Origin of the sequence: Luteipulveratus halotolerans, assembly GCF_001247745.1 — a bacterium.
In the GTDB taxonomy this organism is placed as follows: domain Bacteria; phylum Actinomycetota; class Actinomycetes; order Actinomycetales; family Dermatophilaceae; genus Luteipulveratus; species Luteipulveratus halotolerans.
This window is the reverse complement of record NZ_LAIR01000002.1, coordinates 1,412,844-1,469,664: the sequence shown is the minus strand read 5'-3', so window position 1 is coordinate 1,469,664 and position 56,821 is coordinate 1,412,844. Positions and strand designations below refer to the sequence as shown.

Here is a 56,821-nt window from a genome sequence, read left to right as displayed (position 1 = left end):
GCCCGGTCCGGCGACACCGAGCACGTCGCCGAGCACGTCGCCCTCGAGCGCAGCCGCACCCTCTGAGACGCCCAGCCTGGAAGAGGCCGAGGGCGCGACCCCACTGGTCGCGCCCACGACGTCGACCTCCTCCACGTCGAGTGCGACCCCGCAGGACAGCACCTCGTCGACGTCCTCGCCCTCCACGACCTCGCCGAGTGCGAGCCCGACGACGCAGCCTGACGCCGACGACCACGACACCTCGGCGGACGGCAGCAGCGCCGTGCTCAAGACCGGGTCGTCCGGTCCCGATGTCCGGGCCGTGCAGCAGCGCCTGACCGATCTCGGCTACTGGGGCGGCGCGCCCGACGGCAGCTTCGGCGGCGGCACCCGTCAGTCCGTGCTCGCCCTGCAGAAGGCCGCCGGCATCAGCCGCACCGGGAAGGTCGATGCGGCGACCCGTCGAGCACTCGACCGGGGTGTCGTGCCCCGCTCGCGCACCGGCGCGTCCAAGGCCATCGAGATCGACCTCGACCGGCAGATCCTTCTCGCGGTCGAGGGCGGCCGGGTCAAGGCCGTCATCAACGCCTCGTCCGGCAACGGCGAGACGTTCGTCGTCAAGAACAAGGAGACCGGCAAGGAGACGAAGTACCGCGCTCACACCCCGCGCGGCTCGTACTCCGTCTACGCCGAGGACGACAAGCTGCACGAGTCGACCCTCGAGCTCGGCTCGATGTGGCGCCCGAAGTACTTCGACGGCGCCATCGCCGTGCACGGGTCCGGCTCGGTGCCGGCCTACCCCGCCTCCCACGGCTGCGTCCGCGTGAGCAACTCGGCGATGAACTGGCTCTGGGACTCCTGGGGCCTCCCGATCGGCACGCCGGTCAAGGTCTACTGACACCTCCCCCGTACGCACCGAGCTCGCCCCGACGTCGTCTCCTGCGACGCCGTCGGGGCGGGCTCGTTCGTCCGGGGTCAGTCGGCGGTCGCTGCTGCCGCCGACGCAGCCATCGGAGGGCAGTCACCGTCGCGGGCGACGTCCTCGAAGTGCCACCACTCGTTGCGGTAGGTGCGACACAGCCCGAACCGCGCGCCGTTGAGCTCCAACCAGCGCGCCCCCTCACGCGGACCGATGTCGACCGCGGCGCCCTGCACGTGCGAGGAGTCCTCGGGCGGCAGCACCCACTTGCGTGCCTCAGCCCGCGAGCCGTACTGGCGAATCGCGGCCTTCCAGAGGCGCTCCTGGGTCGACGCCGGCCGGTAGCCCGACGTCACGCGCAGCCGGATGCCCTCCGGCGCCTCCTGTCGCGCCCTGATCAGCGCTCGCCGCAGGCCCGCGTCGAGCCCCTTGGTACCCGAGCGGTCCTCCTTGCGCTCACGCGTGGTCGTCGACGACGAGGAGTCCGGTGTCGCCGTCCGGTCCGACGGGGTGGAGGACTCGCTCGTCGATGAGCCGGCGGAGGAGTCGGTCACACCCGGATCGGGTGTCGGCACCGGGGCCGGCGTCGTCCCGGTTGTGGCCGTGCTCGTCGCAGGCGGCAGCATGCTCCTGCTCGTCGTCGACCCAGCGCTGGTGTCAGTCAAGCCGCACCCGGTCGTCAGGCTCACGAACCCGACCACCGCCACAGCGCTCGTACGAAACCTGCCCGATCGTGTGGGCACCCCCTGTGCGCGCACGACACCTCCCCGTCTCAGGCGTGCGTCCCCGGACGACAGTACGGCGGCGTAGCCGTGGTCGACCGGCGTTCGCCCGATCCGCCTGTCACAAGCTGGTCACGACGAGTGCAGTGCGGACGCCGATGTGGCCTTTGCCACACTGAGCCCGGCCGTCCGTCCCGTCACCCCGATGAGGTCCCCATGCTCGCTGTCTACGCCGACCGCCCCTCTCCCGACGCCCCGCTGGATGCGCTGGTCGTCGGTGACCGGCCCGAGCCTGAGCTGCCCGACGGCCATGTCGCCGTCACGGTCCGCGCGGCCAGCATCAACATGCACGACCTGTGGACTCTGCGCGGTGTCGGCATCAAGCCCGAGCAGTTCCCGATGACTCTCGGTATGGACGCCGCGGGCACCCTCGACGACGGCACCGAGGTCGTGGTCTACCCGGTGGTGACCTCCCCGGGCTGGGCGGGCGACGAGACCCTCGACCCGCGTCGCGGCCTGTTCACCGAGGGCTACCAGGGCACCTTCGCCGAGCGCGTGGTCGTGCCCGAGCGCAACGTCCTGCCCAAGCCGACGTCGCTGAGCCTCACCGAGGCCGCGTGCCTGGGCACAGCCTGGCTGACGGCGTACCGGATGATCTTCACCAAGTCGGGACTGCGCGCAGGTCAGACCATGCTGGTGCAGGGGGCCTCCGGCGGCGTCGCGACCGCGCTGACGACACTCGGCCGCGCAGCCGGGCTCCGCGTGTGGGTCACCGGATCGAGCGACGAGAAGCGTTCTCTCGCAACGGATCTCGGCGCCCACGAGACGTTCGAGAGCGGCGCCCGGCTGCCGGAGAAGGTCGACGGCGTCTTCGACTCGGTCGGCAGAGCGACGTGGTCGCACTCCATCAAGTCGCTCAAGCCCGGCGGCGTGCTCGTCACCTGCGGCGCGACGACCGGCGAGCCGGACTCCGCCGAGCTGACGCGCATCTTCTTCCAGCAGATGCGGGTCATCGGCTCGACCATGGGCACCCGCGCCGAGCTCGAGGACCTGCTGCGGCTGTGCGACGTGGCCGGCGTCCGCCCGCGCATCGGGCACGAGCTCGCGATGGAGCAGGCACGCGAGGGCTTCCAGGCGATGCTCGACGGCGAGACGGCCGGCAAGATCGTGCTCACGCGCTGACGTCGCTCGGGGCACGCCAGTCGGGTGGTTCGCCCGGGCTCAGCGCGGAGTCGTCGGTGCCGAAGGTCCGTACGACGCCGGGCGGCGTCCGAGGGCCCTCAAACCTCACGCTCACCCGGTCACGGCCCGCACCCCACACCCAGCCGGCGCCGTGGTCGTCGTGCACGACGTCCTGGCCCGTCCGCCACGTCGGTCGCACCGAGCGGGTGTCGGGAGCGCGAGGAGCCGGGTCGATGCCCTCCGGAAGGATCGGCGTGGCCTCGTCGGCCTCGTCGTCGAACGCCAGCTGCTCCTGCGCGTGCCCGCTGAAGCCCGAGACCCCGACACCGAGCAGCCGCAGACCGTCCGCGACGTCGACCTGGGCGAGCAGCCGACGCGCGGTCGCGAGCACGACGCCGGGCTCGCCGGTCGGGTGGACCAGCGTCTCCGACCGCGTGAGGGTCGTGAAGTCGTGGTGACGCACCTTGATCGTCACGGTGCGCGCGAAGGCGGCCTGTCGGGCAAGACGCGCGCCCACCCGCGTGACCATCGCCGCGAGCTCGGCGTCGAGCCGGGCCCGGTCGGGGATGTCGACGTCGAAGGTCTCCTCGGCCGAGATGCTCTTGGCCTCGCGCTCGACGACCACCTCACGGTCGTCCTGGGCCCGCGCCAGTCGGTGCAGCCCGTGCCCGTGCGACTCCCCGAAGATGCTCACCAGGTCGGGCAACGTCATCTGCTGCAGCTCGGCCACCGTGGTGACCCCGAAGGTCTTGAGCCGGTCAGCCGTCGCCGGCCCGACGCCGCCGAGCACTCGCACCGACAGCGGCTCGAGCACCTCGAGCTCGCGACCGGGCTCGACGACGACCAGACCGTGGGGCTTCTCCAGGTCGGACCCGATCTTGGCCAGCATCTTGGACGACGCGACGCCCGCCGAGGCTGTCAGTCCGCCTGTGGCAGAAGCGATCTCGTCGATGAGGCCGGCCACCAGCCGGCGTACGCCGTCGACGCTCAGGTCGTGGGTGCCGGGCGCCGCGAGGTCGACGTAGGCCTCGTCGACCGAGACCTGCTCGACCACCGGCGACAGGTCGTGCAGCAGGCCCATCACGACCTCGGAGGACTTCTTGTACGCCGGGAACCGCGGGTGCAGGTAGGCGGTGCCCGGAGGGCACCGGCGTCGCGCCTCGGCCGTCGGCATCGCCGAACGCGCACCGAAGGCACGTGCCTCGTACGAGGCTGTCGAGACCACACCACGCACGCCGATGCCGCCGACGATCACCGGCCGGCCCTGCAGGGAGGGCTTGTCACGCTGCTCGACCGCGGCGAAGAACGCATCCAGGTCCAGATGAAGGATGCTCGGCCGGGCACGCACTCCCCCATCATGGCTCGCAGCACCGACAGCGCTCGCGGCGCCCGGGTCAGCTCAGCGTCAGCACGACCTTGACGTCGTCGTCCTGCTTGGCGAACGCGTCAGCGAACTTCTCCAAAGGCACTCGGCGAGTGATCAGACGCTCCAGCCAGGCGTTGTCGGCCTCCTTGAGCACCTGCGCACCCGCCTCGTAGTGGCGCAGGTTGGCGTTGACCGAGCCGACGACCGCGCCGTTGTCGAGGACCAGGTCCCGGTTGACCGCACCGAGGTCGAACGGGATCTCGTCTCCCGGGTTGGAGATGCCGGTCAGCACGACGATGCCGTAGGGCACGTTCTGGGCCAGGACCGCCTGGATGACCGGAACCGCACCGGTGCCCTCGATGACGACGTCAGGCTTCACCTTCTTCATGACCTCGTCGGCCGCGTCGGCGTGGTAGGTCGCGCCGAGCTCCTTGACGAGCTCCGGCTTCAGGCCGTCCTTGGCGCGGTCGAGCACGTGCACGTCCAGGCCACGTTGCACCCCGATCAACGCCCCGAGCAGGCCGATGGGGCCCGCACCGGTGACGAGCACGGACTTCGGCTCGAACCACGCACGGTCACCGATGCGGTCGACCTGCTCCCAGGCCTTGGCGACCACGGTGGTCGGCTCCAGCAGCATGCCGACGTCCTTGAGTCCGGCGTCGAGACGGGTCGCGAACTTCGCGTGGACACGCCACTGCTCGCTGCCGAACCCGTGGATCTCCTTGATGCCGTGCTCGGTGTACTTGCCGTTGCGGCACATGTCCCACTCGTCGTGCGCGCACGCGCCGCACGGCTCCGGGTCGGGCAGCCGGACCACGCCGACGATGAGGTCACCCTCGGCGAACCCGCTGTCCTGCGGCGCCTCGAGCACCTGGCCCAGCGACTCGTGCCCGAGGATCAGCCTGTCGGCGCCGCCGGGCGCCCAGCCGTACAAGCCCTCGGAGATCTCGTGGTCGGTGCCGCACACGCCGAGCGCCAGACCCTGCACCAGGACGTCGCCGTCCTTCGGGTCCGGCTCGGGCATGTCGACCACATCGAGCGAGTCCTTCTTCTGCGGGGTCACCGTGAGTGCGCGCATGAGGTCGAACCTGCCACGTCGTGCGCAGGTTGGGTAGGGACGACATGCATGTGCCTCTCGCGTACTCCTCACGTTCACCCGGGCGAGTGACGACCGCGGGCGTCGCCCGTTCCTACGTTCGCCGCCATGACGACACCTGCCACCAGCACGTCCGGCCATCGCTCCGCCGAACGCCCGGGCTCGGACTTCGCCGAGCTGTCCCACCGGGTACGCGCCGCGGGCCTGCTCGAGCGCACACCGGTGCACTACGTCCTGCGGGCCACGGCGCTCGCGGCCGTCGCCGTCGGTCTGCTGACCGCCTTCGTGCTGCTCGGCAGCTCGTGGTGGCAGCTCCTGGTGGCGGCCGGGGTCGGCGTGCTCGCCGGCCAGCTCGCGCTGCTCGCCCACGACCTCGCACACCGCCAGGTGTTCCGTACGCGCCGCCCGAGCCAGGCGGTCGGCCTCGTCGTCGGCAACCTGCTGCTCGGGATGAGCTACGGGTGGTGGATGGACAAGCACACGCGCCACCACGCCAACCCCAACCACGAAGAGCTCGACCCGGATGTGGCGCCCGACATCATCGTCTGGTCGCAGCGTCAGGCCCGCTCCGCACGAGGCATCGCCAAGGTCGTGGCACCGCTGCAGGGGCGGCTGTTCCCGCTGCTGCTCACCCTCGAGGGCGCCAACCTGCACCTCTCGGCGGTCCGCGCGGTCGCGCGGCCGGGCCTGAAGCAGCGCCGGCTGGAGACGTCCCTGCTCCTCGCCCATGCCGCGGCGTACGTCGGCCTGCTGGCCCTGGTGCTCACTCCGGTGCAGGCGGTGGCGTTCGTGGTCGTGCAGAAGGCGGTCTGGGGTGTCTACCTGGGCGGGATCTTCGCGCCCAACCACAAGGGCATGCCGACCTTCACCGGGCAGGACCGTCCGGACTTCCTGCGGCGTCAGGTCCTCACGTCTCGCAACGTCACCGGTGGACTGCTGGTGGACATCGGTCTCGGCGGGCTCAACCACCAGATCGAGCACCACCTGTTCCCGAGCATGCCGACGCCGCACCTGCGGCGGGCCCGCCCGATCGTGAAGGACTACTGCGCCGAGATCGGTGTGGACTACGCAGAGGCGTCGCTCGTCGAGTCCTACGCTCAGGCGCTGCGCCACCTGCACCACGTCGGCGCGCCGCTGCGGACCTGACCTGGGCGAGGCGAATCGCCCTGCAGGGCAACGGCATTCGTGACCAACGGGATGCACACCGCGCCAGACGGACATCTCAGATACGGCGATGGACGACGAGCGGCAGGACGCGCCCGGCTCCAGCTTCGCGCAACGCCGCGGCGGCAACGGTGGTCACCCAGCCCGAGGACGTGGCGTCGACGACGAGCAGCACGCACCGGCCCGCGACCTCGTCGGCGACCGGTGTCGGGTCGAGCACACCGCGCCAGGCTGCGGCCTCCTCGGCCGACGGCAGATCGGGCTCGACCGGCCCTCGTGCAGACCACGCCGCAAGGTCAAGACGCCCGACCTCGGCGAGGTGCCGGCCGACGCCCGTCACCACCTCGGTGAGTCCGACCGCGGCCAGGGTGACCACGACCTCGGGGCGCTGAGCCCAGTCGTCCTTCCAGCCGGCGAGGATGCGTACGGCGGCTTCACGCAGCTCGTGAGGTGGCTCGGCATCGCGGGTCAGCGGGCCGCGGATGACGTCACGCCACTCGGGTGCGTCGGCGTGCACGATGACGCGGCCGGGCTCGGCAGACAGCTCGACCGGAATCCGGCCACGGGTGCCGAACGCTCCACCCGGCCACATCTTGCGCTGCTCGAGCACATGCGTCTCACCGCGCAGCACCGATCGCACGCCCGCGACGACCTCGTCGGAGGCCTCCGCGCGCAGCGGATCCGGCAGGTGACCGAGGCACACCGAGCAACGACCGCACGGTGCTGCATCGGGATCGTCCAGCGACTCCTGCAGCAGCTGCATGAGGCACGAGGCGCCGTCGACGTAACGACGCATGATGTCGGCCTCACGGCGGCGCACGGCGAGCACGCCGTCGTAGTGCTCCTGGTCGTAGGTCCACGGCCGGCCGGTGGTCACCCAGCCGTCGGTCGTGCGCTCCACGGCGCCGTCGACCGCGAGCTGCTTGAGCATCAGCTCGACCCGTGTGCGGCGCAGACCGGTCTCGGCCTCCAGCGCCGGCACGGAGACGGGCTCGGTGTGCTCTGCGAGCGTGGCGAGCAACCGCTCGACGTGGTCCTGCCGCGGGATGGTCGCCGTGGCGAAGTACTCCCACACGCTGTCGTCACCCGCCGACGGCAGCAGCACCACCGAGGCGTGGTCGATCGCACGCCCAGCACGACCGACCTGCTGGTAGTAGGACACCGGCGACGGCGGAGCGCCGACGTGCACGACGAACCCGAGATCGGGCTTGTCGTAACCCATGCCGAGCGCAGACGTCGCGATCAGCGCCTTGACCCGGTTGGCGCGCAGGTCGTCCTCGAGTCGTTCGCGCTGAGCTCCGTCGAGCTTACCGGTGTAGGCCGCGACCCGCAGCGAGGGGTCCTCGCCGTGCCGTGCCCGCACGGCCTCCGTCAGGCGTTCGGCGTCAGCCACGGTGAGGGTGTAGACGATGCCGGCGCCGGGCAGCTCGGGAAGGTGCTCGACGACCCATGCGTAGCGTGCGAGCGGATCCATCCGTTCGAGCACGGCGAGCTGCAGGCTCGACCGGGCGAGCGGTCCACGGAGCACGGTCGTCGAGTCGCCGAGCTGCCGTGCCAGGTCGTCGGTCACGCGGGCGTTGGCGGTGGCCGTGGTCGCGAGCACCGGGGTCTGCGGGTTGAGCCGCTGCAGCACGTCGGACACCCGGCGGTAGTCGGGCCGGAAGTCGTGGCCCCAGTCGGAGACCGCGTGCGCCTCGTCGACGACCAGGAGCCCGAGACGACCGGCGAGGGACTCCAGCACACGTCGGCCGAACCCGGGGTTGGCCAGACGCTCGGGCGAGACCAGCAGCACGTCGAGCTCGTCGGCCAGCAGCGCCTGCTCGATCGCCGACCAGCTGTCGATGTTGGAGCTGTTGAGGGTCGCGGCCCGCAGGCCGGCGCGCTGTGCGGCAGCCACCTGATCACGCATCAACGACAGCAACGGCGACACGACCAGTGTGGGACCGCCACCGCGCTCGCGGGTCCAGGCCGTGGCCACCCAGTAGACGGCCGACTTGCCCCAGCCGGTCGCCTGCACCACGAGCACGCGCGACGCGGGCTCAGCAAGAGCCCGGACGGCAGTCGCCTGGTCATCGCGCAGGTGGGCGCCCGGACCGGCCAACGCCTCGAGGACGCGGTCGGAGACCCGGGTCAGGTCAGCGGCCTCAGCAGGGGCGAGAGTCGGCTCTGTCATGGCACCGACCGTAACCATCCCGCCCGACAGCCGGTCCTGCGGCGCTGCGTGCTGTGGACGAGGTACGCGCGACGAGGGGGATGTGGGAGGCCGTCAGTCGCGAGCGCTGCGCTTGGCCGCCTTGGCTGCCTGTTCGCGCTCCTCGATGACCTTGGCCTCCTCCGCGGTCGGGGCGGTGCCGCCGAGGCGTGCCGGGACGTACTTGAGGTCGTCGCCCTGCAGGGTCGGGTAGGCGTCCTGTGCCGCGTGCAGCATCTGTTCCATGACCGAGCGCAACATCGCCGTCGTCGCGACGGCGTCGACGCCCGGAGCCACCGTGATGGGCTCGCCCACCGTGAGCGTGATGGGTGTGTTCGAACGACCGAGCTGCTTGGGGTGGTCCTTGGTCCAGACGCGATGGTTGCCCCACGCGATCATCGGCACGACGGGCACGCCGGCGTCCGCTGCCATCCGGAGAGCACCCGTCTTGAACTCACGCAGCTCGTACGAACGCGAGATCGTCGTCTCGGGGAAGACACCGACGAGCTCTCCCGCGCGCAGCGCTGTGACGGCCTCGTCGTACGCCGCCGCACCGGCTGCGCGGTCGACCGGGATGTGCTTCATGCCGCGCATGAGCGGACCCATCGCGGGGTGGTCGAAGATCTCCTTCTTGGCCATCCACCGGACGAGCCGCTTGTGGTCGCGGGCGGGGAGGCCGGCGTACGCGTAGTCGAAGTAGGACAGGTGGTTCATCGCGATGACCGCACCACCGGTGGCCGGCACGTGCTGTGCACCGGTGATGGTGAACTTCAGCCCCTGCGCGGCGAACAAGGCGCGCGCGAATCCGATGACAGGCGTGTAGACCGGTTCCATGCGCGTCAGGCTAGAGGACGCAGCCCCCGGCGACACCACGCGGCCTCAGCGGCAGAACTCGTGGACCACGCTCTCCCAGCGCACCGGGTCGACGTTCCACTCGCGACAGTGCCGCGCGACCTTCCAGCGCTCGAACGTGACCAGGTCGGGCCGCGCATCGGCGAGCGCGGCGGAGGGGCCGCACGGCACGAACTCGTCGTCCTCGGAGTGGATCAGCAGGACGGGGTGGCGCAGCTCGTCGGCGCGCGCGACCCAGTTGGTCTCGGCGACGTCGACGGGTTGGGCGACACCGATGACACGACGGGAGACGGTGCCGGACAACAGCTCTCGTCCGAGCGCGGCCAGCGGCGACGGGACCCGGTTGATGTCTGCCTGATGGCTGATCACGTCGCCCCAGTCGATCACCGGGGCGTTGAGGACGACCTTGCTGACCCGGTCCGCGACAGGCGAGCGGTCGAGCGCCTGCAGGACGATCGCGCCGCCCATCGACCAGCCGAACAGGACGACCTCGCTCGCACCGCGGTCGAGCGCGTGACGGATGGCGGCGTCGACGTCCTCCCACTCCGAGAGCCCGAGGTTGTAGCGGCCGTCGGTGCTCGCCGGGCCGTCGATGTCGTTGCGGTAGCCGACCACGAGGCTGGTCAGACCGAGCTCACGCAGGGTGGGCAACGCGCGCAGGCACTCGTCGCGCAGGGCGCCCCTGCCGTGCACGAGGACAGCCCAGCGGTCAGCGCGCTCGCCGTGGCCCGGGACGAGCCACGCCGGGAGGTCACCCACCGGCCCACGCACCGTGATCTCCTGGCACGGGAGGCCGAGCGACTCCGACGGCGGCCCCGCGTAGTAGTAGCCGCTCCACCGGGCCGGGCCGAGCTCGATCGTGCCCTCGTCGACCCCGAGCAGCTCGCGGGTGACGGTGCGGCTCTCGTCGTCCTGCGAGATGATCTCGCCGATCCGCGCGTGGCCGGCGCCGTGGTCGAGCCACAGGCCGTAGCGGCCCGGGGCGAGCGCCTGCTCCTCGCGCTCGAACGTGACCGTGGCGCTGGTCAGGCCGACGATGCGCGCGTCCTCGGGCTGGTCACGCTCAGGGGTGACGATGCGTCGCATGAAGTACGCCGCGACCCCGACTCCGGCGGCTCCGACCACCGTTGCAGCGCCGCCGAGCACGGCGGCCGTCAGGCCGATCGTCTTGGTCAGTCGCCAGGTCTTGAGCACCCGACCATCCTGTCAGGTGTCACTCGCGCACGGACCCTTCGAGCATGCCCGCGATGAAGTGACGTTGCAGGAACAGGTAGACGATCACGACCGGCAGAGCCACCAGCACCGCGCCGGCGGCGAGCAAGGTGAACCCCTGGGTGTACTGGCCCTGGAAGAACGCCAGGCCGAGCGGCGCCGTACGCAGTGAGTCGTCGGTGACCATCACCAGCGGGATGAGGAACTCGTTCCAGGTCCACATGAAGCTCAGCACCACGAACGTCGTCACTGCGGGTCGCGCGGGTGGCAGGAGCACCTTCCACAGAGTGGTCCAGCTCGAGGCGCCGTCGAGGCGGGCCGCCTCGACCATCGAGCGGTGGGTGGTGCGGAAGTACGCGCGCAGCCAGAACGTTCCGAACGCCACCGACTGGGCGATCTGCGGCAGCACGATCGCCCAGACGGTGTCGGTGAGCCCGAGGCTGCGCAGGTCGAAGTACAGCGGTACGACGACGGCCTCGGCGGGCATCATGATGCCCAGCAGGAAGACGTAGAACAGCACCGTGGCGCCCCTAAACCTCATGGTGCCGAGCGCGTATCCCGCGAGCAGCGACAGCACGGTCGCGACCGAGACGACGATGAGCGAGACGACCACGCTCGTACGCAGGTAGGTGCCGAAGTGGCCGACGTCCCAGGCCTCGCGGAAGTTGGCCAGCCCACCCGGAGCGCCGGCGTCGTGCCCGAACGCGGAGACGAGCACCGTGACGATCGGGTAGACCGCGAGCACCGCGAAGACGGCGAGGACGACGTAGTTGGCGACCTGCTCTCCCCTGCCGACCCTCATGCGTCACCTCGTTCGACGAGGCGGGTGATCACGAACGAGATCGCGAAGATCACCACGGTGAGCGTGACACCGATCGCGCAGGCGAGCCCGACGGCCCCGACCTCGAACGCCTGGTGGTAGACCTCGTACGACGGCACGCTCGTCTCGTTGCCGGGCCCGCCCTTGGTCGTGACGTAGACCAGGTCGAACGTCTTCAGCGCCGCGATGACCGTCAACGTCAGCGCGACCGAGATCTCGCCGCGCACGGCGGGCAGGGTGATGGCGAAGAACTCGCGCACCGGGCCGGCACCGTCGAGGCGCGCGGCTTCGTACAGCTGACGGTCGACGCGTCCCATGCCGGCGAGCATCAGCACGGTGACCAGGCCGGTCTCGAACCACGTGCCGATCAGCCCGACGGCCGGCAGCGCCAGTGCGTAGTCGCCGAGCCAGGCTCGCCCGAGGTCGCCGAGCCCGACCGCCGAGAGCAGGTCGTTGAGCGAGCCGTCGGGAGCGTAGATCCGCCGCCAGGCGACCGCGACGACGACCATCGCGATGACCTGAGGGAGGAACACGACGGTGCGGAAGAACGCGAGCCCGCGGACCTTGGCCCGGTTGAGGACCGCCGCCAGAGCCAGTCCGAGCACGAGGGGTACGCCGGCGAAGAACACCATCAGCACCAGCGCGTGCCCGAACGCCGATCGCAGCCCGTCGTCCTGCGCCACCTGTCGGTAGTTGTCGAGGCCTGCCCACGTGCCGACGGTCAGGCCGTCCCAGTCGTAGAGCGAGATCTGGGCGGCGCGGATGAGGGGGTAGAGCAGGAACGCGCCGTAGACGAGGAGGGCGGGCGCGGCGTACAGCCAGCCGATCGTGCGTGGCTCGCCGGGCGGCGCCGATCGGCGGGCGCGGGAGGTGACGCTCACCTCAGCCCTGCGAGGTGAACGCGGCGTAGTCCTTCTGGAGCCTGCTCAGCGTCTGCTCGGGCGTGGCCTTCTGGGCGAGCATGTCCTGCAGCGCAGCACCGATCGTGTCGCTCATCGTCGGCGTGGCCCAGTCGAGGTAAGGCAGCAGACCGTTCGTCGTCGTGGTCTTGTCGAACGCCGAGAACACCTGCTGCCCAAGGGGATTGGGCGCTTTCTGGTCTGCGGTGTCGACGACGGGCAGGTTCTCGGTGGCCGCGATCGTCCGCATCGCCTCGGGCGTGGTGATGAAGTTGATGAAGGCGGCAGCCGCGTCGGGGTTCTTGGCCTTGCTGGTGATCGCGAACGGCTGACCGGAGGCCCCTGTGGTGTACGTCGTCCCCCCTGCCTGCGCAGGCGGCGGGAGCATGAACTCCACGCCCGAACCCATCGCCTTGGAGATGTCGGCCTGCAGCCAGGTGCCGGCGATCAGGTAGAGGCCCTGCCCCTTGGTGAACGACTGCCAGGCCGGGTCGTACCCCTGCCCGTTGAACCCCTTGTTGAGGTAGCCCTTGTCGACCCAGCTGACCAGCGTGCTCGCCGCCTTGGTGTTCTCCGGAGTGGTCCAGGAGGCGCCGGCGTTGCCGAACCCGAGCGCGCGGATCTGGTCTGGCTTGACGTACTGCCCCTGCACGACACCGAACAGGTGCACGGCCGGCCACTTGTCGAGGTTGCCCAGGACCAGCGGCGTCTGGCCCTTGGCCTTGGCGGTGGCGAGCGAGGACTCGAACGCAGCCCAGTCCTTCGGGGGCTGCAGTCCCAGGCTCGTGAGCTTGGACTTGTTGACGTAGATGCCGACCACCTCGCCGACCTGCGGCAGACCGTAGAGGTTGCCGCTGCCGAAGGTCTTGGCGTCCGGTGAGTACGACACGACCGAGCGGACCGACGCCGGGTAGCGCTTGTCCCAGCCGTACGCCTTCATCCACGGGTCGAGCGGGATCAGCTGCTTGGCCTTGACGAACTGCCCCATCTGGGAGCGGGTGTTGTTGGCCTGGACGATGTCTGGTGCGTCCTTGCTGGACAGCCCGAGCCGCAGGGTCTTGGTGAGGTCGTCGAACGAGCGCGACACCCGCTTGATCGTGATGTTGGGGTACTTCTTCTCGAACGCCGCGATCTGCTGGGTGAACTGGGCGTTGCCTCCGCCGCGGACCTCCTGGTCCCAGACGGTGAGGGTGACCGCGCCCATCTTCGCGGGGTCGGTCTGCACCGCCTGTGGCGTCGCGACCGCGCCGGTCTCGTCGTCGCCCCCGGAGCCGGGTGCACAGGCGCTCAGCACGAGAGCGGTGACGGCGGCTGAAGCGGTCGCGATGGTGGCCTGCTGCTTCATGAGGACTCCTTCGAAAGGGGCGATCACACGTCCGAGCGTCGGGCGATGGTGGCTGCCGCACGGCGTACGGCCGACGGCGGGATGGCAGGGACGATGTCGTCGAGGAACTCGAAGCGGCGACGGACGGCGCGCTGCAGCGCCGAGCCACCCGCGCGCTCGCGCTGGGAGTGCCACCAGTCGGCGATGTCGCCCCAGCCCGGCGCGGCGAGCGAGCCGCCGAACTCCTGCACCGCGAGCGAGGAGCACAGCGATGCGAAGTTGAGCCGGTGCCGCAGCTCCCAGCGGGCGAGGGTGCCCAGGGCCAGGGCCGCGCAGAACACGTCGCCGGCGCCGGTCGGGTCGATGGTCGGCACGCGCAGCGCCGGCACCATCGCCTCCTCCCCCGTCGTGCTGTCGATCGCGAGAGCGCCCTGCGCACCGTTGGTGACGACCGCGAGCGGGACGCGGTCGGCCAGCGCGGTGAGCGCGTCGTACGGGGTGCTCGTCCGGGTGTAGGCCATCGCCTCGACCGCGTTGGGCGTGAACGCGTGGCAGCGCTGCAGCTGGTCGAGCGTGGCCGGGTCCCAGGCCCCAGTGCCGTCGAAGCCCACCTCCGCGAACAGCAGCGCACCCTGGTCGCGGGCGACGCTGATCCAGGCGGTGTCCTCCTCGCGCGCGTCGGGCGTCAGGTCGAACAGCACAGCCCGGCTGCGCGGCGGCGTGCCCATCATCGCCGTCGCGGACTCGGGGGCGTCGTGCCCGTGGGTGATCATCCGACGGTCGTCCTCGACCGCCACCGAGACGGTCACCGGTGTGTGCCAGTGCTCGAACCGACGGGACGTGGCCAGGTCGACCTGCTCCTGCTCGGCGAGCGTGCGCCAGCAGAAGTCGCCGTAGTCGTCGTCGCCGAACGCCGCGGACAGCGATGTACGCAGGCCGAGGCGGGACGTCGCGACCGCGAGGTTGGCGGCACCGCCCGGACAGGACCCCATGCCGTCGGCCCAGATCTCCTCGCCGCTGGCCGGCATCCGGCCCAGGCCACTGAAGATGATGTCGAGGAACACCATGCCCTGCAGCAGGACGTCGACCTCGGGGTCGCCGGGGCGACGCAGGTCGGCCAACGGGTCGAACGGTGCAGGCGTCACGACGCTCCTCGCCTCGCGGTGCTGGAGCGGTCGCCGCTGACCGCTCACCGGGTCCTAGGCGATCAGTATTGCGCACGGACGCTCGAATTTGCGTGACTCTGCGCATTTGTGCTTGCTAATGTCCATGCCGTGAAGCAGATGCGCCAGGCAGCCGCGCTGCAGCACCTGCGCACCCACGGCCTGACCGCGGTCGAGGACCTCGCGGCTCGGCTGGAGTCCAGCGCCTCCACCATCCGTCGCGACCTGGCCGAGCTCGAGCGTGCCGGTCGCGTCGTGCGGGTGCACGGCGGCGCCACCGTGCCCGAGGGCGACACGACCGCCGACGAACCCGTGCCGTTCGCCCGCGTCGCCACCCACGAGCTGCGCGCCAAGCAGGCCATCGCCCGCCGCGCAGCCCGACTCGTCCAGGACGGTGACGTCGTCCTCCTCGACATCGGTACGACGACCCTCGCGCTCGCGCACGAGCTGCGGGGACGACGCATCACGGTCGTCACCTCCAGCCTCGCCGTGCTCGACGAGCTGCGTCCGGACCCGACCGTCGAGCTCATCCTGCTCGGAGGCGCGCTGCGTCGGCAGTACCACTCGCTCGTCGGCGTCCTCACCGAGGACGCGCTGCGCCAGGTCCGCGCGACGGTCGTGTTCCTCGGCACCAGCGGCGTCACCGCCGACGGGTCCGTGCTGGACACGACCCTGGTCGAGGTCCCGGTCAAGCGGGCCATGCTCGGCTGCGGTGCGCGCACCGTGCTCCTCGCGGACCACAGCAAGCTCCCCGGTTCGGGCACCCTGCGCGTCTGCGGGCTCGATGCCGTCGACACGCTCGTGACCGACCGGCACCCGCCAGCGGCGACGCTCGCCGCGTGGACCGAGCTCGGCACGGAGGTCATCACCGCATGAGACTCACGCTCCTCGGTGGCGGCGGGTTCCGCGTCCCGCTCGTCCACTCCGCCCTCCTGCGTGACACCCACGACCGACGCATCGACGAGGTCGTGCTTCACGACGTCTCCGAGACACGCCTGGCTGCGGTCGAGCACATCCTGCGGCGGCAGGCGGCCGGTCACTCCGAGCCGCCGCGGGTCCGCACCACCACCGACCTCGACGCCGCGCTCGACGGCGCCGACTTCGTCTTCTCCGCGATCCGCGTCGGCGGGCTGGAGGGCCGCACCGCCGATGAGCGCGTCGCTCTCGACCTCGGCGTCCTCGGGCAGGAGACGACCGGTCCGGGCGGGCTGGCGTACGGCCTGCGCACCGTGCCCGTCGCCCTCGACGTCGCCGAGCGAGTACGACGCCGCGCACCGGCCGCGTGGGTCATCAACTTCACCAACCCGGCCGGGATGATCACCCAGGCCATGCAGACCGTGCTGGGCGACCGCGTCATGGGCATCTGCGACTCCCCCATCGGCCTCGGTCGACGTGCTGCCCACGCGCTCGGGATCGACTCTGCCGCAACGCATTTCGGCTACTCCGGGATCAACCACCTTGGCTGGTTGCACCGGCTCGAGCACCACGGCGACGACGTGCTCCCGCAGCTCATCGCCGACCCCGACCTGCTGCTCACGCTCGAGGAAGGGCGCCTGTTCGGACCGGACTGGATCGCCTCGGTCGGCGCCCTCCCCAACGAGTACCTCTACTACTACTACTTCACCCGCGATGCCGTCGCGGCGATCAAGGGCAGCGCCGAGACCCGGGGCGAGTACCTCCTGCGGTCTCAGGCCGACTTCTACGCCGAGGTCGCCGCCGCGCCCGACCGGGCGTACGACCTGTGGACCGCGACCCGGCGCGCCCGCGACGAGACCTACATGGCCGAGGCCCGCGAGGAGGGCGAGGAACGCGATGCCGACGACATCGCCGGAGGCGGCTACGAAGGCGTCGCGCTCGCGCTCATGGCCGCCATCGCCCGCAACGAGCGCGCGGGCATGCTGCTCAACGTCCGCAACAGGGGCGTGCTCGCAGGGCTCCCCGACGATGCCGTGGTCGAGGTGCCGTGCACGGTCGACGCGAGCGGCCCGCGTCCACTGGCCGCCGAGCCCTTGACCGGCCCCTCGCTCGGGCTGGTCCAGCAGGTCAAGGCCGTCGAGGAGCTCACGATCGGTGCAGCTCGCGAGGGATCGGAATCCCTTGCGCTGCAAGCACTCTCGTTGCACCCCCTGGTCGACTCGGTGACCACGGCACGCACTCTGCTGCAGGGCTACCGCGATCGCATCCCGACGCTGGACGCCGTCTTCCGCTGACGCCTGTCCGTCCGAGTGGTCATGATGGGCGCATGGACCTCCCGATCGACCTCCCGATCACGCCCATGCTGGCCAAGGCGGTGAAGGGCGTACCCGCCGCCGACTCGGTCGAGGGCGGGCTGTCGTACGAGCCGAAGTGGGACGGCTTCCGGGTGCTCGTGCTGCGCGACGGCGACGACGTCGAGCTCGCGTCCCGCGGGTCCAAGCCGCTCACGCGCTACTTCCCCGAGGTGGTCGAGGCGGTGCGCGCGCACCTGCCGCAGCGGTGCGCGCTGGACGGCGAGATCGTCGTACGGTCGGGCGACCAGGGCGCTCAGCGGCTCGACTGGGAAGCGCTCAGCCAGCGCATCCACCCAGCCGCCTCACGGGTCGCGAAGCTCTCCGCCGAGACACCGGCCGAGGTGATCTTCTTCGACGCGCTCGCGCTCGACGACGACAGCCTGCTCGACCAGCCGTTCCGCGATCGACGCGCCCGACTGGTCGCCGCGCTCGACGGCAGGACCTCCGCAACGCCGTTCCACCTGACCCGGGTGACCGATGACCCCGACCTCGCCACCGACTGGTTCACCCGGTTCGAAGGTGCCGGTCTGGACGGCGTCGTCGCCAAGCCGCTCGACGGCGCGTACGAGCCGGGCAAGCGCACCATGCTCAAGATCAAGCACTCTCGTACGGCCGACGCCGTGGTCTTCGGCTACCGCATCCACAAGAGCGGTGAGGGTGTCGGGTCGTTGCTGCTCGGGATGTTCTCCTCGGACGGCCGGCTGATCCCGGTCGGGGGCGCTTCGGCGTTCACGATGGCCCGCCGCCGTGAGCTGATCGACGAGCTCGCCGACCTCGTCGTCCGCGACGACGACGGTGGCGCGCTCACGGGCGAGACCGAGCGTTCCCGGTTCAGCGGGAGCAAGGACGTGTCCTTCGTGCGGCTGAGTCCCGAACGCGTCGTCGAGGTGAAGTTCGACCAGCTCGAAGGCAGCCGGTTCAGGCACGCCGCCGGCTTCCTGCGCTGGCGACCCGACCGCGAACCCGAGTCCTGCCTGATCGACCAGGTCGAACGCGCACCGTCGTACGACCTCGACGCGGTGCTCGGGGCACGCTAGATGTAACTGAGCATGAGGTTGGTGACGCCGGCTGGCAGTCGTGAGGCCGGCGGCTGATCGCCCGCGGCGGTGTGGGGGCGATGGTAGTTGTAGTGGACCTGCCACACCTGGAGCTGGTCGCGACGCTGCTGCTCGGACTCGTACGCGGCGGCGTAGAGGACCTCGTGGGTGTAGGTCTGCTGGTAGCGCTCGACCTTGCCGTTGTGCTTGGGCGTGAACGCCTTGATCCGCTGATGCTTGGCCGCGAAGGAGTGCACGGCCCGGGTGAACGCACTGGCGCGGTAGCAGGACCCGTTGTCAGTCACGATCCGGGTGAAGCGGGTGATGCCGTGCGCGGCGAAGAACACCCGGGCACGGAACAAGAACCCGATCGCGGTGACGGCCTTCTCGTCGTCGTGGGCTTCGGTGTAGGCCAGCCGGGAGAACCCGTCGAGGGCGGAGTGCAGGTAGGTGTACCCGGTGCGGGCGCCACGGGTCTTGGCCCGGTCGGCGGCCTTGGCCTGGGCCGACCCGCGACCGTGCACCCGCCACCCGCCGCCGTCGGGGATGCGCCCGACCTTCTTCACGTCCAGGTGGGTCATGTGCCCGGGGTACCGGGCAGTGATCTTTCCCGGCGCCCGCAACGGTTCCCCGTCAACGTCCAGGTGCCGCAGCCGGTTCAGTCCGTGCCGGACCAGGATCCGGCTGATCGTGCACACCGCGATCCTGACGCCCTGGGCGCTCAGCTCCAGATGGATCCGCCGCGCGGACCACTTGCGTTTGCGCAACGCGATGACCTGTTCCACCACCTGCGGCGGTGTGGCGGTCGGGGAACGGCGGGGCCGGCTGGTCCGGTCGTGCAACCCTTCGTCGCCGTGCTCACGCCACCGGGCGTACCACTTCGACAAGCACTGCCGCGAGACCGCGGCCTCCGCTGCGACGTGCGCGATCGGGCGGTGCTGGCACCGGCGCACCAGGCGACGACGTCCTTCGAACGACAGGGCGGCTTTACTGTGGGGCATAGGGCAGGTTCCTTCGGCTGACTCGACGTGATGAACGGCTTGACACCTTCATCCTGTCGCCGCAGGGACCTGCCCGCCCTTAGCTACCCGGCCGTGTCACCAACCTCATGCGCCGCAACAGCTAGACGGGCAGGCGGTGCGGACCAGGCGGGATCCGTGAACGAGACCGGCTTACCGTGGGCACGGGCGTGGGCGATCTCCCTGCGAGTGGACTCGCCGACATAGCCGCCGGGGTTGACGACCAGGACCCGGTCGGCGAGGTCGATCTTGCTCAGGTGGAGCGCGTCCAGCACGGCCTTCTGATCGTCGGTGACCGGACCGTCGGCCTCGCCGGGCGCGAGGGCGATGACGCCGGCGAAGGTCAGGTCGCGGTGGGCGGCCCGCATCTCGCGTGCGAACCGGGCCGAGCCGCAGATGCAGACGATCTCCGGTCGGTCTGCTCCCGATGGGCGTTCGCTGCGGGCCGTCACAGTGCGACGTGCCCTTCGGCGAGCACGGGTCCACGCGCGGACGCTCGCTGGTAGCCCTCGGGAGTGCCACGCCGGGTGCCGGCGCAGCCGGAACGACCGCACTCGCAGGCGAACTCGACCGACGGCAGCACCGCGATGCCTGCGGCCTCCCGCCACAGCAGGCCCTGCTGCACGAGCGCGGTGTTCTCGTAGGCGCGTTGGGCACGCAGCGGCCCGCCCTGCTCGAGGCGGCGGGCCTTCTGCAGCACCGTACCGAGCGCGCCGACGACCTCGTCGTGGACGGCGTCCCAGTCGGGTCGGTCGTCGACCTCGATGCGGGGACGGCCGGTGGCTTCGAGCGAGGCCCGCAGCCTGCGGAGCACCGCGGCGTCCCGCTGCGCCAGACGCTCCGCCCGCGCCTGACCGGCCGCGTCGTTCGCGGCTGCGGCCCGGTCACGTCGTACGCGTGCCGTACGGGCCGCACCCGCGACCAGCCACACCGCACCGGGGACGCCGTAGGACGCCGCACCGGCAGGCGACAGCTGTGGGCCCTCGACCACGACAGGCACATCTCCGGCCGTGCGATCACGAATGTCGTTGATCACCAGGGGAATTCGCTCTGCGCACACGCGATGCCACACCTCGACGGCGTGATCGGTGCCGAGGGCGAGCTGGTCGTCGAGCGGCTCGAGAGGGCTCATCAACGGCAGATGTGCGTAGGTGAACGCATCGATGTGCTGGCACGGCAGGTCGTAGCGTCGAGCGATGCGGTCGGCGATCGTGGTCTTGCCGGCGCCGTGCATCCCACCGATCCAGATCATCGGCGGTGCCGGCAGGTACGCCGACGCGGCGCCGATCACAGCACGAGCTCCATCACCGGACGCGCGGGGCTCGTACGGCCGATCTCGGTGAAGCCCGCGGCGATGAACGTCGACAGCGCGCCGTGGAACAGCTCGCCGCTCGCCACCGAGCCCGAGCGGGAGTCGACGTCGACCGGGTGGCCTTCGACGGTCGTCGCACCGTGCTCGCGCGCGAGATCGACCGCAGCGCCCAGCAGGGCTGCTGTGACACCCCGGCGTCGACGGCCGACCTTGACGACGAAACATGTTGTGCGCCAGACCTTCTCGCTGACCGGCCGGTCACGGACGTCGGCCAGCGCGGCGCTCGAGATGAGTCGTTCGTAGGAGCCCAGGGGCCCGACGGCCAGCCAGCCGATCGGTTGTCCACCGCCGTACGCGAGCACTCCGAGCGGTCGGGGTGAGGCGGCGACCTGAGCGCGCAGTGCCTCCTGGTTGGCGACCCGGTCGCGGGTCAACGACCGTGAGGCGAAGAACTGGCACCAGCACCACGCGGCGTCACCACGTTTCCCGAACAGTGCCACCAGGTCGTCCCAGCGGTCCTGGGTCATGGGTCGGATCGTCAGGTCGTCCACCTCGAGGTCACCGGTCCTGCGGGTCGGGCAGGTCGTGGCGCTTCTTGCTCGGCTGCACCCGGCGGGGCTCGCCGGGCATCTTGGGGTAGTCGGGCGGGAACGGCATCTCGCCGAGGCCACGCTCCTCAACGTCCTTGTCCCACAAGGCGATCGCCGCGGCGACGTCGCCGGCTGCGTCGTCCATGCCGGCCCATGCGTCGCCCTCGGCCTGCAGGTGATCCGGTGCCGTGCGCACCGTGAAGTCGCTGACAGCCACATCACGCAGTGCCGACCACGGGACCGGCATCGAGACCGGGGCACCGGGCAGCGGACGTGCGGAGTACGCGGCTGCGATCGTCCGGTCACGGCACATCTGGTTGAAGTCGACGAAGATCCGCTCGCCACGCTCCTCCTTCCACCAGGCCGTCGTCACGAGATCGGGCAGTCGACGCTCGAGCTCGCGCGCGATGCCGATGACTCCGTGCCGCACATCGAGGATCTCGTGCGTGCGCCGGATGCGGGCGTAGACGTGGACACCGCGGTTGCCACTGGTCTTGACCCAGGGCGTGAGGCCGATCTCCTCGAGGACGTCCTTCAGCCCGTACGCCGCCTCCACGACGTCTGCGAACGCGCGGCCCGGCTGCGGGTCGAGGTCGATGCGCAGCTCGTCGGGGTTGTCGTTGTCGTCGCTGCGCATCGGCCACGGGTGGAAGGTGATGGTGTTCATCTGCACCATCCACACGGCCGAGGCGATCTCGTCGATGACCAGCTGCGGGTGGCGACGGCCCGACGGGTAGGTGCACATCGTCGTACGGGTGTAGGCGGGGACGCCTCGGGGCGGGTTCTTGGAGAAGAACTCCTCGCCGTCGATGCCGGTCGGGAACCGTTGCAGCGCAACGGGTCTGTCAGCGTTGGCGCGCAGGAACGGCTCGGCGACCGAGGCGACGTACCGGGCGAGGTCGATCTTGGTGATGCCGTCGTCCGGCCACAGCACCCGGTCGGGGCTGGAGATGCGCACCTCGCGGACGCCGTCGGGACCCGGAACCTCGAGGACCTCTGCCTTCGCTGGGCTCATGCCTGGACTGTAGTGACGACCGCCGACGGATGTCCGCAAGTCACGACGTGGGATGGCGCAGGTGAACAGTTCTCCAACGGAGTCCCGCACGCGCCACCGGCAGCAGGGGCGCGGCCCTAGAGTCACCTCGTCCGGATCCGACCCTTCCCAGCAGGTGCTCATGACGCACTCTCCCCGCCGCCGGCTCGCGGCCACCGTCGCTGCCTCGTCCCTCGGCCTGGCCGGCCTCGCGCTCACCCCCGCGCACGCCGTCTCGCCCAACCTCGTCGTCGGCGAGGTGTACGGCGGTGGAGGCAACTCCGGCGCGACGCTCCGCTCGGACTTCGTCGAGATCTTCAACCGGGGCTCGCAGCCGGTCGACCTGACCGGCTGGAGCGTGCAGTACTGGTCGGCCTCCGGCACGACCCCGCAGACGACCGCCCTGTCGGGCACCGTGCCCGCCGGCGGTCGCTACCTGGTCAAGGAGGCCGACGGCGCCAACACCTCGGCCACTCCCCTGCCGACCCCGGACGCCACCGGCACGATCGCGATGTCCTCCAGCGCAGGCCGGGTCGCGGTCGTCAACCCGGCCGGTGAGGTGGTCGACCTGATCGGCTACGGCAGCGCGTCGGCGTACGAGGGTGCAGCCGCCCCGGCGACCACCAACACCACCTCGGTCGCGCGCACCAACCCGTGCGTCGACACCGACAACAACGCCGGCGACTTCGCCACCGGAGCCCCGGCGCCCCAGAACTCCTCGACCGCGGTCGTCGACTGCACCGACACCCCGCCCCCGCCCGCAGGCGTCGATGCCACAGTCGCGCAGGTGCAGGGCGCAGCTCACCTGTCACCGCTCAACGGCCAGAAGGTCAAGAACGTCCAGGGCATCGTCACCGCCGTCACGAGCAACGGGTACTGGATCCAGTCCACGGCGCCCGACAGCGACCCCGCCACCAGCGAGGGCGTCTTCGTCTACACCGGCGGTGCGCCGAAGGTCGGACCCGGTGACGCTGTCACCGTCGCCGGCACCGTCACCGAGTTCCGCCCCGGCGGATCGGGCGGCAACGACAACCTCACCACCACCGAGATCGCTTCCCCAACCACCGAGACGACCTCGACCGGCAACCCGCTGCCCACACCGGTCGTCCTCGGCGTCGACCGCGTCGCACCGCAGCAGGCTGTCACGACCGATGACCCGGGCTCGGTCGAGAAGACCACCCACACGTTCGACCCCGCCACGAACGCCATCGACTTCGACGAGTCGCTCGAAGGCATGCGGGTCGGCGTGCGTGACGCCACCGCGGTCGGCCCGACCAACACCTCCTACGGCGAGCTGCCGGTCGTGCCGGGACAGCAGGTGACCGCGCAGCGCAGCCGCACCGGCGGCGTCGTCTACGGCGGGTACGACCAGCCCAACTCCCAGCGCGTCATCCTCGACGACCCCCTGCTCCCCCGGGGTGCGATGCCGGTGGTCGACACCGGTGACACGCTGCCCGGTGACAGCGTCGGCGTCATGGACTACGGCTTCGGCAACTTCAAGCTGCTGCTCACGAGCCAGCCGAAGGCCGCGTCCGCCGGCCTGCAGCGGGAGACCACGTCACCGCAGAGCAACAACCAGCTCGCCGTCGCGACCTTCAACGTCGAGAACCTCGCCCCGAGCGACCCGGCCACCAAGTACGAGCGGCTCGCCGGCCAGATCACCCACAACCTCGCCTCCCCCGACGTGCTCGCGCTGGAGGAGATCCAGGACAACAGCGGCGCGGCGGACGACGGCGTCGTCGACTCGACGGCGACCACCGACAAGCTGATCGCCGCGGTCAAGGCGGCCGGCGGCCCGGCATACGCGGCGCGCTGGATCAACCCCGAGAACGACAAGGACGGCGGACAGCCGGGCGGCAACATCCGTCAGGTCTTCCTCTACCGCCCCGACCGCGACGTCACGTTCGTCGACAAGCCGGGCGGTGACGCGACCACGGCGACCCAGGTCGTCGGCACCGGCACGGCCACCACGCTGTCCGCCTCGCCCGGACGCATCGACCCCGGCAACCCGGCGTGGACCACGTCTCGCAAGCCGCTCGTCGGCCAGTTCCTGTTCCGCGGGAAGCCGGTCTTCGTCGTGGCCAACCACTTCGCCTCCAAGGGTGGTGACGACCCGCTGTTCGGGCGCTGGCAGCAGCCCACTCGGTTCTCCGAGTCGCAGCGCCACCAGCAGGCCGCCGCGGTGCGCGGGTTCGTCGACAAGCTGCTCGCGGCTGACGCGCAGGCCAACGTCGTGGTGCTCGGCGACATCAACGACTTCGAGTTCAGCCGCACGACCGACGTGCTCGTCGGGTCGGGCTCGACCCGCATGACCGACCTTCCGCGCACCGTGGCGCCGAGCGAGCGCTACACCTACGTCTACGACGGCAACAGCCAGGTGCTCGACCACATCCTCATCAGCCCGGCGCTGCTCAAGGCTCCCGCCGGCTCACCCGGCCCGGCGTACGACTACGACATCGTCCACACCAACTCCGAGTTCCACGACCAGGACTCCGACCACGACCCGCAGGTCGTCCGTCTGCAGATCCGGGGCGGACGCTGACCGGCGTACGGGCAGGATGAGCGGCTCCACGGGCCGGGCGGGAACGACCGCCCGGCCCGTGGTGTTGTGAGTGGTGACGTGAGGAGTTCAGACATGACCGAGCAGCGTTCCTACCCCGTGGCCAAGACCGACCAGGAGTGGCGCGAGCAGCTCTCGCCGCAGGAGTACGCCGTCCTGCGGCAGGCCGGCACCGAACGGGCGTTCACGGGTGAGTACACCGACACCGAGACCGAAGGCGTCTACAGCTGCCGGGCGTGTGGCGCCGAGCTGTTCCGCAGCGACACCAAGTTCCACAGCCACTGCGGGTGGCCGTCGTTCTACGCGCCGGCCGAGGGCGACAACGTCGAGCTCATCGAGGACCGCTCGATGGGCATGGTCCGTACCGAGGTGCGGTGCGCGTCCTGCGGATCGCACCTGGGCCACGTCTTCGAGGGTGAGGGCTACGACACCCCCACTGATCAGCGCTACTGCATCAACTCGGTGAGCCTGCGCCTCACCGACACGCCTCAGGGCTGATCGGCCGGCGGCGCGCTCTGCGGCTGGACGGGCAGCTGCCGCTGCACCATCCCGATGGCCCAGTGCACGATCGTCATGTCGTCGACGTGGCCCGTCGGACGGCTGTCGGGGATCACGTCGTGCTCGAGTGCGAAGTACTCCAGCGCAGCGATGACCACCTGGAGTCGACTGCTCTCGACCACCGACAAGGTCTCCAGACGGCAGCCGTCCGGGTCGCGCTCGAGCTCTTCGACCCGGGCGGTCACGATCGAGCAGGCCATGTCGACCTCGACCCTTGGAGGGTGCGCGCTCAGGTCGCCGGCGCCGAACTTCTTGGTGTCGACGCGGTGGAGCAGTGCTCGCAGCTCGTCCACGTCGTCGGCCGCGTCACTGGCTGCGGCCGCGCGTCGGCGAAGGCCGGCGACACCAGCAGGTTGCCGAGTCCGGCGTCAGGGCGCTCCACGAGCGATGACCCTACGCGCTCTGCGCGGTCACGACACGGTGTACGGGAATGCGCGCCGCTCGTCAGCGAAGGCGCCCGACCAGGTCCGCGAGCTCGACGCGGGGGCCGGTGAAGAACGGCACCTCCTCGCGCACGTGCCGTCGCGCCTCGGTCGCACGCAGGTCGCGCATCAGGTCGACGATGCGGTCCAGCTCGTCCGCCTCGAACGCCAGGATCCACTCGTAGTCACCGAGCGCGAACGACGCGACCGTGTTGGCGCGCACGTCGGGGTAGTCGCGGGCGGCGACGCCGTGGTCCTTCAGCATCGTGCGGCGCTCCTCGTCGGGCAGGAGGTACCAGTCGTAGGAGCGCACGAACGGGTAGACGCACACGTAGTTGCGGGTGCGCTCCTCGGCGAGGAACGCCGGGATGTGCGACCGGTTGAACTCGGCCGGACGGTGCAGGGCCACGTTGGACCAGAACGGGTCGAGCGTGCGTCCCAGCTCGGTCGCGAGGAACGCGCGGTACGCCGCCTGCAGCGACTCGACGCGCTCGGCGTGCCACCAGATCATCAGGTCGGCGTCGGCGCGCAGGCCGCCCACGTCGTACACCCCCCGCACGACGACACCCTCGTCGGGCAGTCCGGCGAGAAAGGCCTCGGCCTCCTGGAGCAGGGCGGCACGGTCCTGCGGCAGCTCACGCGCGCAGCGGAAGACCGAGTACATCGTGTAGCGGATGCTGTCGTTGATCTCGTTGATCTTCTTCGCACCCGGTCGGAGTGCCTCTGCCCTGGGGTTGTCCTGCGTCATGCGTTCATTCTCCGACGCGCTGTCGTACGACGTTCAGGTGGGTGAGCGCTCGGTCCGCAGCGGCGCGCCCTGAGGCGATGCAGGCCGGGATCCCGACCCCGTCGTAGGCCGCACCGGCGAGCTCCAGGCCTGGTACGCCGGCGACGGCCGTCGCGATCGAGTCCACCCGGTCGAGGTGCCCGACGGCGTACTGCGGGAGGGCACCGCCCCAGCGTTGGACGTGGGCGTCCACCGCGCGCGGGAGCTGCTGCCCGAGGGCGGCCTGCAGGTCAGCACGACCGAGGTCGACCAGCTCGGCGTCGTCGCGCTGCAGGACGGCTTCCTCGCCGTGGCGTCCCATCGACACCCGCAGCACGAGCAGGCCGCGTGCCCGGTCGGCGAGCCAGGGCCACTTCACGCTGCTGAACGTCGCCGCCTTGATGACGTGGCCATCGACCGGTGGGACCAAGAACCCGGAATCCGTGGGCGCCCAAGGCATCTCGTCGACCGGGAACGCCATCGACACGATCGCCATGGAGGCGTACTCGACGTCGGCGAGCAGCCCGGAGGCATGGGGAACGACCTCGCCGACGAGACGTGCCGCCGCACGCGCCGGCGTGGTCACGATGACCGCATCCGCCTCGAGTGCCTCGGGCTGCGGCACCGGCCCGGTGACGAGTCGCCAGCCGGTCGCGGTGCGCTGCAGCTCGCGCACGGTCACTCCGGTCCGCACCGTCGCACCCCGCGCCACGAGCTGCTCCTCGAGCAGGTCGGGCAGGCGCGAGACGCCACCTCGCAGACCGGCGAACACCGGCGCGGCAGGGCCCTGGCGCGCGCCCGCCGCAGCGCGTTCGGCCGCTCGAGCCGCGGCGGCCGTGAGGGAACCGCCGTCGCGCACGGCGTCGAGCAGCGCGGGGACGCACGCCGCGGCCGAGAGCCGACGGGCATGGCCGGCGTAGACCCCGCCCAGGAGCGGCTCGACGAGTTGGTCGACCACAGCCGGACCGACCGCGCGCTCGACGAGGTCGCCGACCGAGATGTCACCGTCGACGGCGACAGGTCGCTCGGCGACGGCCCGCTCGATCTCGTCGGCGTCGAGCACCGAGCCTGCCGCTTCGGGCCGAGCCGGCACGCCCATGAGTGTCCCCCGGGGCAGCGGCGACAGCCGTCCGCGGCTCCACAGAGCAGCTCCGACGGGGGCCGGGTGGACGGCCTCGGCTCCGAGCTCGCCGAGCAGGTCGACCGCCTCCGGGCGACGCGCGAGCATCGACTCGGCGCCGACGTCGATGCGTACGCCGGCCAGCTCGGCTGACCGCAGCCGTCCACCCACCTGGCCGCTGCCCTCGAGCACGGTCACCTGGTGATCGCCGCGCGTGATGAGGTGCCACGCCGCCGCGAGCCCGGTGATGCCTGCCCCGACGACGACGACGTGTGCCATGCCGGTCAGCGTCTCACCGGCGACCGCCCGTCCTGACCGCAGGGTCACGCGGGCGCGAGCACGCCGTTCCGGCGGATCAGGCCGAGTAGCCCTTCGGCGGGATGAGGCTCGCCAGCTGGTCGAACCACAACCAGTAGTGGTTGTTTCCGCCGAAGTTCGCGGGATCGGCGATGTACGCCTGCCTCCAGGCGGGGTCGCGGTTGTACCCGATGATCGTGAAGTAGTGGTAGATCGTCTGGTTCGACGGGTATCCGGGCGGCTGGTTGCCCGGCGGGGCGACGATGTTGGCGACCAGGGCGTACCCGCGGTCGATGTTGTACGAGATGTCGTTCCACAGCAGGTCCTTCTGCGCCTGCGTGGGTGGGTCGTTCGGCATGTTCTTGGTCTCGTACCACCCGACGTGGTTGGCGAGGACACCCGTCACCTGACCGATGTAGTCCGTACCGTTGGTGGTCGTGCCGAGCTGGGACGCCAGGCTCGCCTGGGACTGGTAGACGCCGCGGCAGCTGAGGGCGATCCGGGTGGCGGCCGGGCCGCACCAGTAGCCCGTCTCCTGGACCTGGTAGTCGTGGTTGAGGATCGTCCAGGTCTGCGCATGTGCGGGTGCGGCCGACGCGAGGCCGAGACCCGCGATCCCCGCGGTGGCTGCCGTACCGGTCAAGAACGTGCGCCGATCGATCGTGGTCATCTGCGTGACTCCCTCCGGGACACGGGGACGGGTCCCCGCCCCTCGGGGTCAGCCTGGCCGTGTCCACCGGGAGGACGGCGCTTCTTGGTCAATCCTTGACTCAGCCGCGGCCATTCCTGGCAACTCTGGTCAGGCTGTTCGTCCGACGACAGCGCGGTCGGACACGGACAGCCAGGCCGCCGCGATGCGCGGTACGGCGACGGCCAGCGTCTCCGCGTCGAGCGCGAACGGCGTACGGACCCAGTGCTCCAGGCCGTGCCCTTCAACCGCGAACGCCGACCCCGGGGCCAGCAGGACGCGCTCACGTTCGGCCGCGGTCGCCAGGGCCGATGACCGGGGGCTCGGCAGCCGCCACCAGACGGACAGGCCACCAGGCGGCGTCCGCGTCTCCCATGACGGCAGATGAGCCCGGACGGCGCCGATCACCTCGTTGCGCCGCTCCCGCAGCTCGCGGCGGCGCGCAGCATCGAGGGTGGGTTCGCGGTCGAGGAGGTCGGCGACCACGAGCTGTTCGAGCACCGGCGCCCCGAGGTCGAAGGACGCGCGGGCGCGAGCGATCGCACCGACCAGGTCGTGCGGCGCACGGATCCAGCCGATCCGCAGTCCGCCCCAGTGCGACTTGCTCACTCCCCCGACCGTGACCGCTCTGGGTGCGTGCGCCGCCATCGGCCGCACCCCCGGCCGCGCGTCGAGCCACAGCTCGCTGACGGTCTCGTCGACCACACCGACGACGCCGTGCGCGGCCCAGGTCGCGGCCAGCCGCTCGCGCTCGTCCTCCTCCAGCAAGGTGCCGGTCGGGTTGTGGAAGTCGGGCATGGCCAGCATCACGCGCGGGCTGGTCGCGGCAGCCCTCTCGGCCACGGCGTCCAGGTCGCTCGCGCCGCTGGCGGTCGGCACCGGCACGAGCCTCGCGCCCTCATGCCGCAGGCTCGCGAGCGCGCCGGGGTAGGTCGGGCTCTCCAGCAGCGCTCGGTCGCCCCGCGTCAGCAGCGCCCGGAACACGGCAGCGAGCGCCGACAGCGAACCCGTGGTGACGATCACCTGACCGGGATCGGTCGGCACCCCACGCGCCGCGTAGCGGCGGGCGACCGCGCCCCGCAGGACGGGGGTTCCGAGAGGGAAGTACCCCGCGCCGGCGGTGTAGGCGCCGAGCTGCTCGACCGCGCGCTCGTACGCCGCTGCGATCCCGGGCCGGCCGGTCGGGGCGGCACTGCGCAGGTCGATGACGTCGTCGGCCGGGCCGTCGAGGTCATCGACCACGGTCGGCTCGGCCCCGCCCTGCACGGGCCCGCCGGGCACCTGGACCAGAGTGCCCGAACCCCGGCGCGCGGTGACATAGCCGCGGTCGCGCAGCTCGGCGTACGCACGCGCGACCGTCGTGCGGCTCAGCCCTGTGGCCACCACGAGATCGCGCTCGCTCGGGAGCCGGGTCCCGTGCAGCAGCCGGCCGTCGCTGACCAGCAGTCGGATGGAGTCAGCGAGCCACAGGTACGCCGGCCCCGCGGCGGCCGGCGGCCCGAGCTGGGTGACCAGTCGTGCGGCACTGACCCGAGGTGCGCTCATCAGGCCACTGTCCGCCAAGTGGACCTTGTTTGCAAGGCCACTTGGGCGTCACGCTGGAGGCATGTCACGCCGATCCGACCTCGTCTCCCTCACCCCGGGCGAGCAGCTGCGCGCGGGCAGGCTGCCTCGGCGGCTGACCCAGCTGATGATCGGGCTCACGCTCTACGGCGTCGCGATGGCGATGATGGTGCGCGCCACGCTCGGCCTCGACCCGTGGGACGTGCTGCACATCGGTCTGGTCGAGCACACCGGCCTGTCGATGGGCACCCTCGTGATCATCGTCGGCTTCGCGGTGCTGCTGCTGTGGATCCCGTTGCGGCAGTGGCCCGGGCTCGGGACCGTGGCCAACGCGGTCTGGATCGGCGTCGCCACCGATGCAGCGCTCGGCGTCATCACCGCACCGGACGCCCAGTGGGCACGCACCACGCTCATGGTCGCCGCGATCGTGGTCAACGCGATCGGTGGAGCGCTCTACATCGGCAGCCAGCTCGGCCCCGGGCCGCGCGACGGTCTGATGACCGGCCTGCACGCGCGTACGGGGCTGAGCCTGCGTCTCGTCCGAACGTCGCTGGAGCTGACGGTGCTCGCCGTCGGATGGCTGCTCGGTGGTGTCGTCGGCGTCGGCACGGTCCTGTACGCCGTCCTCATCGGGCCCCTGGTCCAGCTGTTCCTGCCGTGGTGCACCGTGCGGCTCGACCCCGCGCAGGTCGAGCGTGCTCGTTCAGGACGCCGAACGCTCGTGCACGCGTTCGACGACTCGGGTGAGGACGTCCGGGTCGGTGCTGGGCAGCACGCCGTGCCCCAGGTTGAAGATGTGGCCGGGTGCTGAACGCCCCGACTCCAGCACCCGGTCGACCGCCTGCGACAGCGGCTCCCACGGAGCGAACAGCAGTGCCGGGTCGAGGTTGCCCTGCAGGGCGTAATGGCCCTCCGTCCGGCGGACGGCCTCGTCCAGCGGCACCCTGAAGTCGACGCCGACGACCTCGGCACCTGCAGCGCCCATCGCAGGCAGCAGCTCACCGGTGCCGACACCGAAGTGGATGCGCGGCACGTCGAGGTCGGCCACGGCGGCGAGCGCCGCGGCCGAGTGCGGCTGTACGAGCGCTTCGTAGTCGGCGAGCGACAGGGCGCCGGCCCACGAGTCGAACAGCTGGACCACCGAGGCTCCGGCCTCGGCCTGCACCCGCAGGAACGCCCCGGAGATCTGAGCCAGCCGGGCGCACAGGTCGTGCCACAGCTGCGGGTCGCCGTGCATCAGCGCCTTGGTGTGCTCGTGGTTGCGCGACGGACCACCCTCGACGAGGTAGGACGCGAGCGTGAACGGCGCTCCGGCGAAGCCGATGAGCGGTGTGCCCCCCAGCTCGCGCACGAGCATCGAGACGGCCTGCGTGATGAACGGGACGTGCGAGGGCTCCAGCTCGGGGATGCGCTCCAGGTCCTGCCGGGTGCGGACGGGCTGGGCGATGACCGGCCCCACCCCCGGTACAAGGTCGAGGTCGATTCCGACCGCCTCGAGCGGCACCACGATGTCGCTGTAGAACACCGCGGCGTCCACACCGTGCCGGCGTACGGGCTGCAGCGTGATCTCGGTGACCAGCTCAGGCGTCCGGCAGGCCTGCAGCATCGGGATGCCGTCACGCACCTTGTGGTACTCCGGCAGCGAGCGACCGGCCTGCCGCATGAACCACACCGGCGTGTGGGGAACGGTCTGGCCGCGGGCGGCACGGACAAGAGCGCTGTCGCGCGGATCGGTCGAGGTCACGGCGTCGATGGTAGGTCGCGGCCCGCGGTGTCCGGTCAGGAGGCCGTGAGGACCACGCCGACGACGGCGAGCCCGACACCGACCGCCTGCACCGGGCGCATGCGCTCACCGAGCAGGTAGCGCGCCCACAGCAGCGTCGCGACGGGGTACAGCGAACCCAGCACCGACGCAACGCTGACGTAGCCACGGGTCGTAGCGACCCCGAACAGCGCGTTCGCGACGAGGTCACCTGTTCCGAGCAGCAGCAGCGCCGGCAGGTCCGCACGCGAGGCACGCCCCTCGCGCAGCCCGCCCCGACGCATCAGTGCGCCCAGCACGAGGAGCAGCAACGCCACGCTCCCCACCCGCATCGCCCACAGACCCGCCACGACGTCGTACGCCGACGCACGGTCGAGCAGGTAGAGCGACAGGCCGAACGACACGGCAGCGACCACAGCGAGTGCGACTGGACGGCGGGGTGCGCTCCCCGTGAGCTCCGGGCCCGAGGCCAGGGCCGCGCCAGTGATCGCCAGCGCCATGCCGATCAGGACCAGGCCGCCGAGCCGGTCGCCGCCGAGCACACCGAGGACAACGGGCACGGCAGCCCCGAGAGCGGCGATCGGCGAGACGATGCCCATCGTCCCGGACGCCAGAGCGGCGTAGAAGGCGGTCAGACCGAGTGCGCCGACCATCCCCGACGCCAGGCCCGGCGCAAGCCAGCCGAGTCCGTCCGGCCGGTCGCCGAGCGTCAACGACAGCCCGAGCACCGCGGTGATCACGGCGAGTCCGCCGATCTGGGAGAACGCGACGACCCGGACGGCCGCGATGCGGCGCGACAGCAGTCCGCCCGCGAAGTCGGAGGTGCCCCAGACCGCGCTGGAGGCGAGGGCGAGCAGGGTGATCACCGGTGAACGCTAGCCCGAACCCGACGGCGAGCCTGCCCGCCCGCCCCACTCCTGCGACTTACGCTGTCTCGAGTGAACCGCATGATCTCCGGCGAGGCCACCGCCGAGTTCGACGCGGCCGTCCGAGCGCTCTCCGCCGTACGGCTGAGACCTGAGGTGCGCATCACCGAGGTCCCAGCCCCGAGCCGCATCGCGCCGTACGCCCTCGCGCTCGAGGCAGAGGTGCACTCCGCCCAAGACGCTGACGAGGAGCTAGCCTCCGGCCGCTTCGTGATCCTGCACGACCCGGCAGGGCCCGAGCCGTGGGAGGGCACGTGGCGGATCGTCACGTTCGCCCGGGCCGAGCTCGAGCCCGAGACGGCGACCGACCCCATGCTGGGCGGCGTCGGCTGGAGCTGGTTGACCGACTCCCTGCAGGCCGCCGACGCGCACTACGTCGCCGACGCCGGTACGGTCACCCGCGTGGTGTCCGAGAGCTTCGCCGGCCTGGAAGAGCGCGAACCATCCGTCGAGATGGAGATCCGCGCGTCCTGGACCCCGGTCGACGACGACCTGACCCGTCACCTCCAGGCCTGGGGTGCGCTGCTGTGCACCGTCGCCGGCCTGGAGCCCCTCCCCGACGGCGTGGTCGCCCTTCCCGGTCAGCGCCGATGACCGATGTCGAGAGCGCCGGCCGCGACGACGCGCCGGCGGAGACCCCGACCTACCCGGTCCTGGAGGCACCCGCCGACGGCGTGCCCGACATCGTCGAGGACGAACGTCGGCTCCTCGAGGCGGCCGCGGCGATCGGAGCCGGTACGGGACCGGTCGCGCTCGACGCCGAGCGCGCCTCCGGCTACCGCTACGGCAGCCGCGCCTACCTCGTCCAGATCAGGCGCGAGGGCTCCGGCTCCTGGTTGATCGACCCGATCGCCTGCCCTGACCTCGGGCCGATCCAGGACGCGATCGGCGACGCCGAGTGGGTGCTGCACGCCGCCACCCAGGACCTCCCCTGCCTGGCCGAGGTCGGTCTGCGCCCGAGCGCGCTGTTCGACACCGAGCTCGGCTCGCGGCTCGCCGGGCTGCCGCGCGTCGGCCTGGCCGCCGTGATCGAGCACTACCTCGGCATCAGCCTCGCCAAGGAGCACTCGGCCGTCGACTGGTCCACACGGCCCCTGCCCGAACCCTGGCTGACCTACGCAGCGCTCGACGTCGAGGTGCTGGTCGAGGTCCGCAACCGCCTTCGGGCCGACCTCGAGCAGCAGGGCAAGCTGCCCTGGGCGCTGGAGGAGTTCGAGGCGCTGACCTCCTTCACCGGGCCTCCCGTGCGCACCGACCCGTGGCGGCGTACCTCCGGCATGCACAAGGTGCGTGACCGGCGAGCGGTCGCGCGCGTCCGCGAGCTGTGGCAGACCCGCGACGACATCGCCCGCAAGCGCGACATCTCACCTGGCCGGGTCCTGCCCGACGCCGTACTCGTCGAGATCGCCGTGCGCGCCCCGACGACACCGGCCGCGCTCACCGCGGCCACCGCCGACAGCAAGGCGGGCACCAGCCGCCGCGGCAAGGCTCGACCGCCGCACCGGTCGATCGCGCGCTACCAGCGCGACTGGCTGGACGCCGTACGCCGGGTCAACGACCTCGCTGACGCAGACCTGCCGCCGGCCACGGTGCGCAGCGACGCTCCCCCGCCGCAGCGCGCCTGGGCCGACCGTGACCCGGTCGCGTCCGCACGCCTGCAGCAGGTGCGCGACGAGCTGACCGCGTTCAGTGAGCGTGAGCAGATCCCTGTCGAGAACCTGCTCACGCCCGACTTCCTACGGCGCGTGCTCTGGCGGCCGCCGACACCCGCCGACCGTGAGTCCGTCGCCGAGGCGCTGTCGGCGCTCGGGGCGCGGCCCTGGCAGGTCTCGCTCGCGGCACCGCTCATCGTCAGGGCGATCTCCGACCACCCGGATACTGACCAGTAACAACTGCCGTAGAGTGCGACTGACCACTACGTCACACCTACGGGAGGCATCGTGCCCCGCACGCTCTCTGAGGTCGTCTTCGTCGACGGCGTCCGTACGCCGTTCGGCAAGGCCGGCGAGAAGGGCATGTACGCCCAGACCCGCGCCGACGACCTCGTCATCAAGTGCATCCGCGAGATCCTTCGGCGCCAGCCCGGTCTGCCGCCGGAGAAGATCGAGGAGGTCGCCATCGCAGCGACCACCCAGATCGGCGACCAGGGCCTGACCCTCGGCCGCGTGGCCGGCCTGCTCGCCGGTCTGCCGAAGTCGACGCCCGGCTACTCCATCGACCGCATGTGCGCAGGTGCGATGACCGCGGTCACCAACACCGCGTCCTCGATCGCGTTCGGTGCGTACGACATCGCCATCGCCGGCGGCGTCGAGCACATGGGCCGTCACCCGATGGGCGAGGGCGTCGACCCCAACCCGCGCATCATCTCCGAGAAGCTCGTCGACCCCTCGGCGCTGGTCATGGGCCAGACGGCAGAGAACCTGCACGACCGGTTCCCCGAGATCACCAAGGAGCGCTGCGACCAGTTCGCGGTCGGCAGCCAGAACAAGCTGGCCAAGGCGTACGCCGACGGCAAGATCCAGCCCGACCTGGTGCCCGTGGCGACGCGTCACGACGAGAAGGGCTTCGGCCTCGCGACGCAGGACGAGCCGCCGCGCCCCGGCACGACGGTCGAGGACCTCGCCCAGCTCAAGACGTCGTTCCGCCCGCACGGCAACGTCACCGCCGGCAACGCCGCGGGCCTCAACGACGGCGCCACCGCCTGCCTGCTCGCCTCCGAGGAGTCCGCCCAGGAGCTCGGCCTGCCGGTCGGCATGCGCCTGGTCGGCTACTCGTTCGTGGGCGTCGAGCCCGAAGTCATGGGCATCGGCCCGGTCCCGGCCACCGAGAAGGCTCTCGCCAAGGCGGGTCTGACCATCGAGGACATCGGCCTGTTCGAGCTCAACGAGGCCTTCGCGGTCCAGGTGCTGGCGTTCCTGGACCACTTCGGCATCGACCAGGACGACGAACGCGTCAACCCGTGGGGCGGCGCGATCGCCACCGGCCACCCGCTGGCCTCCTCCGGCGTCCGCCTGATGACCCAGCTGTCGCGCCAGTTCGCCGAGCACCCCGAGGTCCGCTACGGCCTCACCGCGATGTGCATCGGCATCGGCATGGGCGGCGCCGTCATCTGGGAGAACCCCCACCACGCCGACTACTCCGGCTACAAGGGCACGCAGAACGACGAGAAGGGTGCCGCCTGATGAGCGAGACCAAGACCCACGACGAGGTCGTCACTCACGCCCGCGTCCAGGACGTCCAGCTGCCGGGCGGTCAGGGCACGTTCGCGCTGATCACCCTCGACAACGGTTTCGACCACACCAAGCCCAACTCGTTCGGTCCGCAGGGCCTCACCGAGCTGTCCGGTGTCCTCGACACCCTCGCCCAGCGCGCGGACGCGAAGGAGATCGTCGGCGTCGGCATCACCGGCAAGCCGTTCATCTTCGCGGTCGGCGCCGACCTCACCGGCATCCCGACCATCGCCTCGCGCGACCAGGCCCTGGAGATCGCCGAGCAGGGTCACCGCACGTTCCAGCAGATCTCCGACCTGTCGGTGCCCACCTTCGCGTTCATCAACGGCGCGTCGATGGGCGGCGGCGTCGAGATCGCGCTGTACGCCGACTACCGCACCATCGCCACGGACGTGCCGGCGTACGCCACGCCCGAGTGCTTCCTCGGCCTCGTCCCGGGTTGGGGCGGCACCTACCTGCTGCCGCACCTGATCGGTGTCGAGAAGGCGCTGACGTTGATCGTCGCCAACCCGCTCGCCAACAACAAGATGATCAACGGCAAGCAGGCCTTCGAGCTCGGTGTCGCCGACCGTCTCCTGGAGCCGGTCACGTTCCTCGAGGACTCGATCGCCTTTGCGGCCAAGGTCATCGCAGGCGAGGAGAAGGTCGAGCGCACGCCGGTCGACACCTCTGCCGAGACGTGGGACGCCGTCGTCGAGGCCGCCCGCGGCCAGGTCGACGCCAAGGTCGGCGGAGCGGCTCCCGCGCCGTACCGCGCTCTCGACCTGGTCAAGGACGCCCGCACCGCCGAGCGCAAGGACGCCTTCGAGGCCGAGAACAACGCGCTCGCCGACCTGCTCATGACCGATGAGCTGCGCGCGGGCCTGTACTCCTTCGACCTGGTCCAGAAGCGCGCCAAGCGACCGGCCGGTGCGCCCGACAAGTCGCTGGCCCGCAAGGTCACCAAGGTGGGAGTCGTCGGCGCCGGCCTGATGGCCAGCCAGATGGCGCTGCTGTTCGCGCGTCGCCTCGAGGTGCCGGTGGTCCTCACCGACCTCGACCAGGAGCGGGTCGACAAGGGCGTGAAGTACGTCCACGACGAGGTCGACAAGCTGCTGCTCAAGGGCCGCGTCAGCCAGGACAAGGCCAACCGCCTGAAGGGCCTGGTCTCCGGCTCGGTCACCAAGGACACCTTCGCCGACGCCGACTTCGTCATCGAGGCCGTCTTCGAGGAGATGGGCGTCAAGAAGAAGGTCTTCGCCGAGGTCGAGGAGTACGTCAGCGCGGAGTGCATCCTCGCGACCAACACCTCGTCGCTGTCGATCACCGAGATGGCCGAGGACCTCAAGCACCCGGAGCGAGTGGTGGGCTTCCACTTCTTCAACCCGGTCGCGATCATGCCGCTGCTGGAGATCATCCGCGGCGACAAGACCGACGACGCTACTCTCGCAACGGCTTTCGCGACCGGCAAGGGCCTGAAGAAGACCTGCATCCTGGTCAAGAACAGCCCCTCGTTCGTCGTCAACCGTCTCCTCGGCCGATTCATGGGCGAGGCCGGCAAGATCGCCGACGAGGGCACGCCGTTCGAGACCGTCGAGAAGGCGTTCGCCGGCGTCACCCCGATGCCGCCGTTCATGCTCATCTCGCTGGTCGGCCCGGCGATCGCTCTGCACAACAGCGAGACGCTGCACGGTGCGTTCCCGGAGCGGTTCTACGTCTCCCCCAACCTGGCCAAGGTCGTCGAGGCGAGGATCCCGAGCTTCTACGGCGCCGACGGCCAGGCCGACCCCAAGGTCCTCGACCTGTTCGAGGCCCCGGCCGAGCCGAAGGAGCTCACGGCAGAGCAGGTCCGCGAGCGTGCGCTCGAGGCCCTCGCCGACGAGACCCGCCGGATGCTCGACGAGGGTGTCGTCGAGGCGCCCATGGACATCGACCTGGCGATGATCACCGGCGCGGGCTTCCCGTTCTGGAACGGCGGCGTGACGCCGCTGCTCGACCGCACCGGAATCTCCGAGAAGGTCACCGGCAAGCGGTTCCTGCCGAAGGGCGCGGCCTCCGTCCCCGCCTGAGCACGTCCCGTCTGACGAACCCCGCGACACGCATCACGTGTCGCGGGGTTCGTCATATCTCATATGTGATCTACACTCGCAGGCATGACCGATGACTACCTGGTCCGAGTCGGCACGCTGATCCGCGACGCGCGCCGCCACCGCAAGCTCACCCAGACCGAGCTCGCCGAAGCACTGCAGACGAGCCAGAGTGCCGTCGCTCGTATCGAGCAGGGCAAGCAGAACCTCAGTCTCGAGACGTTGGCCCGCATCAGCGAGGCGCTCGACTCCGAGATCGTCGCCGTGGCCTCCTCCACGCCCCTCAACCTGCGCATCGAGGGCGGCCGCAAGCTCTCGGGCGAGATCGACGTCCGCACCAGCAAGAACGCCGCTGTCGCATGTCTGTGCGCCTCGCTGCTCAACAAGGGCAAGACGACGCTGCGCAACCTGGCCCGCATCGAAGAGGTCAACCGCATCACCGAGGTGCTCAACTCGATCGGCGTGAAGACCCGCTGGCTCCCCGACAGCAGCGACCTCGAGATCACTCCTCCCGAGCGCTACGACCTCGACGCGATGGACGAGACCGCCGCCCGTCGTACCCGCACGATCCTGATGTTCCTCGGCCCGCTGCTGCACGAGTTCGACGAGTTCAAGCTGCCCAACGCCGGCGGCTGCGACCTCGGCTCGCGCACGGTGGAGCCGCACCTGCACGCGCTGCAGGCCTTCGGACTCGGTGTGGTCGCGTCCCACGGCTACTACCACGCGACGGTCGACGCCGCGGTACGCCCGACCAGGCCGATCATCCTCACCGAGCGCGGAGACACCGTCACCGAGAACGCGCTGTTCGCGGCCGCCCGCTACGAGGGCACCACGATCATCCGCAACGCCAGCCCCAACTACATGGTCCAGGACCTGTGCTTCTTCCTCCAGAAGCTCGGGGTCGAGGTCGAGGGCATCGGCTCCACGACGCTGACCGTGCGCGGCGTCAAGGAGATCAACATGGACGTCGAGTACCACCCGTCCGAGGACCCGATCGAGGCCATGACTCTCGTCGCCGCGGCCGTGGTCACCGAGTCCGAGATCACCATCAAGCGCGTGCCGATCGAGTTCATGGAGATCGAGCTGACCCTGCTCGAGAGCATGGGCATGAAGTACGAGACCAGCGAGGAGTACGTCTCGGCCAACGGCCACACCCGCCTGGTCGACCTGCGTACGGTCCCGGGTCCGCTGCAGGCGCCCAAGGACAAGATCCACCCGATGCCCTTCCCGGGTCTCAACATCGACAACCTGCCGTTCTTCGCGGTCATCGCGGCGTTCGCCGAGGGCTCGACGACCCTGCACGACTGGGTCTACGAGAACCGCGCGATCTACCTCACCGAGCTCACGGCTCTCGGCGCCAAGGTGCAGCTGATGGACCCGCACCGCGTGCTCATCGAGGGTCCGACCCGCTGGCGTGCGGCCGAGGTCATGAGCCCGCCGGCGCTGCGTCCGGCCGTGGTCATCCTGCTCGCGATGCTCGCCGCGCCGGGTGTCTCGGTGCTGCGCAACATCTACGTGATCGACCGCGGTTACGAAGAGCTCGACACCCGCCTCAACAAGCTGGGCGCCAACATCCAGACGTTCCGCGACATCTGATCGCACCGTCATGGCTCGTACGCCGTACCTGAGGTACGACGGCCCCGTCGCGATGGCGCACCGCGGGTTCTCCCTCGACGGGTTGGAGAACTCCATGGTGGCCTTCGCGGCGGCCGTCGATCTCGGGTACGTCTACGTCGAGACCGACGTGCACGCCACGGCCGACCGGGTGCTGCTCGCCTTCCACGACAGCACGCTCGACCGTGTCACCAACGGTCACGGCACGATCCACACGCTGCCCCATCACCGGTTGCGCTCGGCGCTCATCGACGGGCGTGAGCCGATCCCGACGCTCGACGAGATCTTCGAGGTCTGGCCCAACCTGCGTGTCAACATCGACATCAAGGCCGAGCCCGCCGTGCTCCCTCTCGTCCAGACCATCGAGAGGCATCGGGCCCACGACCGAGTGTGCGTGACGTCGTTCTCGGACCGACGTCGGCGTACGGCGCTGCGCCGGCTCTCCCGGCCTGTCGCCACCTCGGCCGGTCAGTCCGTGACCGCGGCATTCGTCGCGGCGGTCACGTCCCGCGCACCCGGCGCTGTGAGAGCGGTGCTGCGCGGTGTCGACTGCCTGCAGGTGCCCGAGCGTCACGCCGGCGTCCCGGTCGTGACCGAGCGCTCACTGGCCGCCGCGCACGCAGCCGGCGTGCAGGTGCATGTCTGGACCGTCAACGACCGGGCCGACGTGCACCGTCTGCTCGACCTCGGCGTCGACGGCCTCATCACCGATCGTGCTGATGTGCTCAAAGACGTTCTGCAGCAACGAGGTTCGTGGGTCTGACCCACTCCCCCGCTCAGGTGCCGGTGCGCGATGCGCGCCAGAACCATGGCTGGGTCGGTTGGATCGTGGCCGCCACCGCCTCCTGGATCGCGCCGACGTGCTTGATGTCGACGGGTTCGCCGCTGTGCAGCACCTGGTGGTCGAGACCGACGTACAGCGTTTGCAGCGTGCGCACGGTGTTGCTCCAGAAGGGCGGCGGCGACGGTACGTCGATCTCGAGAGCTGCAGCCACCTCGGCCGACCAGGCGACAGCACTGTCCTTGTCGAGACGTCGGTCGGTGAGAGCCATCGCGAACGCTGCGGCGAGCCGTACCTCCTCCTGCTCGCGCCAGACGTACTCGGTGGGCGTAACGCAGCGCGTGACGAGCACCTGAAGCACGTCGGCACCTGGGACTCGATCCGCCGCCGCGCTCTCGCCGAAGAAGTCCGCACCATGCGCGACCGCGTGCAGCCAGCCGAGCGTCTCGTCGTACCCGCGCAGGTCGGTCTCCGCCAGGTACCAGTCGCGCACCTCGACGAACCACGCGTCGTCCCACTCCCCCGCCTCGACGAGCGCGGCGAGGACGAGCGCCCCGAACGTCCGGGCCTGAATCTCGTCGTGGCGCAAGCGTTCTCGCATAGTTGTCGCCACGCGCTTCAGCTGGTCCTGCGTGAGCTCACGGTCGCTGATCGCCTGGGCGAGCTGGGTGTAGGCCTTCTCGTCACGGACGACGGGGTCCGGCGAGGCGAGGTCGGTGAGCAGCTGGTCGAGTGTCTCGTCGTCCATGCCTCCACCCCAGCAGACGCGGTGTGTCCGTGTCAGCCGGCGAGCGCACCGATCTCGTCGACCCACTGGTCGATCTGGTGCTGCCACTCGGCGCGCTCGTTGTCGGTCGCGCGGGCGAGAGCGTCGTCCCAGCTCAGCAGGCGCGCCACCCTGGCCAGCAGCAGCGCGTCCGGCACCAGGGGCTCGAGGGTCTGCGTGGGCACCAGGTCGCTCCACCCGGTGAGGTAGGCGCGCATCAGCCGCGCGTCGCGCTCGGGGTCCTCAGGGAGCCCGAAGTGATACGACGGACCGCGCAGCGCGATCAGCAACGATCCCAACGGGTTGCCCAGGTAGGCGTCTCCCCAGTCGAAGAAACGCGCATCGTGCACCGCAGCGGCCGAGCCGTGGGCACAGAACACGTTGCCCGCGTGCAGGTCACCGTGCTCGACGGTGATCGGCAGATCGACTTCTGTGAGCCGGTCAGCGGCCGCCCGCAGCATCGGCACGGACACCGCATCGACGCCGGCGCGCTCCTGCCATGCGTCGACCAGGTCGTGGGGCGTCCGACGGGGTACGCCGGCCGCCACCAGTCGGTCGGCGACCGTCGCGGACGCTCGCTGCAGCCGGGCGTAGCGGCGCAGGACGCCCGACCACAGGCTGACGATCGTGTCGGGCCGTGCCACGCCTCGCAGGAGCTGACCCTGGTCGGGGCCGATCGTCCAGCGCTGCTCGTCATCGGATGCCCACAAGGTCGGCAGCAGGTCCGGCGCGACCTCACCGAGCAGCCGATGAACCGCGGGCTCCGGCGCCGACTCGGGGACAGACGCCTTGAACCATGCGCGCCCGTGGTCGGTCTCGACGACCAGCTGCGTCGACCACGGGCGCAGGCGAGGCTGGCGCGGTGACGTCGGGACGCGGGTGATGCCACGCCGGGCGAGCACCTCGTCGATCCATCGCGTGACCTCCCACCGCCACGCGTCGCTGCTCCACAGCTGCGTGGAACGAGCGCTCGGGTCAGCCAGGGACAGCAGAGTGCGGTGCGTCATGAGCCTCCGGGCTCAGGCGTGCGGCCGCAGCCGGTCGATGAGGGTCGACGCCACCGTGTCAGGGGTCAGGCCGATCTGGTCGAGCACCTGCCCACGCGAGGCGTGGTCGAGGAACTCCTTCGGGATGCCGAAGCAGTGGACCGGCTGCTGCTGCCCGTCGGCACGCAGCGCCGCCGTGACCGAGGCGCCCACTCCGCCGCTCACCAGGTTGTCCTCGACCACGACGACGTGTGCGGCACCGCGCGCGAGCGTCAGGACGTCGTCACTGACGGGCAGCACCCACCGCGGATCGATGACGGTGACCGAATGGCCTTGTGCCTCAAGCTTTTCGGCGACCGCGAGCGACGTCGGACACATCGCGCCGACACCGATCACGAGCACCTCGGGGTCTCCGTCGCCCTCGCGCAGGACGTCGACCGAGCCCTGTCGGCGTACGGCCTCGAGGGGCGCAGCGACGTCGCCCTTGGGGAACCGGATGACCGTGGGAGCGTCGTCGACGTCGACGGCCTCACGCAGCTGCTGCTTGACCTGCTCACCGTCACGGGGTGCCGCGAGGTGCAGCCCGGGGACGATCGAGCAGATGGTCATGTCCCACATGCCGTTGTGCGACGGACCGTCACTGCCGGTCACACCCGCGCGGTCGAGCACGAACGTCACGCCCTGGCGGTGCAGCGCGCAGTCCATCAGCAGCTGGTCGAACGCGCGGTTGAGGAAGGTCGCGTAGACCGCGACGACCGGGTGCATCCCGCCGTACGCCAGCCCGGAGGCCATCGTGACGGCGTGCTGCTCGGCGATGCCGACGTCGAAGACGCGGTCAGGATAGGCCTTGGCGAAGCCGTCGAGACCGACCGGGATGAGCATGGCAGCCGTGATGGCCACGATGTCGTCGCGCTCGGCGCCGAGGCGCACCATCTCGTCGTTGAACTCATCGGTCCAGATACGGCCCGACACCTCGAACGGCAGACCCGTCTCGGGGTTGAACTTGCCGATGCCGTGCCACTGGTCGGCGATGTCCGAGGCGGCCGGCTCGTAGCCGCGGCCCTTCTGGGTGAGGACGTGCACGATCACCGGGCCGCCGAAGTCGCGCGCCCGACGCAACGCCGCCTCGAGCGCCTCGATGTCGTGGCCGTCGACCGGGCCGAGGTACTTCAGACCGAGGTCTTCGAACATGCCCTGCGGAGCCAGGATGTCCTTGACGCCCTTCTTGACGCCGTGCAGCGTCTCGTACATCGCGTTGCCGACCACGGGCGTACGGTGCAGTGTCGACTTGCCCCAGTCGAGCATCCGCTCGTAGGTGCGCGTCGCGCGCATCGCCGCGAGGTGGTCGGCCAGGCCACCGATGGTCGGGGCGTAGGACCGCTCGTTGTCGTTGACGACGATGACCAGGGGCAGGTCCTTGTCGACAGCGATGTTGTTGAGCGCTTCCCAGGCCATGCCGCCGGTGAGCGCACCGTCGCCGATGACGGCCACGGTGTGGCGGTCGGACTCACCGGAGAGCCGGCGGGCCTTGGCGATGCCCTCGGCCCAGGACAACGACGTCGACGCGTGCGAGTTCTCGACCACGTCGTGCTCGGACTCGGCGCGGCTGGGGTAGCCCGACAGACCGCCCTGCTTCTTGAGCTTGCTGAAGTCGTGGCGGCCGGTGAGCAGCTTGTGGACGTAGGACTGGTGCCCGGTGTCGAACACCATCGTGTCGCGGGGAGAGTCGAACACCCGGTGCATCGCGACGGTCAGCTCGACCACGCCGAGGTTGGGGCCGAGGTGGCCGCCGGTGCGTGACACCGAGTCGACCAGGAAGTCGCGTATCTCCTGCGAGAGGTCGTCGAGCTGCTCGGCAGGCAGCGCCTTCACATCGGCCGGGCTCGAGATGTCCTTGAGCAGTCCCACAGTCGCGGTCTTCCTTCCGTCCTGGTCGGTCGAGTCTACGCAGAAGGACGCCGACCGACCTCGTCAGGTTCGCACCGCACCGCCGGCGACCGCATCCCTCGCAGGTCGCAGTCACCGCTCACAGACGGGGGATGTAGGGCACGCCCTGGATGGCCGACTGGAGCAACCGCGCACTGCGGTCGGCGGCCCGCAGCCGCTGCCCCTCCGCGGCCAGGTGCTCCATGACCTGCGGCATCGCTCCCTCGGGCAGCTGCTCCCCCAGCTCGACCCGCGCCCGCCGGTAGCACTCGCGCATCGCGCGCAGCTGGGCGTCGATGTGGTGCACCGCCACCCAGGCCAGCGCGACCGGGTGCCGCTGCCACGCGTCGTACGCCCTGAAGTCAGCCGGACAGTGGTCGAGCAGCCATGACGTGGCCGAGCGCTCCCACCCGGGTGATCGCGGCGGAGGTACGCCGGGCGGCCAGCCAGGCGGTGCACCTGCGGGCTGCTGGGCTCGGGGTCCGGGCATGGTCGTGCTCCTGCTCGCGGCGTCGTCGTCCCAGCCAGAGTAGAACATGTGTTCGACGAACGCGCTGCGCAGTGCCGGTGTCGTGCACTCGAGCAAGAGCGGGCGCGTCGTGACCCACCGGCTCGACCCGTCGGTCCTGCAGCCGCTGTCCGAGTGGCTCCTACGCCGTCAGACGTTCTGGGCGCAGCAGCTCGACCACCTCACCGACGACCTGGAGACGTCATGACCGAGAGCGTGGACCTCACCCGCGAGTACGCCGCCGCACCCCACCGGCTCTGGACGGCATGGACCACCCGCGACGGCCTGGTCCGCTGGTGGTGGCGGCACTGGCCGGGCGTGACGTGTGACGTCGACCTACGCGTCGGCGGGCACTGGCGCATCGAAGCACCCGGGCAGAAGATCGCGGTGCACGGCACCTACACGCGCATCGACGAGCCCACCGACCTGGGCTTCACCTGGATCTGGTCCGAGGACGGCATCGACGGACCGGTCGAGCACGTCGAGGTGACCTTCGCAGCACACGGCGACGGCACCCACCTGCGCGTGCGACACAGCGGGATCGCCGACCTCGACGGGATGCGAGCGTACGAGCAGGGCTGGGCCTTCACCCTCACCCAGCTGCACGACCGGCTGGGCGAGGTCTGACGTCACCAGTTGCCGTCGGGCGCCGACGGCAACGCCATGCCCTCGGGGTGGATGACGTAGACCGTCCCACCCGAGTGAGGCACCCAGGCGTTCTCGAACTGCTGGCGGTCGTAGGTGACGGGCACCTGCGCGTTGTCGGCGATCAGGTGGCTGGCCGGGTCGTTCATCATCGGGTTGCCCTGAGCGTCGAAGCCTCGCAGCACCATCAGGTGCCCATTGGTGGAGTACCCCGCGCCGTCGAGCTCGTCGGCCTGGAACGACACCGAGGTGATCAGCGGGATGCCCGCCGCGATGAGCACCTCCGCCTCACGCAGGCTGCGCAGGCGGGTGACGAAGCCCCGCAGCCCGTTGCGGCCGGCGTAGGCGGTGTTGAACGGCCAGTTGCCGCAGCCGTCGTAGGTGTAGTCGAAGGTGTTGCGGGCGGCGTAGGCGACCTGCGGGTCCTGCATCGGCTCGACCCAGGCCAGCTCGGCCGCGGACGGCCCCCGCTTCCAGTAGTCCAGCACCATGGCCGTCGAGGTCGGGGAGCACCACGCCTCGCCGCCGTTGTCCCACTGCGGGTACTGACCGACGTGCAGCTCCTGGGAGTACGCCGGCACGGCCAGCGCACGACCGACGCCCGGTCCGGGCGTGCTCACCGGCACGGTCTCATCGCCCGGCAGCGCAGAGCACAGGGCCGTCAGCTGGTGGACGACCGGGCTGTCGGAGCTGCCCTGCGGACGCATCAGGTTGATGCGCAGCTCGAGGTCGTTGAGGGTGTGCGTGCCACGGGTGGCGAGGGTATCGGTCCAGACCGTGGCGATGTCGGTGCCCTGGTCGTCCAGGCTCGTACGGTAGATCGCGCCACCCTGGTCGGGGTCGTTGCGGCACCACCGTCCGAGCACGAACCAGCCCGTACGCAGGCCGGTCTCGTCGACACCTCGCACCTCGACCTCGACCCAGGACTTGCCGGGGGTGTCGACGTTCCACGACGCGATCAGCTCGGTCAGACGGAAGCGGTTGGTGATCACGCCCGAGGTCCAGCTGCCCATCTCGTAGACGGCGCTGGCACCGCCGGCGGCAGGGTCGGCGTACGCACGGGTCGACGTCGGCTTGTGCAGGACGAGGCCATCCGGCCCGGGTCGGACTCCTGCGCCGAGGCCGCGGGCGAAGCCCGCAGGACCGGTGAACCGGACGAGGGTGATCTGCCGGTCGGCCGCGGTCGCACCGCTCGCGGTGGCCGACTGCCGCACTCCGGCGAACAGGGCACCGCCGAATGCCATGCTCCCTCCGAGCAGTGCCCGCCTGCTCACACCTGCCTGCCTCAGCCGCCGCACGATCTGACCGCGATCACTCATCCGAACCCCTCGTCTCGATCTGGCGCACGCGCCCTGGCTCCTGCCGTGGATCTCCCCAGAACCACGCGCCGAACGTAGCACCGTGCCCTGGCCCGGCGGGCAAGCCGCGGGTGATCTTTTTCCATGAATCGGCCATCAGGAAAATCGTGATGCATGCAGTGCTGCCGGGACATGCAGCAGCGCCCGGCCACCCATGGGGTGACCGGGCGCTGCAGGAGAGGTGCTTACTTCTTGCTGACCAGCGAACGCAGGACGTACTGCAGGATGCCGTCGTTGCGGAAGTAGTCGGCCTCACCGGGGGTGTCGATGCGCACGACCGCGTCGAACTCGACCTTCTCGCCGCCGTCCTTGGTGGCGGTGACGTGCACCGTCTTGGGCGTCGTGCCCTCGTTGAGCGCCGTGATGCCCGAGATGTCGAACGTCTCGGTGCCGTCCAGACCCAGCGACTCGGCGTTCTGCCCCTGCGGGAACTGCAGCGGGAGCACGCCCATGCCGATCAGGTTGGAGCGGTGGATGCGCTCGAACGACTCGGTGATCACAGCCTTGACGCCGAGCAGACGCGTGCCCTTGGCGGCCCAGTCACGGGACGAGCCCGAGCCGTACTCCTTGCCGCCGAGGACGACCAGCGGGGTGCCGGCGGCCTGGTAGTTGGCCGACGCGTCGTAGATCGCGGCCTGCGGCGCACCCTCCTGGGTGAAGTCGCGGGTGAAGCCACCCTCGACGTCGTCCAGGAGCTGGTTGCGCAGCCGGATGTTGGCGAACGTGCCGCGCACCATGATCTCGTGGTTGCCGCGACGCGAGCCGTAGGAGTTGAAGTCCTTGCGCTCGACGCCGTGCTCGGCGAGGTACTTGCCCGCGGGGCTGTCGGCCTTGATCGCACCGGCCGGGCTGATGTGGTCGGTCGTGACCGAGTCGCCGAGCTTGGCCAGCACGCGCGCACCCGAGATGTCCTCGACCGGCGCCGGCTGCTCCTGCATGCCCTCGAAGTACGGGGGCTTGCGGACGTAGGTCGACTCGCCGTCCCAGTCGAAGGTGTCGCCCTCGGGCGTCGGCAGCGACTGCCAGCGCTCGTCACCCGCGAACACGTCGGCGTAGTCCTTGGCGAACATCTCCTGGTTGATCGAGGAGGCGATGGTGGCCTCGACGTCGGCCGGAGCCGGCCAGATGTCCTTCAGGAAGACGTCATTGCCGTCCTTGTCCTGGCCCAGCGCGTCGGACTCGAAGTCGAAGTCCATCGTGCCGGCGAGGGCGTAGGCGATGACCAGCGGCGGCGAGGCGAGGTAGTTCATCTTGACGTCGGGGTTGATGCGACCCTCGAAGTTGCGGTTGCCGGAGAGCACCGAGGTCACGGCCAGGTCGTTGTCCTGGATGGCCTTGGAGATCTCGTCGAGCAGCGGACCCGAGTTGCCGATGCAGGTGGTGCAGCCGTAGCCCACGAGGTGGAAGCCGAGCTTCTCGAGGTAGGGCCACAGGCCCGCCTTCTCGTAGTAGTCGGTGACGACCTTCGAGCCAGGGGCCATCGAGGTCTTGACCCAGGGCTTGGACTCCAGGCCCTTCTCGACCGCGTTCTTGGCGAGCAGGGCGGCCGCGAGCATCACGGACGGGTTGGAGGTGTTGGTGCAGCTGGTGATCGAGCTGATCGCGACGATGCCGTGATCGATCTCGAACGACCGGCCGTCGGCGAGCGTGACCGGGACCTTCTTGGTGGCGCGCTCGGGCGAGTCGACCTCGGCCGGCTTGTCGCCGCCGTTCTGGCCGTCGGGGCTGCCCTCGGGCGTCGGGTCGCTGGCCGGGAAGCTGGACGCCGCACCGGCGTCGCCCTCCTCGTGCGCGACGTACGTCGGCAGCACCTTGCGGAAGGACTCCTTGGCCGCGGACAGCTCGATGCGGTCCTGCGGACGCTTCGGGCCGGCGATCGAGGGCACGACCGTGCTGAGGTCGAGCTCGAGCTTCTCGCTGAAGCGGGGCTCGACCGACGGGTCGTGCCACAGGCCCTGCTCCTTGGCGTAGGCCTCGACCAGGGCAACCTGGTCGTCGGGCCGGCCGGTGAGGCGCAGGTAGTCGAGGGTGACGTCGTCGATCGGGAAGATCGCGCAGGTCGAGCCGAACTCCGGGCTCATGTTGCCGATCGTCGCGCGGTTGGCCAGCGGCACCGAGGTGACGCCGTCGCCGTAGAACTCGACGAACTTGCCGACCACACCGTGCTCACGCAGCATCTGCGTGATCGTGAGGACGACGTCGGTCGCGGTGGCGCCCGAGGGGATCTCACCGGTCAGCTTGAAACCGACGACGCGCGGGATGAGCATCGAGACGGGCTGGCCGAGCATGGCTGCCTCGGCCTCGATGCCGCCGACGCCCCAGCCGAGCACGCCGAGGCCGTTGACCATCGTGGTGTGGGAGTCGGTGCCGACGCAGGAGTCGGGGTAGGCCTTGCCGTCGCGGACCATGACCGTGCGAGCCAGGTGCTCGATGTTGACCTGGTGAACGATGCCGGTGCCCGGGGGGACGACCTTGAAGTCGTCGAATGCCGTCTGGCCCCAGCGCAGGAACTGGTAGCGCTCCTTGTTGCGGCCGTACTCGATCTCGACGTTCTTCTCGAACGCGTCGGGACGGCCGAACACGTCGATGATGACCGAGTGGTCGATGACCATCTCGGCCGGAGCGAGCGGGTTGATCTTCTTGGCGTCGCCACCGAGCTCGGCGACGGCCTCGCGCATCGTGGCGAGGTCGACGACGCACGGCACACCGGTGAAGTCCTGCATGATCACACGCGCGGGCGTGAACTGGATCTCGGTATCGGGCTCGGCGTTCTCGTCCCACCCGCCGAGGGCGCGGATCTGGTCGGCGGTGATGTTGGCGCCGTCCTCGGTGCGCAGCAGGTTCTCCAGCAGCACCTTCAGGCTGTACGGGAGGGTCTCGCTCCCCTCGACCGTGTTGAGTCGGTAGATCTCGTACGACTGGTCACCCACGGAGAGGGTGCCCTGTGCACCGAAGCTGTTGGTGCTGGAACTCACGGCGACTCCTTCAGTCTGGTCCTGAACCGTGTCATTTATCTTGACGTCAAGATAATCAAATCACATCGCAGCGCGACCGCTCAGCGCAGGTCTGCCTAACTCTCGGCCGTGGAGCGCGGGGCAGGTTCGAGCACGGCCACACACTCAACATGGTGCGTCATCGGGAAGGCGTCAAAGGCCCGAATGCTCCGGACGGCGTAGCCGTGCTCGGCGGCGTACGCCAGGTCGCGTGCGAGCGCAGCCGGATCGCAGGCGACGTACGCCACCGCCCGCGGCCGGCGCGCCGTCACCGCAGCCATCACCTCGCGGCCCGCGCCGGCGCGAGGCGGGTCGAGCACGATGACGTCAGCGGTCTGCGGGGCTGCCTCCTGGCCGAGCCACCGCTCGACGTCACCACGCTCCAGCACCGCCTGCGGAAGGGACTGCACGTTGTACTGCCCGTCGACAACCGCCTGGCGGTCACCCTCGACGCCGATCACACGGCCGCCGTCGCCCGTCCGCGCCGCGAGCGCGACGGTGAACAGACCGACTCCGGCGTACAGGTCGAGAGCCTGCTCCCCCGGCTGCACGTCGAGCTCGTCGAGGACGTGCTGCACGAACGTGCGGGCCGCTCCCGGGTGCACCTGCCAGAACCCCCGGGCACTGACCTGCAGGCGCACAGGCCCGTGGTCGAGGTCGACCTGCTCGGTGACGGTCGGCGCCGCACCGCTCACGGGCAGCGGCACGGCAACCAGCTCATCCGTGGAGCTGTGCACCATGTCGACGCCGTGCACGCCCGGCTCCCAGATACGTTGCAGCACACCGGAGCTCGCGATCTGCTCGTCCGCGATCAGGCAGTCCTCGACCGGGATCACGTCGTGCGAGCGGTGCGGCCGCATACCGGCGCGCTGACCTGCGCCGACTGCGAGCTCGACGCGGGTACGCCACCGCTGCCCCTCGCGATCACCCGGCACCGGCTCGACGACCACGGGCAGGTCGAGCCCGGCGAGGCGCCGCAGCTGCTCACGCACGACACGCGCCTTCAGCTCGCGCCCGAACTCGGGTGAGGTGTGCTGCCAGTCGCAGCCGCCGCAGGCCCCAGGCCCGGAGTAGGGGCACGGCGAGGTACGCCGCTCCGGCGCCGGCGACAGGATCTCGACGGCATCGGCGCGCAGGAACTTCGAGCGTGTCGTGCCCGAGGTGACCACGGCGACGACCTGCTCCCCCGGCAACGCGTGCCGGACGAAGACCACCTGACCGTCGTGGCGCGCGACGCAGTGGCCCCCGTGCGCCACGTCGCCGACGTCGAGGGTGAGGCGTTCGCCCTCACGCGGCTCGCCCTGCGGCGTACGTCCCCGGGGCGTGCCCTGGCGCGGGCGCCGCCCTCCTCGACCGCGCTGTCGCGGCGTCATCCGCCACCGCGACGGACTGATCCCACGGCGGGTCCGTCGTACTTGGTCTCAGCGCCCTCGGAGGAGTGCAGCTGCCACGGCACGCTCGCGACCATCACGCCGGGCGTGAACAGCAGGCGGCCCTTCAGGCGCAGCGCGGACTGGTTGTGCAGGAGCTGCTCGTACCAACGCCCGAGGACGTACTCGGGGATGTAGACCATGACCACGTCGCGCGGGCTGTCACGGCGGACCGACTTGACGTAGCTGACGACCGGGCGGGTGATCTCGCGGTACGGGCTTGCCAGCGTCTTCAGGGTCACCGGGATCTCGCGCCGCTCCCACTCCCGCTCCAGAGCCCGGGTCTCATCGCCGTCGACGTCGACCGTGACGGCCTCCAGCGTCGAGGGACGGGTGGCGCGCGCATAGGCCAGGGCGCGCAGGGTGGGCTTGTGGATCTTGGACACCAGGACGATGGCGTGGACCCGCGAGGGCAGGATGCTCTCGTCGACGTCGTCGTCGAGAGCGAGCTCGGCCTTCACCCGGACGTAGTGCTTGCGGATCGCGAGCATCAGGACGTAGAGAACCGCCATCGCGGCGACGGCGTAGCCCGCGCCGTGGACGAACTTGGTCAGGAGGACGACGACCAGAACGGTGCCGGACATGGCGGCACCCACGGCGTTGATGACCCGCGACCGCTTCATCCGGGCCCGCTGGGACGGGTCCTCCTCGGCGCGCAGGTGGCGGTTCCAGTGTCGGATCATCCCGATCTGGCTCAGCGTGAACGACACGAAGACGCCCACGATGTACAGCTGGATCAGCTTGGTCACCTCGGCGTCGTAGATCACGATCAGCACGATCGCCGCGACCGCGAGGAACAGGATCCCGTTGGAGAACGCGAGTCGGTCGCCGCGGGTGTGCAGCTGGCGCGGCAGCCAGCTGTCCTTGGCCAGGATCGACGCCAGCACCGGGAACCCGTTGAAGGCGGTGTTGGCGGCCAGCACGAGGATCACGCCGGTCACGACCGCGACGAGCGCGATGCCCGGGGTGAACCCGTCGAACACGACCTGGGCGAGCTGGCCCAGGACGGGGTCCTGGACGTAGGACTCACCCACCGGTACGCCGTTCTGGGTGAGCTGCGTCGCGGGGTCCTCGGCGAAACGGATGCCCGACTTGATGACCAGGACGATGATCGCCATGAGCAGCGTCGTCGAGATGACCCCCATCAGCAGCAGCGTGGTCGCAGCGTTACGGCTCTTGGGCTTGCGGAATGCGGGGACCCCGTTGCTGATCGCCTCCACTCCGGTGAGCGCCGCACATCCTGAGCTGAAGGCCCGCAGCAGGAGGAAGAACATCGCCAGCCCGGCGAGGCCCTGGTAGTCGGACTCGGCGTGCAGGTCGTACTGGGAGCTCTCGGCCTGTGCCAGGTTGCCGGTGAGCAGCTTCAGCAGGCCGAAGGCGGCCATGCCGATCGTGACAGCGAGGAAGAGGTAGGTCGGGATCGCGAAGGCCGTACCCGACTCACGCACGCCGCGCAGGTTGACGGCTGCGAGCAGTGCTACGGCAAGGACAGCGACCAGGGCCTCATGACCCCTGAGCGAGGGAAGTGCCGTCGCGGCGTACTGGGCACCCGACGAGATCGACACCGCGACGGTGAGGACGTAGTCGACCAGCAGCGCGCTCGCGACGCCCAGGCCCGCCTTGGGTCCGAGGTTGACCGTCGCGACCTCGTAGTCGCCACCCCCGGAGGGATAGGCATGAACGTTCTGGCGGTAGGACGCGATGACGATCGCCATGACGCACACGACGACCAGTCCGATCTGCCAGGAGTGCGTCGCGGCGAACGCGCCACCGGCGACCGACAGCGTGAGGAAGATCTCGTCAGGGGCGTAGGCCATCGACGACAACGCGTCACTGGCGAAGACCGGGAGGGCGATCCGCTTGGGCAGCAGCGTCTCACCGAGGTTGTCGCTGCGCATGGCGCGGCCGACGAGGAGTCGCTTGATGATCCGACCGGTCATGGGCACGAGTCGAGAGTGTAGGTCGCGCGGGGTCGGCCTGGGTAACCCCCGAGTTGGGGTACGGTCGCGGGCGTGCACTTCGTGATCATGGGTTGTGGCCGCGTGGGTTCGACCCTGGCGCTCAGCCTTGAGCAGCAGGGCCACTCGGTCGCGGTGATCGACCGCGACGAGAGCGCCTTCCGTCGCCTCGGAGGGTCCTTCGAGGGACGCCGCGTGCTCGGCATCGGCTTCGACCGGCAGACCCTGGCGCAGGCCGGCATCGACGAGGCTTACGCGTTCGCCGCCGTCAGCAGCGGCGACAACTCCAACATCCTCGCGGCGCGTGTCGCTCGCGAGACCTTCGACGTCGAGCACGTCGTGGCCCGCATCTACGACCCGGGCCGTGCGGAGATCTACCAACGGCTCGGGATCCCCACGGTCGCGACGGTGCGCTGGACCTCCGACCAGGTCCTGCGTCGGCTGCTCCCCCAGGGCGCGGTGCCGGTGCACACCGACCCCAGCGGTCGGGTCGTGGTCGCCGAGGTCCCCGTCAACATCGGCTGGGCGGGCCACCGCCTGTCCCGCGTCGCGGCCGAGGCGGGCGTCAGCGTCGCGTACGTCACGCGACTGGGCGAGAGCTTCCTGCCGGACGCCGACACGGCGTACCAGGAGGGCGACCTGGTGCACGTCCTGACCACGACCGACCGCCTCGAGCAGGTCGAGTCGACGCTGTCCGCGCAGCCTCCTGCGGATCTGTGAGCGAGGAGTCACCAGAATGCGCGTCGTCGTCGTCGGAGCCGGCAGTGTGGGCCGGTCCATCGCCCGAGAACTGATCTACAACGAGCACCAGGTGCTGCTCATCGACAAGTACGCCGAGGAGAGCAAGACGCTGTCGGTGCCCGAGGCGTCCTGGCTGCTCGCCGACGCCTGCGAGATCACCACGTTGCAGGAGGCAGGCCTGTCCGAGGCGGACGTCGTCGTGTGCGCCACCGGCGACGACAAGGTCAACCTCGTGGTGTCACTGCTCGCCAAGACCGAGTTCGGCGTCGCCCGCACGGTCGCGCGCGTCAGCAACCCCAAGAACGAGTGGATGTTCGACGAGGCGTGGGGCGTCGATGTCGCCGTCTCGACCCCGCGTCTGATGACCGCGCTGGTCGAGGAGGCCGTGAGCGTCGGTGACCTGGTGCGGCTGTTCGAGTTCCAGCAGGGCAAGGCGACGATGGTCGAGGTCACGCTGCCGTCGACGAGCCCCTACGTCGGACGGCGCGTCGCCGACCTCAACCTGCCTCCGGAGTGCGTGCTGGTCGGCATCATCCGTGAGGAGAAGCCCATCGCGCCGACGGACGACGACGCCATCGAGGCGCTCGACGAGCTGCTGTTCCTGGCGACGCCGGCCGCCGAGCTCGAGCTCGCCTCGACATTGACCGGTCGCGACCCGCAGGACATCCGAATCCGCCGCGAGGAGTAGCGCATTCGCGCGTCCGGCGTCGTGCGCTGAGGCGCGCGCGACAAAACGCCTCAGCGAGCCTTGAGCTCGTACGCCGGGTTGAACATCGTCGGGACTCCCCCGCGCATGCACACCCGGCCGTTGGCCTTGAGGTAGGAGCCGGGCGCGATACCGGCGATCCGCCGTCGCCCGAGCCACACCAGCTGCATGCTCCGGCTGCCGTCGTCGAGGTCGACCACGAGCGCAGGCACGTGGTCGGCCCGCGGCCGCAGGCTCACGCTGCGCACCGTGCCGCAGACCTGGGCGAGCTCACGGTCGGTGACGTCGCAGATCGGCGTACCGCCCATGGCTGTGGTGGTCTCCCGCAGCTCTTCTGCCTCGAGCTGGTTCTGCGAACGAGTCAGCCGGTGGGTGAACCGGCCGAGGAGCCGCTCACGCCGCAGCGGCGCGCCAGATGTCGTACCAGAGGTGCTCACGACTACGTCCTCCCGCTCAGCGGACCTCGGTGATCTCGGGGCCGCGCTCGAACGGCTTGAGGTCATCGGCGTTGACGGGCTCCTCACCGGGCTGCTGCTCCTGCTGAGCGAGCAGCTCCTGCGGGATGGTCAGCTCGAGCAGCTCACGTGGCGCCCGTGCCTCGGTGCCCCGCGTGACGATCACGTTGCGCACGATCTGCACCATCTCAGCGGCGGCGTCGTCCTCGACGGCGGCCCGACCGGACAGCACGGCCCGCAGGAACCAGCGAGGCCCGTCGACCCCGACGAAGCGGACCGGGGAGTACGTCGTGCGGCCGTCGTTGCCGCGGGAAGGCATGCGGGCGTGCAGCTCGGTGCCGAGCTCGCCGTCGTGCTCCTCGGCCGTGCCGCCGGCACCGATCAGGTTGTCGGCGATCTCGCCGCGGATGTCGTCCCAGACGCCCGAGGACTTCGGTGCGGCGAAGACCTGCAGCTGGACCGCGGAGTCGTCCTGGACAGCGGTGAGGCCGGTGATCTGCTGCCCCTGCTCGTCGACGTCGAGGCGCAGCTCGGTGCCGGGAGTCGGACGCAGCGCGAGCGCGCCGAGGTCGAGGTGCTCCTCGACCTCCTCGACCTCCGAGCGGTCGAACGGGCCGTAGGTGCGGTCGACCGGCGCCTTGGCGGTGCGGGCGACGGGAGCGCTCACAGCCTCGGTCTCGTCGATGACCGAGTCGTCGAGGTCGGTCTCGTCGACGTCGACGGTGTCGACCTGGTCGACGCTCTCCTCGTCAGGGCCGGAGGAGTTCTTGCGGCTGAAGATGCCCACGTGGTGTCAGTCCCTCTGCATTGCTGGGTGTGCGATCGGCGTCGGAGGACGACCGATCGTCCTACGGCGTGGCTCCGACGCCACCGAAGCCACCGCTGGCTCCATGACCAGTGTCTCCCCTCACACTGTCGGGAAGCGAGTCGACCTCGTCCAGCTGGGCGAGGGCGACCTGCTGCACCACCAGCTGGGCGATGCGGTCACCCCGCGAGACCGTGAAGGTCTCGGTCGGATCGGTGTTGATCAGGTTGACCTTGATCTCGCCGCGGTAGCCGGCGTCGACCGTGCCCGGACCGTTGACGGTCGTCACACCGTGCCGCGTGGCCAGGCCCGACCTCGGATGCACGAACGCCGCGTGACCGTCCGGGAGCGCGATCGCGATGCCCGTCGGCAGCAGCGCGCGCTCGCCGGGCGCGAGCACCGCCCCCTCACGCGCGAACAGGTCCAGGCCCGCGTCGCCCGGGCGGGCGTACGCGGGGAGCGGCAGCTCGGGGTCGAGCCGTCGCACCTGGACCCGTACGTGCTGTGTCATCGGAGCCCGCGCACGGTCATGCAGCGCACTCGGTGCAGACCGGCAGTCCGCCGACCTCCTTGGCCAGCTGGCTGCGGTGGTGCACCAGGAAGCACTTCGAGCAGGTGAACTCGTCCGCCTGACGCGGGAGCACCCGCACCGACAGCTCCTCGCCGGACAGGTCAGCGCCTGGCAGCTCGAAGCCTTCGGCCTGCTCCGTCTCGTCGACGTCGACGCTGCTCGCGCTCTTGTCGACACGACGCGACTTCAGCTCCTCGATGGAGTCCTCGTTGAGATCGTCGTCTGTCTTGCGCGGGGCGTCGTAGTCGGTCGCCATTGATCCACTCCTCACGTCGTCGTACCCAAACCGACCGCCGCACTGGCCGGTCCCGCGCGTCAACGTCGGGAAGTTCGGTTTTGTGCCCGGTTCGGCGGGGATTGTGCCCTATCGCCGAACGTGATGGAAGCCCGGGGCATTCCCGCGCCCTACCCGGCGTGTCGCAGACCACGGCCCGGGTGATCTTTTGCTGTTCCTTGACCGTCTCGTGCGG

General features: G+C 70.4%; 53 protein-coding genes (1 of these 53 running past the window's edge). 19 read left to right on the top strand and 34 right to left on the bottom strand.

Annotation, left to right across the window (positions count from 1 at the left end; genetic code table 11):
* Positions 1 to 877: the 3' portion of a L,D-transpeptidase family protein gene (locus tag VV01_RS22265; RefSeq protein ID WP_071606319.1), read on the top strand. It extends 152 nt beyond the left edge of the window; 877 of the gene's 1,029 nt are visible here — the last part of the coding sequence; the start codon falls outside the window, past its left edge; it ends in the stop codon at positions 875 to 877.
* Between the two features lie 77 nt (positions 878 to 954).
* Here the strand turns inward: VV01_RS22265 and VV01_RS23830 are convergent, their stop codons facing one another.
* Positions 955 to 1,524 carry a M15 family metallopeptidase gene (locus tag VV01_RS23830; protein WP_082220873.1) on the bottom strand — a complete coding sequence of 190 codons (570 nt, stop codon included), beginning with the start codon at positions 1,522 to 1,524 and terminating at the stop codon, positions 955 to 957.
* Positions 1,525 to 1,836: 312 nt separating this feature from the next.
* On the opposite strand from VV01_RS23830, the gene VV01_RS07550 reads away from it, so the two are divergent.
* Positions 1,837 to 2,802, top strand: coding sequence for a zinc-binding dehydrogenase (locus tag VV01_RS07550; protein ID WP_050669355.1), 966 nt, complete (start codon positions 1,837 to 1,839; stop codon positions 2,800 to 2,802).
* Here the strand turns inward: VV01_RS07550 and VV01_RS07545 are convergent.
* Entirely contained in the window at positions 2,792 to 4,150 is a 1,359-nt protein-coding gene (locus VV01_RS07545; protein ID WP_050669354.1) for a DNA polymerase IV, read from the bottom strand. The genes VV01_RS07550 and VV01_RS07545 overlap by 11 nt on opposite strands.
* A gap of 46 nt (positions 4,151 to 4,196) precedes the next feature.
* Positions 4,197 to 5,246 carry a glucose 1-dehydrogenase gene (locus tag VV01_RS07540; RefSeq protein WP_050669353.1) on the bottom strand — a complete coding sequence of 350 codons (1,050 nt, stop codon included), beginning with the start codon at positions 5,244 to 5,246 and terminating at the stop codon, positions 4,197 to 4,199.
* A gap of 126 nt (positions 5,247 to 5,372) precedes the next feature.
* On the opposite strand from VV01_RS07540, the gene VV01_RS07535 reads away from it, so the two are divergent.
* Complete coding sequence (locus tag VV01_RS07535; protein ID WP_050669352.1) at positions 5,373 to 6,410, top strand: fatty acid desaturase family protein; 1,038 nt, start codon at positions 5,373 to 5,375, stop codon at positions 6,408 to 6,410.
* Positions 6,411 to 6,486: 76 nt separating this feature from the next.
* Here the strand turns inward: VV01_RS07535 and VV01_RS07530 are convergent, their stop codons facing one another.
* From VV01_RS07530 to VV01_RS07500, 7 genes are all read right to left on the bottom strand, one after another.
* Entirely contained in the window at positions 6,487 to 8,601 is a 2,115-nt protein-coding gene (locus VV01_RS07530) for a RecQ family ATP-dependent DNA helicase (RefSeq protein ID WP_050669351.1), read from the bottom strand.
* A 93-nt stretch (positions 8,602 to 8,694) separates the two neighbouring features.
* Complete coding sequence (locus VV01_RS07525) at positions 8,695 to 9,453, bottom strand: lysophospholipid acyltransferase family protein (protein ID WP_050669350.1); 759 nt, start codon at positions 9,451 to 9,453, stop codon at positions 8,695 to 8,697.
* A 45-nt stretch (positions 9,454 to 9,498) separates the two neighbouring features.
* On the bottom strand, positions 9,499 to 10,665 hold the full coding sequence (locus tag VV01_RS07520) for an alpha/beta hydrolase family protein (RefSeq protein WP_231635181.1): 1,167 nt from the start codon (positions 10,663 to 10,665) through the stop codon (positions 9,499 to 9,501).
* Positions 10,666 to 10,684: 19 nt separating this feature from the next.
* Entirely contained in the window at positions 10,685 to 11,485 is an 801-nt protein-coding gene (locus VV01_RS07515; protein ID WP_050669349.1) for a carbohydrate ABC transporter permease, read from the bottom strand.
* Positions 11,482 to 12,384 (bottom strand): carbohydrate ABC transporter permease, encoded by a 903-nt coding sequence (locus VV01_RS07510; protein ID WP_050669348.1) that lies wholly within the window; start codon positions 12,382 to 12,384, stop codon positions 11,482 to 11,484. The genes VV01_RS07515 and VV01_RS07510 overlap by 4 nt, the downstream gene beginning before the upstream one ends.
* Position 12,385: 1 nt before the next feature.
* Entirely contained in the window at positions 12,386 to 13,747 is a 1,362-nt protein-coding gene (locus VV01_RS07505; protein ID WP_050669347.1) for an ABC transporter substrate-binding protein, read from the bottom strand.
* Between the two features lie 23 nt (positions 13,748 to 13,770).
* Positions 13,771 to 14,871 (bottom strand): carbohydrate kinase family protein, encoded by a 1,101-nt coding sequence (locus tag VV01_RS07500; protein ID WP_050669346.1) that lies wholly within the window; start codon positions 14,869 to 14,871, stop codon positions 13,771 to 13,773.
* Between the two features lie 138 nt (positions 14,872 to 15,009).
* Here VV01_RS07500 and VV01_RS07495 point away from each other — a divergent pair, with 138 nt between their 5' ends.
* From VV01_RS07495 to VV01_RS07485, 3 genes are read left to right on the top strand one after another with little or no spacing between them, the layout of a single operon-like run.
* Complete coding sequence (locus tag VV01_RS07495; RefSeq protein ID WP_050671791.1) at positions 15,010 to 15,765, top strand: DeoR/GlpR family DNA-binding transcription regulator; 756 nt, start codon at positions 15,010 to 15,012, stop codon at positions 15,763 to 15,765.
* Positions 15,762 to 17,099, top strand: a complete 1,338-nt coding sequence (locus tag VV01_RS07490; protein ID WP_050669345.1) for a 6-phospho-beta-glucosidase — start codon at positions 15,762 to 15,764, stop codon at positions 17,097 to 17,099. The genes VV01_RS07495 and VV01_RS07490 overlap by 4 nt, the downstream gene beginning before the upstream one ends.
* Positions 17,100 to 17,131: 32 nt before the next feature.
* Entirely contained in the window at positions 17,132 to 18,196 is a 1,065-nt protein-coding gene (locus tag VV01_RS07485; protein WP_050669344.1) for an ATP-dependent DNA ligase, read from the top strand.
* Here VV01_RS07485 and VV01_RS07480 read toward each other — a convergent pair.
* From VV01_RS07480 to ligD, 5 genes are all read right to left on the bottom strand, one after another.
* Complete coding sequence (locus VV01_RS07480) at positions 18,193 to 19,197, bottom strand: IS481 family transposase (RefSeq protein ID WP_050668506.1); 1,005 nt, start codon at positions 19,195 to 19,197, stop codon at positions 18,193 to 18,195. The two genes, VV01_RS07485 and VV01_RS07480, sit on opposite strands and share 4 nt — an antisense overlap.
* An 83-nt stretch (positions 19,198 to 19,280) precedes the next feature.
* Positions 19,281 to 19,667, bottom strand: coding sequence for a hypothetical protein (locus VV01_RS07475; RefSeq protein ID WP_456237223.1), 387 nt, complete (start codon positions 19,665 to 19,667; stop codon positions 19,281 to 19,283).
* On the bottom strand, positions 19,664 to 20,506 hold the full coding sequence (locus tag VV01_RS07470; protein WP_082220871.1) for a hypothetical protein: 843 nt from the start codon (positions 20,504 to 20,506) through the stop codon (positions 19,664 to 19,666). Before VV01_RS07470 ends, VV01_RS07475 begins: the two co-directional genes overlap by 4 nt.
* Positions 20,503 to 21,054: a GNAT family N-acetyltransferase gene (locus VV01_RS07465; RefSeq protein WP_071606528.1), complete on the bottom strand. Its 552-nt coding sequence runs from the start codon at positions 21,052 to 21,054 to the stop codon at positions 20,503 to 20,505. The genes VV01_RS07470 and VV01_RS07465 overlap by 4 nt, the downstream gene beginning before the upstream one ends.
* 31 nt (positions 21,055 to 21,085) lie before the next feature.
* Complete coding sequence (gene ligD, locus VV01_RS07460; RefSeq protein WP_050669342.1) at positions 21,086 to 22,132, bottom strand: non-homologous end-joining DNA ligase; 1,047 nt, start codon at positions 22,130 to 22,132, stop codon at positions 21,086 to 21,088.
* A gap of 160 nt (positions 22,133 to 22,292) precedes the next feature.
* Between ligD and VV01_RS07455 the strand changes: the two genes are divergently transcribed.
* Together VV01_RS07455 and msrB are read left to right on the top strand one after the other, a co-directional pair.
* A complete protein-coding gene (locus VV01_RS07455; RefSeq protein WP_050669341.1) occupies positions 22,293 to 24,692 on the top strand; it encodes a lamin tail domain-containing protein in 2,400 nt (799 codons plus the stop codon).
* Between the two features lie 93 nt (positions 24,693 to 24,785).
* Complete coding sequence (msrB, locus tag VV01_RS07450) at positions 24,786 to 25,208, top strand: peptide-methionine (R)-S-oxide reductase MsrB (protein WP_050669340.1); 423 nt, start codon at positions 24,786 to 24,788, stop codon at positions 25,206 to 25,208.
* On the opposite strand, the gene VV01_RS07445 is transcribed toward msrB, so the two are convergent.
* The 5 genes from VV01_RS07445 to yczR form a co-directional block, all read right to left on the bottom strand.
* Positions 25,199 to 25,561, bottom strand: a complete 363-nt coding sequence (locus tag VV01_RS07445) for a YkvA family protein (protein ID WP_050669339.1) — start codon at positions 25,559 to 25,561, stop codon at positions 25,199 to 25,201. The two genes, msrB and VV01_RS07445, sit on opposite strands and share 10 nt — an antisense overlap.
* 151 nt (positions 25,562 to 25,712) lie before the next feature.
* Positions 25,713 to 26,438, bottom strand: a complete 726-nt coding sequence (gene hemQ, locus VV01_RS07440; RefSeq protein ID WP_050669338.1) for a hydrogen peroxide-dependent heme synthase — start codon at positions 26,436 to 26,438, stop codon at positions 25,713 to 25,715.
* A 4-nt stretch (positions 26,439 to 26,442) separates the two neighbouring features.
* A complete protein-coding gene (hemG, locus tag VV01_RS07435; protein ID WP_050671789.1) occupies positions 26,443 to 27,855 on the bottom strand; it encodes a protoporphyrinogen oxidase in 1,413 nt (470 codons plus the stop codon).
* Between the two features lie 76 nt (positions 27,856 to 27,931).
* The gene (locus VV01_RS07430; RefSeq protein WP_050669337.1) at positions 27,932 to 28,543 is read right to left on the bottom strand and encodes a C39 family peptidase; all 612 of its coding nucleotides are present in this window, start codon (positions 28,541 to 28,543) and stop codon (positions 27,932 to 27,934) included.
* Between the two features lie 129 nt (positions 28,544 to 28,672).
* Positions 28,673 to 30,106, bottom strand: a complete 1,434-nt coding sequence (gene yczR, locus VV01_RS07425; RefSeq protein WP_050669336.1) for a MocR-like transcription factor YczR — start codon at positions 30,104 to 30,106, stop codon at positions 28,673 to 28,675.
* A 61-nt stretch (positions 30,107 to 30,167) separates the two neighbouring features.
* Here yczR and yczE point away from each other — a divergent pair, with 61 nt between their 5' ends.
* The gene (yczE, locus tag VV01_RS22260) at positions 30,168 to 30,935 is read left to right on the top strand and encodes a membrane protein YczE (RefSeq protein ID WP_231635180.1); all 768 of its coding nucleotides are present in this window, start codon (positions 30,168 to 30,170) and stop codon (positions 30,933 to 30,935) included.
* Here the strand turns inward: yczE and hemE are convergent.
* Positions 30,828 to 31,868 (bottom strand): uroporphyrinogen decarboxylase, encoded by a 1,041-nt coding sequence (gene hemE, locus VV01_RS07415; protein WP_050669334.1) that lies wholly within the window; start codon positions 31,866 to 31,868, stop codon positions 30,828 to 30,830. The genes yczE and hemE overlap by 108 nt on opposite strands.
* Positions 31,869 to 31,903: 35 nt before the next feature.
* Positions 31,904 to 32,752 carry a DMT family transporter gene (locus VV01_RS07410; RefSeq protein ID WP_050669333.1) on the bottom strand — a complete coding sequence of 283 codons (849 nt, stop codon included), beginning with the start codon at positions 32,750 to 32,752 and terminating at the stop codon, positions 31,904 to 31,906.
* 81 nt (positions 32,753 to 32,833) lie between these two features.
* Between VV01_RS07410 and VV01_RS07405 the strand changes: the two genes are divergently transcribed.
* The 6 genes from VV01_RS07405 (at position 32,834) to VV01_RS07380 (ending at position 40,485) form a co-directional block, all read left to right on the top strand.
* Positions 32,834 to 33,406: a DUF3000 domain-containing protein gene (locus VV01_RS07405; protein ID WP_050669332.1), complete on the top strand. Its 573-nt coding sequence runs from the start codon at positions 32,834 to 32,836 to the stop codon at positions 33,404 to 33,406.
* Positions 33,403 to 34,701, top strand: a complete 1,299-nt coding sequence (locus VV01_RS07400; protein WP_050669331.1) for an HRDC domain-containing protein — start codon at positions 33,403 to 33,405, stop codon at positions 34,699 to 34,701. Before VV01_RS07405 ends, VV01_RS07400 begins: the two co-directional genes overlap by 4 nt.
* 51 nt (positions 34,702 to 34,752) lie before the next feature.
* Positions 34,753 to 35,994, top strand: a complete 1,242-nt coding sequence (locus VV01_RS07395) for a thiolase family protein (RefSeq protein ID WP_050669330.1) — start codon at positions 34,753 to 34,755, stop codon at positions 35,992 to 35,994.
* Complete coding sequence (locus VV01_RS07390) at positions 35,994 to 38,090, top strand: 3-hydroxyacyl-CoA dehydrogenase NAD-binding domain-containing protein (protein ID WP_050669329.1); 2,097 nt, start codon at positions 35,994 to 35,996, stop codon at positions 38,088 to 38,090. The genes VV01_RS07395 and VV01_RS07390 overlap by 1 nt, the downstream gene beginning before the upstream one ends.
* 84 nt (positions 38,091 to 38,174) lie before the next feature.
* The gene (locus tag VV01_RS07385) at positions 38,175 to 39,704 is read left to right on the top strand and encodes a helix-turn-helix domain-containing protein (RefSeq protein WP_050669328.1); all 1,530 of its coding nucleotides are present in this window, start codon (positions 38,175 to 38,177) and stop codon (positions 39,702 to 39,704) included.
* A gap of 10 nt (positions 39,705 to 39,714) precedes the next feature.
* Positions 39,715 to 40,485: a glycerophosphodiester phosphodiesterase gene (locus VV01_RS07380; RefSeq protein WP_050669327.1), complete on the top strand. Its 771-nt coding sequence runs from the start codon at positions 39,715 to 39,717 to the stop codon at positions 40,483 to 40,485.
* A gap of 13 nt (positions 40,486 to 40,498) precedes the next feature.
* Here the strand turns inward: VV01_RS07380 and VV01_RS07375 are convergent, their stop codons facing one another.
* From VV01_RS07375 to VV01_RS07360, 4 genes are all read right to left on the bottom strand, one after another.
* Positions 40,499 to 41,251, bottom strand: coding sequence for a DUF2785 domain-containing protein (locus VV01_RS07375; RefSeq protein ID WP_050669326.1), 753 nt, complete (start codon positions 41,249 to 41,251; stop codon positions 40,499 to 40,501).
* Between the two features lie 32 nt (positions 41,252 to 41,283).
* Positions 41,284 to 42,276: a phosphotransferase gene (locus VV01_RS07370; protein WP_050669325.1), complete on the bottom strand. Its 993-nt coding sequence runs from the start codon at positions 42,274 to 42,276 to the stop codon at positions 41,284 to 41,286.
* Positions 42,277 to 42,288: 12 nt separating this feature from the next.
* Positions 42,289 to 44,163, bottom strand: coding sequence for a 1-deoxy-D-xylulose-5-phosphate synthase (gene dxs / locus VV01_RS07365; protein ID WP_050669324.1), 1,875 nt, complete (start codon positions 44,161 to 44,163; stop codon positions 42,289 to 42,291).
* 118 nt (positions 44,164 to 44,281) lie between these two features.
* Entirely contained in the window at positions 44,282 to 44,671 is a 390-nt protein-coding gene (locus tag VV01_RS07360) for a hypothetical protein (RefSeq protein WP_050671788.1), read from the bottom strand.
* Between the two features lie 46 nt (positions 44,672 to 44,717).
* Here VV01_RS07360 and VV01_RS07355 point away from each other — a divergent pair, with 46 nt between their 5' ends.
* Both VV01_RS07355 and VV01_RS07350 read left to right on the top strand, forming a co-directional pair.
* The gene (locus tag VV01_RS07355; protein WP_050669323.1) at positions 44,718 to 44,897 is read left to right on the top strand and encodes a hypothetical protein; all 180 of its coding nucleotides are present in this window, start codon (positions 44,718 to 44,720) and stop codon (positions 44,895 to 44,897) included.
* A complete protein-coding gene (locus VV01_RS07350) occupies positions 44,894 to 45,316 on the top strand; it encodes an SRPBCC family protein (RefSeq protein WP_050669322.1) in 423 nt (140 codons plus the stop codon). The genes VV01_RS07355 and VV01_RS07350 overlap by 4 nt, the downstream gene beginning before the upstream one ends.
* Before the next feature lie 2 nt (positions 45,317 to 45,318).
* Here VV01_RS07350 and VV01_RS07345 read toward each other — a convergent pair whose 3' ends face one another.
* From VV01_RS07345 to VV01_RS07330, 4 genes are all read right to left on the bottom strand, one after another.
* Positions 45,319 to 46,578, bottom strand: a complete 1,260-nt coding sequence (locus tag VV01_RS07345) for a C39 family peptidase (protein WP_082221195.1) — start codon at positions 46,576 to 46,578, stop codon at positions 45,319 to 45,321.
* A 299-nt stretch (positions 46,579 to 46,877) separates the two neighbouring features.
* On the bottom strand, positions 46,878 to 49,667 hold the full coding sequence (gene acnA / locus VV01_RS07340; protein WP_050669320.1) for an aconitate hydratase AcnA: 2,790 nt from the start codon (positions 49,665 to 49,667) through the stop codon (positions 46,878 to 46,880).
* A 95-nt stretch (positions 49,668 to 49,762) separates the two neighbouring features.
* Positions 49,763 to 51,058, bottom strand: a complete 1,296-nt coding sequence (locus VV01_RS07335; protein WP_071606318.1) for a class I SAM-dependent RNA methyltransferase — start codon at positions 51,056 to 51,058, stop codon at positions 49,763 to 49,765.
* Positions 51,055 to 53,055, bottom strand: coding sequence for an APC family permease (locus VV01_RS07330; protein WP_050669319.1), 2,001 nt, complete (start codon positions 53,053 to 53,055; stop codon positions 51,055 to 51,057). The genes VV01_RS07335 and VV01_RS07330 overlap by 4 nt, the downstream gene beginning before the upstream one ends.
* A 72-nt stretch (positions 53,056 to 53,127) precedes the next feature.
* Between VV01_RS07330 and VV01_RS07325 the strand changes: the two genes are divergently transcribed.
* Complete coding sequence (locus VV01_RS07325; protein ID WP_050669318.1) at positions 53,128 to 53,793, top strand: potassium channel family protein; 666 nt, start codon at positions 53,128 to 53,130, stop codon at positions 53,791 to 53,793.
* A gap of 16 nt (positions 53,794 to 53,809) precedes the next feature.
* Entirely contained in the window at positions 53,810 to 54,502 is a 693-nt protein-coding gene (locus tag VV01_RS07320; protein ID WP_050669317.1) for a potassium channel family protein, read from the top strand.
* A 50-nt stretch (positions 54,503 to 54,552) separates the two neighbouring features.
* Here VV01_RS07320 and VV01_RS07315 read toward each other — a convergent pair whose 3' ends face one another.
* The 4 genes from VV01_RS07315 to VV01_RS07300 all read right to left on the bottom strand — a co-directional run bounded on the left by VV01_RS07315 (position 54,553) and on the right by VV01_RS07300 (position 56,607).
* Positions 54,553 to 54,957 carry an OB-fold nucleic acid binding domain-containing protein gene (locus VV01_RS07315; RefSeq protein WP_082220869.1) on the bottom strand — a complete coding sequence of 135 codons (405 nt, stop codon included), beginning with the start codon at positions 54,955 to 54,957 and terminating at the stop codon, positions 54,553 to 54,555.
* Positions 54,958 to 54,973: 16 nt separating this feature from the next.
* Positions 54,974 to 55,762 (bottom strand): DUF3710 domain-containing protein, encoded by a 789-nt coding sequence (locus VV01_RS07310; RefSeq protein ID WP_050669316.1) that lies wholly within the window; start codon positions 55,760 to 55,762, stop codon positions 54,974 to 54,976.
* Between the two features lie 61 nt (positions 55,763 to 55,823).
* Entirely contained in the window at positions 55,824 to 56,291 is a 468-nt protein-coding gene (dut, locus tag VV01_RS07305; protein ID WP_050669315.1) for a dUTP diphosphatase, read from the bottom strand.
* Positions 56,292 to 56,307: 16 nt separating this feature from the next.
* Positions 56,308 to 56,607 carry a DUF4193 domain-containing protein gene (locus VV01_RS07300; RefSeq protein ID WP_050669314.1) on the bottom strand — a complete coding sequence of 100 codons (300 nt, stop codon included), beginning with the start codon at positions 56,605 to 56,607 and terminating at the stop codon, positions 56,308 to 56,310.
* Between the last annotated feature and the right edge of the window lie 214 nt (positions 56,608 to 56,821).

Excerpts from the sequence above, each read along its gene's own strand:
- VV01_RS07405 (WP_050669332.1), top strand. The coding sequence starts at position 32,834 with ATGATCTCCGGCGAGGCCACCGCCGAGTTCGACGCGGCCGTCCGAGCG.
- VV01_RS07465 (WP_071606528.1), bottom strand. The coding sequence starts at position 21,054 with ATGACCCAGGACCGCTGGGACGACCTGGTGGCACTGTTCGGGAAACGT.
- dut (WP_050669315.1), bottom strand. The coding sequence starts at position 56,291 with ATGACACAGCACGTACGGGTCCAGGTGCGACGGCTCGACCCCGAGCTG.
- hemG (WP_050671789.1), bottom strand. The coding sequence starts at position 27,855 with ATGGCACACGTCGTCGTCGTCGGGGCAGGCATCACCGGGCTCGCGGCG.
- VV01_RS07495 (WP_050671791.1), top strand. The coding sequence starts at position 15,010 with ATGCGCCAGGCAGCCGCGCTGCAGCACCTGCGCACCCACGGCCTGACC.
- VV01_RS07330 (WP_050669319.1), bottom strand. The coding sequence starts at position 53,055 with ATGACCGGTCGGATCATCAAGCGACTCCTCGTCGGCCGCGCCATGCGC.
- VV01_RS07430 (WP_050669337.1), bottom strand. The coding sequence starts at position 28,543 with ATGACCACGATCGATCGGCGCACGTTCTTGACCGGTACGGCAGCCACC.
- VV01_RS07375 (WP_050669326.1), bottom strand. The coding sequence starts at position 41,251 with ATGGACGACGAGACACTCGACCAGCTGCTCACCGACCTCGCCTCGCCG.
- VV01_RS07345 (WP_082221195.1), bottom strand. The coding sequence starts at position 46,578 with ATGGCATTCGGCGGTGCCCTGTTCGCCGGAGTGCGGCAGTCGGCCACC.
- VV01_RS07400 (WP_050669331.1), top strand. The coding sequence starts at position 33,403 with ATGACCGATGTCGAGAGCGCCGGCCGCGACGACGCGCCGGCGGAGACC.
- ligD (WP_050669342.1), bottom strand. The coding sequence starts at position 22,132 with ATGAGCCCAGCGAAGGCAGAGGTCCTCGAGGTTCCGGGTCCCGACGGC.
- yczR (WP_050669336.1), bottom strand. The coding sequence starts at position 30,106 with ATGAGCGCACCTCGGGTCAGTGCCGCACGACTGGTCACCCAGCTCGGG.
- VV01_RS07525 (WP_050669350.1), bottom strand. The coding sequence starts at position 9,453 with ATGGAACCGGTCTACACGCCTGTCATCGGATTCGCGCGCGCCTTGTTC.
- VV01_RS07320 (WP_050669317.1), top strand. The coding sequence starts at position 53,810 with ATGCGCGTCGTCGTCGTCGGAGCCGGCAGTGTGGGCCGGTCCATCGCC.
- VV01_RS07485 (WP_050669344.1), top strand. The coding sequence starts at position 17,132 with ATGGACCTCCCGATCGACCTCCCGATCACGCCCATGCTGGCCAAGGCG.
- VV01_RS07530 (WP_050669351.1), bottom strand. The coding sequence starts at position 8,601 with ATGACAGAGCCGACTCTCGCCCCTGCTGAGGCCGCTGACCTGACCCGG.
- VV01_RS23830 (WP_082220873.1), bottom strand. The coding sequence starts at position 1,524 with ATGCTGCCGCCTGCGACGAGCACGGCCACAACCGGGACGACGCCGGCC.
- VV01_RS07300 (WP_050669314.1), bottom strand. The coding sequence starts at position 56,607 with ATGGCGACCGACTACGACGCCCCGCGCAAGACAGACGACGATCTCAAC.
- VV01_RS07370 (WP_050669325.1), bottom strand. The coding sequence starts at position 42,276 with ATGACGCACCGCACTCTGCTGTCCCTGGCTGACCCGAGCGCTCGTTCC.
- VV01_RS07350 (WP_050669322.1), top strand. The coding sequence starts at position 44,894 with ATGACCGAGAGCGTGGACCTCACCCGCGAGTACGCCGCCGCACCCCAC.
- yczE (WP_231635180.1), top strand. The coding sequence starts at position 30,168 with ATGTCACGCCGATCCGACCTCGTCTCCCTCACCCCGGGCGAGCAGCTG.
- VV01_RS07490 (WP_050669345.1), top strand. The coding sequence starts at position 15,762 with ATGAGACTCACGCTCCTCGGTGGCGGCGGGTTCCGCGTCCCGCTCGTC.
- VV01_RS07455 (WP_050669341.1), top strand. The coding sequence starts at position 22,293 with ATGACGCACTCTCCCCGCCGCCGGCTCGCGGCCACCGTCGCTGCCTCG.
- hemQ (WP_050669338.1), bottom strand. The coding sequence starts at position 26,438 with ATGACGCAGGACAACCCCAGGGCAGAGGCACTCCGACCGGGTGCGAAG.
- VV01_RS07360 (WP_050671788.1), bottom strand. The coding sequence starts at position 44,671 with ATGCCCGGACCCCGAGCCCAGCAGCCCGCAGGTGCACCGCCTGGCTGG.
- msrB (WP_050669340.1), top strand. The coding sequence starts at position 24,786 with ATGACCGAGCAGCGTTCCTACCCCGTGGCCAAGACCGACCAGGAGTGG.
- VV01_RS07380 (WP_050669327.1), top strand. The coding sequence starts at position 39,715 with ATGGCTCGTACGCCGTACCTGAGGTACGACGGCCCCGTCGCGATGGCG.
- VV01_RS07390 (WP_050669329.1), top strand. The coding sequence starts at position 35,994 with ATGAGCGAGACCAAGACCCACGACGAGGTCGTCACTCACGCCCGCGTC.
- VV01_RS07385 (WP_050669328.1), top strand. The coding sequence starts at position 38,175 with ATGACCGATGACTACCTGGTCCGAGTCGGCACGCTGATCCGCGACGCG.
- VV01_RS07550 (WP_050669355.1), top strand. The coding sequence starts at position 1,837 with ATGCTCGCTGTCTACGCCGACCGCCCCTCTCCCGACGCCCCGCTGGAT.
- VV01_RS07355 (WP_050669323.1), top strand. The coding sequence starts at position 44,718 with ATGTGTTCGACGAACGCGCTGCGCAGTGCCGGTGTCGTGCACTCGAGC.
- VV01_RS07540 (WP_050669353.1), bottom strand. The coding sequence starts at position 5,246 with ATGCGCGCACTCACGGTGACCCCGCAGAAGAAGGACTCGCTCGATGTG.
- VV01_RS07515 (WP_050669349.1), bottom strand. The coding sequence starts at position 11,485 with ATGAGGGTCGGCAGGGGAGAGCAGGTCGCCAACTACGTCGTCCTCGCC.
- VV01_RS07335 (WP_071606318.1), bottom strand. The coding sequence starts at position 51,058 with ATGACGCCGCGACAGCGCGGTCGAGGAGGGCGGCGCCCGCGCCAGGGC.
- VV01_RS07505 (WP_050669347.1), bottom strand. The coding sequence starts at position 13,747 with ATGAAGCAGCAGGCCACCATCGCGACCGCTTCAGCCGCCGTCACCGCT.
- VV01_RS07480 (WP_050668506.1), bottom strand. The coding sequence starts at position 19,197 with ATGCCCCACAGTAAAGCCGCCCTGTCGTTCGAAGGACGTCGTCGCCTG.
- VV01_RS07535 (WP_050669352.1), top strand. The coding sequence starts at position 5,373 with ATGACGACACCTGCCACCAGCACGTCCGGCCATCGCTCCGCCGAACGC.